Origin of the sequence: Pseudoduganella sp. (assembly GCF_041914865.1) — a bacterium.
Lineage (GTDB): Bacteria > Pseudomonadota > Gammaproteobacteria > Burkholderiales > Burkholderiaceae_D > Rugamonas.
Genome location: NZ_JAYSCO010000012.1, coordinates 56,341 through 103,997, shown reverse-complemented (window position 1 = coordinate 103,997; position 47,657 = coordinate 56,341). Strand labels below are relative to the sequence as shown.

Below are 47,657 nucleotides of genomic sequence, written 5' to 3'. Positions count from 1 at the left end.
GCGCTGTCCGGCCTGACCACCGACCAGATCAAGGCCCTGTCGTCCGACCAGTTCGCCGCCCTGAACTCCGGCCACATCAGCGCCCTGAGCACCGACCAGGTGGCCGTGCTGAGCAGCGACCAGGTCAAGGCGCTCGATACCGCCGACGCCGGCGCCCTGAAATCGTCGCAGATCGCCGTGCTGTCGACCGACGCCATCAACGCCATGGACAGCCAGGACGTGGCGGCACTGAAGACCAGCGCGATTGCCGGCTTCACCACCGACCAGATCAAGGCCCTGTCGTCCGACCAGTTCGGCGCCCTGACCTCGGCCCACGTCGGCGTGCTGAGCACCGACCAGATGTCGGTACTGAACAGCGACCAGGTGAAAGCCCTGAGCACCGCCGACGCGGCGGCCCTGAAGGCCTCGCAGATCGCCGTGCTGTCGACCGACGCCATCGCTGCGATGGACAACGCTGACATGACCGCCCTGAAGACCGCGGCCATCAGCGGCCTGACCACCGACCAGATCAAGGCGCTCTCGTCCGACCAGTTCGGCGCCCTGAACTCCGGCCACATCAACGCCCTGAGCACCGACCAGGTGTCCGTGCTGAACAGCGACCAGGTGAAGGCGCTCGATACCGCCGACGCCGGCGCCCTGAAGGCGGCCCAGCTGGCCGTGATTTCGACCGACGCCATCGCCGCGATGGATAACGCCGACATCACCGCCCTGAAGACCGCAGCGATCAGCGGCCTGACCACCGACCAGATCAAGGCCCTGTCGTCCGACCAGGTCGGCGCCCTGAACTCCGGCCACATCAGCGCCCTGAGCACCGACCAGGTGTCCGTGCTGAGCAGCGACCAGGTCAAGGCACTGGATACCTCCGATGCCGGCGCCCTGAAGGCAGCCCAGGTTGCCGTGATCTCGACCGACGCCATCAAGGCGATGGACAGCCAGGACCTGGCCGCGCTGAAGACCGCTGCCATCAGCGGCCTGACCACCGACCAGATCAAGGCGATCTCGTCCGACCAGTTCGGCGCCCTGAACTCCGGCCACATCGGCGCCCTGAGCACCGACCAGGTGTCCGTGCTGAGCAGCGACCAGGTGAAGGCGCTCGATACCGCCGACGCCGGCGCCCTGAAGGCGGCCCAGGTGGCAGTGATCTCGACCGACGCCATCAAGGCCCTGGACAATGCCGACATCGCCGCCCTGAAGACCTCGGCGATCTCCGGTATCACCACCGACCAGATCAAGGCCCTGTCGTCCGACCAGTTCGGCGCCCTGACCTCGGCCCAGGTAGCGATCCTGAGCACCGACCAGGTGTCCGTGCTGAGCAGCGACCAGGTCAAGGCCCTGGATACTGCCGACGCGGCCTCGCTGAAGTCCTCGCAGATCGCCGTCCTGTCGACCGACGCCATCAACGCGATGGACAGCCAGGATGTGGCAGCCCTGCGTACCAACGCGATTGCCGGCATCACCACCGACCAGCTGAAGGCGCTGTCGTCCGACCAGTTCGGCGCCCTGTCCTCGGCCCACGTCGGCGTGCTGAGCACCGACCAGGTGTCCGTCCTGAACAGCGACCAGATCAAGGCGCTGGATACGGCTGACGCGGGCGCCCTGAAGGGCAGCCAGGTGGCCGTGATCTCGACCGACGCGATCGCCGCGATGGACAATGCCGACCTGGCCGCGCTGCGTACCGGCGCCATCGCCGGCATCACCACCGACCAGGTGAAGGCGCTGACCACCGACCACCTGAAGGCCCTGACCAGCCAGCAAGTGGGCGTGCTGTCGAGCGACCAGTTCGCCGCCCTGTCGACCGACCAGGCCAAGGCGATCGACGCCGCCGACATCGCAGCGATCAAGACTGCCGCGATCAAGGGCCTGAGCACCGACAGCGTCCGTGCGCTGACCACCGACCAGGTGCACGCACTGACCACGCTGCAGATCCATGCCCTGACCACGGACCAGCAGAACGCGATGACGACCGACCAGATCCGCGCCCTGTCGAGCCTGACCCCAGTGGTGCTGGACCTGGACGACAACGGCATCGAGACCCTGGACATCTCGGCAGGCGTGCAGTTCGACCTGAAGGCCAACGGCAGCAAGCTGAACACCGGTTGGGTGGGCGGCGGCGACGGCCTGCTGGTCATGGACCGCAACGGCGACGGCAGCATCAACGACGGTGCAGAACTGTTCGGCTCCGGCACCACCCTGGCGAACGGCCAGAAAGCCACCACCGGCTACCAGGCCCTGGCTGAGCTCGACAGCAACGGCGACGGCGTGATCAACGCTGCCGACGCGAACTTCGGCAAGCTGCAGGTGTGGGTCGACAACGGTGACGGCATCAGCCAGGCCGGTGAGCTGAAGTCGCTGGGCGACCTCAACATCACCCAGCTGAACCTGGACGTGACCCGCGGCAAGGGCGGCAGCAACGGCAACATCAACGGTCTGCAGTCGACCTACGAGACCGCCGACGGCAAGTCGCACGACGCAGCCGACGTCTGGTTCCTGGCCGGCCAAGCCGACCTGCGCAGCTCGGTCAGCAGCCTGGTGCAAGCGATGTCGGGCTTCGACAACGCCGGCACCCCGGCCGGCGGCACCGCCAAGCTGGATGTGGCAGCAGCGCAGGACGGCCTGAACACCGCAAGCAACGCCGCCCTGATGGCAGCCGCGATTGCCCAGTTCGATGCAAGCAAGCTGAACCCTGCTCAGCAGCTGGCCAACACCGACGACGACAACCGTCGCCTGAAGGCCCTGCAGCAGAACAGCACCGGCACCGGCTTCCTGGCTGCACCGAAGTAAGCGGCGAATGAACACAGGGACGTACCCCAAGGGTACGTCCCCGTTTAATTCCCCCAAAAGCGGCAAGCTCCTATGGACTTGCCGCTTTTTTTCGGCTTTAAAAACCCTGCTGGTACGCTTGTGCCTGCGGTAAAATCGCTGGACACTCTTCTGGAAAAGGTGCAAGCCGCAGCTCCATGACGCAATCAAAATTTCCCCACACCGCGGTGCAATGCCTGACCGCCGTCGCCCAGCACCACGGCCTGCAAATCAACCCTGAGCGGTTGATCGACGACTACGCACTGGGAGCGGAGGAGCCCGGCAACGGTTTGCTGTTGCGGATGGCTAACGACATCGGCCTGAAAGCCACGGCCGGCACGCTGACGTGGGACGGCTTGCAGAACCAGGGCGGCGTATTCCCGCTGCTGGCCCGCTTGAACAACGGCAATATGGTGATCGTGATCGGCGCCCGCAGCGGCGAAGGCGAGGGCCAGGTGGCCATCCTCGATCCGGCCGCCGGCAATGCCCAGGTGGAAATGCTGGACCGCGCCGCGTTCAGCGCGCGCTGGAGCGGCGACGTGGTGTTCGTCAAACGCCAGCACAAGCTCACCGATCCCAACCAGCCGTTCGGCCTGCGCTGGTTCATCCCGGAAATCCTGCGCCAGAAGGCGGCCTTCCGCGACATCTTCATCGCCGCCATCGCCATGCAGCTGCTGGCGCTGGCTTCGCCGATCTTCTTCCAGCTTGTCATCGACAAGGTACTGAACCACCAGAGCGTGACCACCTTGTGGGTGCTGTCGGTCGGCATCATCATCGCGCTGCTGTTCGACGCGGCATTCGGCTTCCTGCGCCAGATGCTGATCCTGGCCGCCTCCAACAAGATCGACATGCGCCTGACGCGGCGCACCTTCAGCCACCTGCTGTCGCTGCCGATCGATTACTTCGAGACCACCACTGCCGGTGTCATCACGCGCCATATGCAGCAGCTGGAACGCATCCGTTCCTTCCTGACCGGGCGCCTGTTCTTCACCGGCCTCGACCTGATCACCCTGGTGGTCTTCCTGCCGATCCTGTTCTCTTACTCCTTCCAGCTGACCCTGGTGGTGCTGGTGTTCGCCATGCTGATCGGCGGCATCGTGCTGGCCATGGTGCCGACCTTCCAGCGCCGCCTGAACGCGCTGTACGCGGCGGAAGGCGCGCGCCAGGGCATGCTGGTGGAAACCATCCACGGCATGCGCACCGTCAAGGCGCTGGCGCTGGAACCGGCCCAGCGCCGCCAGTGGGACCAGCGTTCGGCCGAGTCGATCAATATGCACTTCCGCGTCGGCCAGATTTCGATCACCGGCAACGCCGCCACCGATTTCCTGGGCAAGCTGATGCCGGTCATGCTGATCATCATCGGCGCCCAGCAGGTGTTCGACCAGACCCTGTCGGTCGGCGCCCTGATCGCCTTCCAGATGCTGTCGCAGCGCGTCACCGGCCCGCTGATCGCGATTGCCGGCCTGGTCAACGAGTACCAGGAAACCGCGCTGTCGGTGAAGATGCTGGGCGAAGTGATGAACCGCGCGCCGGAAGGCCGTGCCGGTGCCGGCGGCCTGCGCCCGGTGCTGAAAGGCGAGATCAAGTTCGAGGACGTGACCTTCCGCTATCCCGGTTCGCAGAACAATGCGCTGGACCGCACCGCTTTCACCATCAAGCCCGGCTCGGTGGTCGGCATCGTCGGCCGCAGCGGCTCGGGCAAGACCACCCTGACCAAGGTCATCCAGTCGCTCTACAGCGTGCAGGAAGGCATCGTACGCTTCGACGGCATCGACTCGCGCGAGATCGAGCTGTCGCACCTGCGGCGCCAGATCGGCGTCGTGCTGCAGGAGAACTTCCTGTTCCGCGGCACCGTGCGCGAAAACCTGCTGGTCACCAAGCCCGACGCCACCTTCGAGGAAATCGCCGAAGCGGCGGCCGCCGCCGGCGCCGACGAGTTCATCGAACGCCTGCCGCATGGCTACGACACCATGCTGGAAGAGAACGCCTCCAACCTGTCGGGCGGCCAGAAGCAGCGCCTGTCGATTGCCCGTTCGCTGCTGGCCAAGCCGCGCATCCTGGTGCTCGACGAAGCGGCCTCGGCGCTGGACCCGGAAAGCGAAGCCATCTTTATCCGCAACCTGTCGCGCATTGCCGTCGGCCGTACTGTGGTGATGATTTCCCACCGCCTGTCGACCCTGGTCAATGCCGACGCCATCCTCGTGATGCAGCGCGGCCGCCTGGTCGACATGGGCCGCCACGAAGAACTGCTCACCCGTAGCGATACTTACCAGCATTTATGGAACCAGCAAACAAGCCACCTGTGAAGCGCGGCGACGAAACCCGGCTCGACTTCCTGCCCGACGCCGACGCCATCGAGCGCTCGCCGCTGCCGTCCTACCTGCGCATCACGGTGCACCTGCTGGCCGGGCTGCTGCTGGTGTTCCTGGTCTGGGCCAGCGTGTCGAAAGTGGAAAAGATCGTGACGGCCCCGGGCCGCCTGGTCAATCCGTTGCCGAACATCGTGGTGCAGCCGCTGGAAACCTCGATCGTGCAGACCGTCGAAGTGCGCGCCGGCCAGCTGGTCAAGAAAGGCCAGGTGCTGGCCACCCTCGACCCGACCTTCACCCAGGCCGACGAAGCCCAGCTGCGCTCGCGCCTGGCCAGCCTGGAGAACCAGGAAAAGGGCCTGCGCGCCGAGCTGACCGGCAAGGCCGCTGCGGGCGGCAAGCTGGAAAGCGCGGACGACATCCTGCAAGCCCAGCTGTCCGGCGAGCGCCAGGCCAACTTCGAGGCGCAGAAAGCGCGCCTGGACCAGAACATCGAACGCCTGAAGGCCAGCATCGAAACCAACCGGCGCGACCAGCAGGTGCTGGCGCAGCGCCTGAAGTCGCTGAGCGAAATCGAAGCGATGCAGGAAAAGCTGCTGGCCGAGAACTTCGGCGCCAAGATGCACCTGCTGGAAGCGCGCGACCGCCGCCTGGAAGTCGAGCGCACCCTGGTCAATGCGCGCAACCGCGACATCGAGCAGGCACGCGAACTGGCCGCCGCCGAAGCCGAGCGCGCCGCCTTCAACAAAGGCTGGCGCCAGAAATCGATGGAAGAGCTGCTGAACGCGACCCGCGAGCGCGACAGCATCAAGGAACAGCTGGCCAAGGCCGACAAGCGGCACCAGATGGTGCAGGTCACGGCCCCGGCCGACGGCATCGTGCTGGAAGTGGGCAAGCTGTCGCCCGGCACCATCGTGCGCGAGGCGGAGCAGATGTTCGTGCTGGTGCCGCTGAGCGCCCAGATGGAAGCGGAAGTCACCATCGAGGCGGCCGATATCGGCGCCATCAAGGCCGGCGACAATGTGCACCTGAAGCTGGACGCCTTCCCGTTCCAGATGCACGGCATGCTGGAAGGCAGGCTGCGCACCGTGAGCCAGGATGCGTTCAAGCGCGAGCAGTCGGACGGCGGCCGCAGCAGTTCCTATTATGTGGCGCGTGCCACCATCAACGCCGAGCCCAAGCTGCGCAACCTGAAGCCCGAGTCGCGCCTGCTGCCGGGCATGACGATCCAGGCGGAAATCGTGGTGGGCAAGCGCTCCGTCATTTCCTACCTGCTGTGGCCGCTGACCAAGGCCCTGGATGAATCGATCCGTGAACCGTGACCCCACCATGCTGATAAATATTGACCAGATTCCCGTCGTCGCGGTTTCGTACAACTCGCCCGACCTGATTGCCTCCCTGCTCGGCACGCTGCGCAAGTTCTACCCGTCCAACCCGGTGTTCATCATCGACGGTTCGGCGCCGGAGATTGCCGACCAGATTGCGCCGATCGCCGCGCAGTTCGAGCATGTGCGCTTCATCCCCTTCGGCTACAACATCCACCACGGTCCCGGCATGGCCTGGGCCATCGAGAACCTGGGCCTGACGGGTCCGGTGCTGTTCCTCGATTCCGACGTGGAAGTGCTGAAGCGCGGCTTCCTGGAGTCGCTGGCCGAGCACCTGGAGCCGCACCTGTACGGCGTGGGCAGCGTGGCGCCGGTGGACGAGAATGGCTTCACCAACGGCCCTAACCCGATGCCCTACCTGCATCCGGCCTGCATGCTGACCAATATCGAAGTGGTGCGCCAGTGGCCGCTGCCGGTCAAGCACGGCGCGCCGATGCTGCCGCCCATGATGGCGCTGGCCAAGGCCGGCCAGAGCGACCTGCTGCGCAACGTGGAATGGCTGCACAATGATTTCGCGCCCACCCCGGCGCAGCGCATCTACCTGCGCCACGACTGGCAGGGCACGGTGCGCCGCACCGGCGGCTACCACTACGACAAGCCAAGCACCGCCACGGTGGACCAGGAGCTGCTGGCCGTGGTGCCGAAGGCGGTCAAGCTGGTGCACGTCGGCTGCGGCGACGGCGCCTTCGCCAAGGCCTACAAGCAGCGCCACCCGGTCTGCAATTATTTTGGCATCGAGCGCGACCTGATCGCCGCCGAGCAGGCGCGCGCGCACTGCGACTTCGTCTACCAGCAGGACATCGAAACGCCGGACGAGTCGCGCGACCGCCAGATGGCGCAGGCCGACTGCTGGCTGCTGGACGGTGCGCTGGAACGCGCGCGCGACCCGTGGGCCCTGCTGGCCATGGCGCGCGCCAGCATGGCGCCGCAGGGCGCGCTGGTGGTCTCGGTGCGCAATTTCCAGCACTGGAGCAACCTGCTGCGCCTGGCCGTGGGCGATTACCGCTACGCGGCCGACGGCGTGCTGCAGCGCGACGAGCTGCGCCAGTTCACGCGCGGCTCCCTGCTCGAGCTGCTGGGCCAGGCCGGTTTCCGCCTGACCGGCGGCTACGCGGTGCAGGGGACTGAAACGGTCAACGAAGGCGTGCTGCCTGTGCTGCGCCAGCTGGCGCACCTGGTGGGGCGCGATCCGGAACAGGTGGTGCAGGACGCCTTGCCGCAACGCTTCATCCTGCTGGCCACGCCGGCCTGAGCATGCGCATCCTCATCATCGGCGGCTCCAACTCCCTGCTCAAGGGCGGGTACGTGCATGGCCTGGCGCAGGCACTGCAGGGGCATGCCGAGGCTGAGATCATCCAGGTTTCGGTCGGCGCCACCACCTCGCTGGCGGCGATCGGCCGCCTGCATGAGACGTTTACCGGCGCGCCGGTCGATTTCATCCTGTACGAATACGGCATCAACGACGCCGGCCACTTCGCGCCGCGCGCCGGCGGTGCCGAGTCGTGGCTGATGTGCTTCCACCTGCTGCTGAAAACGGCGGCCCAGCTGTACCCGACCGCCATGTTCGTGCCGCTGGTGCTGGCGCAGCAGGCGCATTTCCCGGCGACCGTGCCGCTGCCTTTCTACGATGCGCAGCTGGCGGCCTACCGCGCACTGGGGCTGGACTTCATCGACGTGCGCGCCTGGATGTCGGCGCTGTTCCTGGGGCGCGCGCCGGACTGGATGTATATGGACCCGGCGCACTATGCGGCGCCGCACGCCACCTCGATTATCGGCGCCCTGGTGGCGCGCCACCTGCTGAAACTGCGCCAGCATCCGGTGCCGCCGCTGTCGGCGGCGCTGGAGCGCCTGCTGGCGCACTCGCCGCACGCCAGGCTGGAAGCCATGTACGTGCGTGCCGCCAACCTGCAACAATTCACCAGCGGGCCGGTGGAGCGCATCCAGAGCGGCAACCGCCTGATGCAGCTCGAATGCCTGCGCATGCTGCCGGGCAGCCGGCTGCAGCTGAATTCCGCGGCCTTCCCGCTGGCGGTATTCCTCAAATCCGATACCGGCCACCAGTGCATGCAGCTGGAACTGAGCACGCCGGAGGGCATGTATTTCAATGCCTGCGTGGCGACCCGCCATGCCGACACGGAAACCCTGCCGTTCATTTACTCGAACATCCCGCTGCCGCTGCTGTGGGGGAATAGCCTGCTGATGCGTTACGGCGCCAGCCAGCTCACGCTGTCGGTGCCGGCGCAGCAGGCCGGCCCGCTGGCCGGTTTCGATTGCTATATGCCGGGGCAGGCCGGCGCACCCAACCACCTCGACCTGGTTGGCCTGCTGATGCTGGTGCAGCCGTAATTTACCCGTGGTGGAAGCGCGCCAGGCCTTCGGCCAGCGGCACTTTCGGCTGCCAGCCCGGCACGGTCTGGTAGCGCGTCCACGGCACCATCACTTCGCGCGGGCGGTAGGGGCGTCCGCCCCACTCGATATTCAACGGTTTGCCGCTGGCCTGGCTGTATAGCTCCGCCAGCGCGCGCAACGCGAGCGGCGCGCCGCTCGAGACGCCGTATTCCGCCATCGCCTCGGCCTGGCCGCCATCCGCCAGCAACCGCCACGCCTGCAGGAAGGCGTCCAGCACATCGTCGATGTAGACCAGGTCGATCAGCTGTTCGCCGGGCGACATGGCCAGGCTGCTGCCTTCGTTGGCGATGCGCTTCAGCAGGTTGAGCGCTTTCGGGCGCGTGTCGCCCGGGCCGTAGGTGTCGAACAGCTTGAGCGTGGCCACGCGCAGGCCGTGGCATTCCACGTAGTAGCGCAGCAGGGCGCTGAAGGCGTGCTTGGTGGCGGCGTACAGGCAGACCGGGTTGTAGTCGCCGTCCTCGTAATGTTCCCAGGCTGTGCTGGTGTTCACCAGCAGGCGCACGCCGCACTGGGCCATCGCTTCCGCCAGCTGGGTCGAGAATAGCAGGTTGGCCTGCACCAGGCGCTCCACGTCCGTCACCTGGTGCTGCGCCAGGAACAGGGAGGCGAGGTGGAACACCGCTTCCGGCGCCGCCGCGCGCATGATCTCCACCAGCTGGGTGGTGCTGCCGTCGTGGCGGTGCAGGTGCAGGCGCGGACCCGCCGCAGGCAGGGCGTTGCTGGCGGAACCGGGGCGCAGCACCAGGTGCACGTCCCAGCCGTCGTCCAGCAGGCGCTGCGCCAGGCGCGAGCCGATAAAGCCGCTGGCGCCGGTCAGCAGGGCGCGCGGCGCGCTCATGCGCCGGCCTCGTAGACGAAGGGCGAATCGAATTCCGCCAGGGTGGCAAAGCCCTGGTCGCGCGCCGACAGCAGCGGTGCGCGCCGCACTTCGTCCGGCCAGGCGATGCCGGCGGAATCCCAGCGCACGCCGCTGTCGTGCTGCGGCGCGTAGGCGCTGGTCACCTTGTACATCATTACCGCCTGTTCGCCCAGGGTGCAGAAGCCGTGCGCCAGGCCGGCCGGCAGGTAGAGCATGTGGCCGTTCTCCGCGCTCAGCTCGAACGTCAGGTGCTGGCCGTAGGTCGGCGAACCGCGCCGCAGGTCGAGCGCCGCATCGAGCACGGCGCCCTGCACGCAGTACACCAGCTTGGCGTGTTCGTGCGGCGGCAGTTGGAAGTGCAGGCCGCGCACCACATTGCGTTTGGAGAGCGAATAGTATTCCTCGGCGAAGGTGGTGGCCATGCCGTGGGCGCGGAACAGGTCTTCGCGGAAGGTTTTGACAAAGCTGCCCCGCTCGTCGGCGCGGATATCCGGCACCAGTTGGAAGCAGCCGGGGATGGCGGTCGGTTCGATGCGCATCGGCGGCCTTTCAGGTCGGAGGGTACTTGGCGTCCAGCACCACGGTGGCGGTGGAGATCACCTTGTCCTGGCCCCAGGCCGCGATGTGCTTGGCCAGCAGCAGCGCCTGCAGGCGCTCGCAGCTGAAGGCCATGCTGCGCGACAGGTAGCCTTCGCGGTCGATGTAATGGTGGCGGTAATGGCGCGACATCACCAGCTCCAGGTCGTGCGTGATGCTGACGAACCATTCGACCGGCATATAAGCCACGGTCGGGCAGGGGATGAAGACATTGCCGCTCAAGAAATCGGCCGCCTCCTGGTCGGTGATCACGCCGCAGTCGATGGCGTCGCCAAAGAACAGCAGGATGTCGCGCGTCACGGCCACCGCGTTGTACTGCTGCAGCACGCTGCCGGCAAAGGCGGTGGAGATTGGCACGATCGGGGTTTTGCCGTCGCCCAGGAAATGTTCTGGCTTGACGCGCGCGAAGTCGCTCGGGTGGGCCCAGTGGTTGAACAGGCGGCGGTGGCCGATCGGGTGGGTCAGGGCGAAGCGGCGGTAGTGGCAGACGCCGACAAAGCCTTCCGCTTTGCTCTCCAACAGCATGCGGCGGATCTGGAACAGCGCCAGGTATTCGCCCAGGTAGCGGTTGCGCAGCGCGTCTTCCGGCGACAGCAACTTGCTCATGGCCAGGCCGGTTTCGGGCACATAGTCGCCCGAGCCCAGCATGGTGATGAAGTCGGGCATCTGCCAGTCGAACGGCGCGTGGGCGATGCAGTAGTAAAGCGGTTTCGTCATGCCGGCATGGCCTTGATCAGGAAGTGGGAAGGCGTGTCCGTACCGCCAGGGCTGATGGCGATGGTGGCGGCCAGGCGGAAGCCCGCTTCGGAAAACAGGTTTTGCAGCGCCGCCAGGTCGAGCGCGTGGCGCGCATCGGCTTCGGTGGCGGCGGCGGGATTGCTGACACAGGCCAGCACGCAGGCATCGTAGTTCAGCACCGCGCGGATGCCGGCCAGCACCCGGGCTGGTTCGGCCAGGCGCTCCAGCGTGCCGTCGAACAGCCAGGCGTCGGCCCACTGCAGGTGGCGGTAGAAGGCGCTGCCGGCGCTTTCCAGCTGCACCTGCACCACGCGTTCGGCGAAGCTGGTGGCGCGCTGCGCGGCCGCCGTGTCAGCCTCCACCACCACCAGCGAGGTGGTCGGGTAGCTGCGGTGGTAATGGCGCGCCAGGGCGCCGTCGCCGGCGCCCACCTGCACCAGCAGGCGCGCGTTGGGCGGCAGCGTGTTGGAAATCGCTGCCGTGCGCGCTTCGGCGAATGGGTTGGCTTGCTGCATGGCGTTTTAGTCGAAGCTGACGCCGAAGAACTGTTCCAGCTTGGTGGCGGCGAAGTCCAGCATCTCGCGCGACAGGCCGGGGTAGACGCCGATCCAGAAGGTGTCGTTCATCACGCGGTCGGTGTTCACCAGTTCGCCCGAGACGCGGTAGTTGCGGCCGATCATATACGGCTGGCGCGTCAGGTTGCCGGCGAACAGCAGGCGGGTGCCGATCTTGTGCTGGTCCAGGTAGGTCAGCAGGTCGACGCGGCTGGCGTTCGCCTCCGGCTTCAGCGTGACCGGGAAGCCGAACCAGGACGGGTCGGAGTTCTCGGTCGCCTGCGGCAGGACCAGGAATTCGGCGCACGACTGCAGGCGCTCGGTCAGGTAGGCGAAGTTGTCCTTGCGCGCCTGGATGAAGCCCGGCGCGCGGTCGATCTGGGCCAGGCCGCAGGCCGCCTGCATATCGGTGATCTTCAGGTTGTAGCCCAGGTGGCTGTAGGTGTACTTGTGGTCGTAGCCGTCCGGCAGGGTGCCCAGCTTCTGGCAGAAGCGCTTGCCGCAGGTATTGTCCTTGCCCGGCGCGCAGTAGCAGTCGCGGCCCCAGTCGCGGAAGGACTCGGCGATCATCTTCAGCTCGTAATTGTTGGTGAACACCGCGCCGCCTTCACCCATGGTGATGTGGTGCGCCGGATAGAAGGACATGGTGCCGATGTCGCCGAAGGTGCCGACCATCTGGCCCTTGTAGGTGGAGCCCAGCGCGTCGCAGCAGTCTTCCACCAGCCACAAGTTGTACTTCTTGCAGAGGGCGGTGATCACTTCCAGGTTGAACGGGTTGCCCAGGGTGTGCGCCAGCATGATGGCCTTGGTTTTCGGGCCGATCGCCGCTTCCAGCTTGGTCACGTCGATATTGTAGGTGCCCAGCTCCACGTCGACGAAGACCGGCACCGCGCCGAACTGCAGGATCGGGTTGACGGTGGTCGGGAAGCCGGCCGCCACGCCGATCACCTCATCGCCCGGCTGGATGGCGCGCTCGCCCAGCTTGGGCGAAGTCAGGGTGTTGAAGGCCACCAGGTTGGCCGAGGAGCCGGAGTTGACGGTGATCAGGTGCTTGACGCCGATGAACTTGGCCAGCTTCTGCTCGAACTGGTCGTTGAAGCGGCCGGTGGTCAGCCAGGCGTCGAGCGAGGCATGCACCATCATCTGCATTTCCGGCGCGCCGACCACTTTGCCGGCCGGCGGGATCACGGTGCTGCCCGGTGCGAAGGCGGGCGGCTGCGCGGCGGCGGCGTATTCGGCCACCAGCTGGATGATCTCTTCGCGCAATTGTTCTTGTGTCTTCATGGTGCTATCTCGGTATGTTGGTAAGAGGCGATCTGTGCCAGCGTGACGCTGCGCATATCGTCGCCGCGCGCATGGGCCTTGTGCCATGCGACGATTTCGTCCAGGGTGCGCTGCAGTTGCCAGCGCGGCTGCCAGTCCAGGCGCGCGCGCGCCTTGGAGCAGTCCAGTTTCAGGTAAGTCGCTTCGTGCGGCTGCGGCGCGCCGTCCAGCTCCCAGGCGGCGCCGTCGCCCCACTGCCGGCACAGGCGTTCGATGATCCATTGCACCGGGCGCGCGTCGGTATCGTGCGGGCCGAAGTTGAAGCCTTCGGCAAAGGCCGGGCCGTCCTGGTACAGGCGCTCGGCCAGGGCCAGGTAGCCCGACAGCGGTTCCAGCACGTGCTGCCAGGGGCGGATCGCATGCGGGCTGCGGATGCGCACCGGCTGGCCGGCCGCGATGGCGCGCACCATGTCCGGCACCAGGCGGTCGCCGGCCCAGTCGCCGCCGCCGATCACGTTGCCGGCGCGGCCCGAACCGAGCGCCACGCCGTGCACGGCGTATTGCGCGGGATTGAAGAAGGAATTGCGGTAGGCGCTGGTCACCAGCTCGGCGCAGGCCTTGCTGTTGCTGTACGGGTCATAGCCGCCCAGCGGCTCGTTTTCGCGGTAGCCCCAGGGCCATTCCTTGTTCTCGTAGCACTTGTCGCTGGTGACGTTCAGCACGGCCTTGATGCCGGGCGTGGCGCGCACCGCCTCGAACAGGTTGACCAGGCCCATGACGTTGGTGGAATAGGTTTCCACCGGGTGCTCGTAGGAGTAGCGCACCAGGGCCTGGGCCGCCATATGGATCACGATTTCCGGCTGCGCCGCCTGCAGCGCGGCGCGCAGCGCCTGCGCGTCGCGGATGTCGCCGATAGTGGACTGCATGCCGTCGGCCACGCGCGCCGCCTCGAACAGGCTGGGCGTGCTGGCCGGGGCCAGGGCGAAGCCGCTGACCTGGGCGCCCATGCTTTGCAGCCACAGGCTGAGCCAACTGCCTTTGAAGCCGGTGTGGCCGGTGAGGAAGACGCGCTTGCCTTGCCAGAACGCCGGGTTGGCTGCTCCGCTCATGGCCATTTTTTCCACGGCGCCTGGCCGCTTTGCCACAGCTCTTCCAGGTGCTGCTTGTCGCGCAGGGTATCCATCGGCTGCCAGAAGCCGGCGTGGCGGTAGGCCGCGAACTGGCCTTCGCGCGCCAGGGTTTCCATCGGCTCGCGCTCCCAGATGGTGGCGTCTTCCTTGATATGGTCGATCACCTTGGGCGAGAGCACGAAGTAGCCGCCGTTGATCCAGCTGCCGTCGCCGACCGGCTTCTCGCGGAAGGCGGTGATGCGGTCGCCGTCCAGGTCCACGGCGCCGAAGCGGCCCGGCGGCTGCACGGCGGTCATGGTTCCCAGCAGGCCATGCTGGCGGTGGAACTGCACGGTGGCGGCGATGTCGATGTCGGCCACGCCGTCGCCGTAGGTGAAGCAGAATGCTTCGTCGCCGTCGACATACTTGCGCACGCGCTTCAGGCGGCCGCCGGTCATGGTGGCGTCGCCGGTATCGACCAGGGTCACCTTCCACGGCTCGGCATGGCGCTCGTGCACCTGCATGGTGTTGTACTGCATGTCGAAGGTGACGTCCGAGGTGTGCAGGAAATAGTTGGCGAAGAACTCCTTGATCATGTAGCCCTTGTAGCCGCAGCAGATCACGAATTCGTTGATGCCGTGCGTGGAGTAGGATTTCATGATGTGCCACAGGATCGGCTTGCCGCCGATTTCCACCATCGGTTTCGGCTTGACCGAGGTTTCTTCACTGAGCCGGGTACCCAGGCCGCCGGCTAGAATCACAGCTTTCAATTGTCTGACCTTTGCAAAAATTTAGCTGCGGTTGGCATTAAACCTGTCAAGAATCACTTCGTCGCAGTCCGCTTCCAGCAGCGCCAGGATTTCATTTTCGGCATCCTGCGCCTTTACTTCCGCTTTCGCCACCGGTTCGGCCACGCCGCCCTGCTCGAAGCGCGAGCGGAAGAACACCTGCATCACCGTCTGCACGCCTTCCGCCGTGACATCGCGGCAGTTGCGTTCCCAGAAGCGGCCGCGCGTGAGCGGGCTGGTGATGATCTCGTAGGAAGGGAAGTAATCGACATAATCGAACCTCCTCACGACTTCGTCAACTGCGGAGCGCAAAATGCTCTTGGAGGCGACGGTCGATACCACAACGCTGCGCGGCTCAGCCGTAGCCACCAGGCTGACCGGCGATACCGTGAACATGACCTTGGCGTGCGGGTTGAGCGCGCGCACGATGCCGCAGATGGCATCCAGGTCGGCCGTCACCTGCGCCACGCTGTAGTTGACGAATTTATGCACGCTGGCGTCAAACTGGCCCGCTTCGGCGCCCGGCACGATCGGGTAGCAGTAGCCGTAGGCCGCGTTTTCCCAGCTTTCGGTCAGGCCCAGCGTGAAGACGAAGACGTCGAGTGAGCGCAGCAGGTGCTGCACCGCGTGCAGGTGGTAGCGGCGGTCGGCCTCGGCCTCCGCCACGCTGGCGAAACCGGCCGGCACGGCGCGCGGGCGCAGCATGTCGATCACGCGGCCGTCGTGGCGCTGGCCGAAGTCGAAAATCGGCGCGCGCAGGCCGGCCGCCTGCTGCAGCAGTTCCAGCAGCTGGCGCGTGGTGTAGATATTGCCGTAGCGCGCGGAAAACACTTCGTAGCCGTGGCCGTAGCTTTCCGGCAGCAGCGGGTGGCGCGTTTCGGCGAACAGCACGCGGCCGCCGCGCTCGATCAGCTTGCGGCCGAAGTGCTGGGCGAAGCAGGAACCGGCGGTGCCGAAGCCGTCGCTGGCCTTGAAGCTGAACTTCTTGCCGAAATCGAAATCGACCAGGGCCAGGTCGCTGGCGCTGGCCGCGTTTTTCCAGAACTGCGCTGGCGGGAAGGTTTGGTAGGGGACGCCGGACATGGCCTTACTCCTCGTTCTGGAAGATTTTCCGCGCCAGCAGGGCGCCGTAGGCCTTGTTCCCGTGCGTCAGGCCTTCCGCAAACTCCTTGCGCAGGAAGCCCTCCGGCGTCATGGCGCCGCGCGGCGGCGTGATGACGTCGATCTTCATGGAACGGGTGCGGGCAATGATCATGTCGCAATACAGGCGGTACCACTTCAGGCGCAGGCTGTCGGCGACAAAGCCGTACTTCTGGATGGCGGCGCCGAAGCCTTCGGTGTAGGGCATGCTGGCAATGTCCTCCAGCGGCGGCGGCGGCAGCATGTGCACCACGCGCCTGGTGCTCATTACGCGCAGCGCGGTCAGGGTGGTGACCAGCGGCGCCACCCAGCGTTCCATCATGCCGTGCGCCACTTCCAGCGGCAGGATCGGCACGCCCGGCGTGACCGGGAAGCCGTCCAGCACGATGTCGTAGTCGGGCGCGGTGCGGAACAGGTGGGTCAGGTATTCATTGCCGCCCATGCCGGACACGATCAGCTCATTGTCGTGCCACTGCTGCAGCTTGGCGATCAGCACCGGGTGCATGCGCAGCACCGGGCCGCCGGGCGCGCTGTGATCGAGTTCGGCCAGCGGGGCGCCCAGCTGCACCTGCACATGGCCCGGCGCCAGCCAGGCCGAACACTGCTCGAAGCCGGTGCCGGGCAGGGTGACGGCGGCCGTGAAGTCGGACGGCATGGCGCCGTTGAACCAGCCTTGCGCGTTGGCCCCATGCTCCGGCAGGTCGACCGAGTGCGACTGCCACTGGCCGCGCCAGTCGGTGACCGCGTCCAGCAGGGCGATGCCGTGGCTGGTGCAGAGCAGGGAGAAGGCCTTGGTCATGGGCGTGCCTGCCTCAGTTGCGCTGGTTGCGGTGTACGATTTCCTTCAGCTTCTCGGCGATGAAACGCACATCCTGCTCGGTCACGCCCATATGCATCGGCAGCGACAGCACTTCGTCGCTGGCGCGTTCGGCCTGCGGGCACTGGCCGGCCGCGTGGCGGTAGACGCGGTAGGCGGTGTTGTCGCGGTAGTGCACGCCCGGGAAGATTTCGAACTCGTTGAGCGCCATCAGCACCTGGTCGCGCTGCGCCACGCGCACCTGGAACAGGTGGCGCGACGATTCGCAGCCGGCCGCCATCGGCACCAGGCCGATGGCCGGGTCGCCCTTCAGGTGCTGCTCGTACCAGCTGGCCAGCTGGCGGCGGTAGGCATTGTCGCGGTCCAGGTATTTGAGCGAGACCAGCGCAATGGCGGCCATGATCGAGTTGCCGTGGTACTTGAAGCCCAGCTCCTCCACCTCGTACATCCACTTGTAGGCGCCCTGGTTCATGCTGCGGCTGTAGGTATCCTTGTTGATGCCGAGCCAGGTCAGCTTGCGCGCGCGCGCATCGCGCTCGGCGTCCGGGAAGCAGATCATGCCGGAATCGGCGGTCGGCAGGTTCTTCACCGCCTGGAAGCTGAACACGGTGCAGTCGGCGTCCCAGCCCACGTGGCGGCCGTTGACGCGGGTGCCGGCCATGTGCGCCGCATCCAGCACCAGCACCAGGCCGCGCTCGCGGCAGATGCGCAGCACTTCGGCGTAGCGGCCGCAGTTGCCGCCCAGGCCGACGAACACCACGGCGCGCGTGCGCGGGGTGATCTTGGCCAGCAGGTCGTCCGGGTCGATGCACAGCGAGTCGTCGACGTCGGCGAACACCGGGGTCAGGCCGGACTGCACGATGGTGTGGTTGGTGGAGACGAAGGTGAGCGGGGTGGAAATCACCTCGTCGCCGTCGGCCCAGCCTTTTTCCGTCTTGAACATGTGCAGGGCCAGGTGCAGGCCGGAAGTGTTCGAGTTTAGGAAGTGCGAGTGCGGCAGGCCGCTGTAGTCGCTCCAGGCCTTCTCAATTTCCAGGGTCTTGAAACCGAGGCCGGTCCAGCCTTTCTCCAGGCATTCGCGGATGGCGTCCATGCACTCGTCGATGCGGAAGTTGGGGACGAACAGGTTAATGGCCATTGTGGGAGCTCCAGGGTTGATTTATGCGTTCAGCGACGCCAGCTCGGCGATCGCCGCGTCCATCGCCTTGCGGATATAGTCGGCATTGGCGGAACGGTGGGTGAACAGGATGGCTTTGCGCGCCGCCACCACGTGCTGGTCCGGCGTGTCGAGCACGCGCCGCACGCCCTGGCCGAAGCCTTCGGTCGGCACGTAGATGATGCCGCTATCCTGCCAGTCGCCGAGCGAGGGCAGGGTGCTGCTTTCGGAAATGATGGGGATGCCCATGGCCAGCGGCCGCAGGCAGCGGTTCACTTCCAGGTGGTCGGTTTCGTAGGCGTGCATGTTCAGCACGTAGCGGCAGTCCAGCAGCTGATTGGCCAGGGCCGCACCGTAGAAGCCGGAAATGTGCTTGATGCTGACGCCTTCCTGCTCCAGCTGCGCCACCAGCTTCTTGCGGCGCTCGTTGTAGGCGCCGTAGAAGGCCAGGTCGTATTTGATTTCCCACTGCGCGCCGTTGGACTGGCACAGCCCGGGGCTCGGCAGCAGCGGCACTTCCAGCGCGCGCAGCTGCGGCGCGCGGTGGCGGATATCGTCGATATTCGATTCCGACCAGTCGAAGGTCACGTAGCGCGACAGGAAGTCGAGGTATTCCTGGGTGATCAGGTCGGAACTGCTGCCCAGCTGCTCGCCGTTGAAAATGATGGTGTTGCGCGGCTGCGCCACCGCCGCCACTTCGGCATACGGGTGCGAGAAATGCGAACCGACGCCGAACAGCACATTGACCGTGTTGGGGTTGGGATCGACGAAGTTGGCCGTGATCTGGCAGTCGTAGCCGGCCGTGCGCAGCAGCTGCTGCAGGGCCAGCATGGTGTCTTCAAAGGTCCAGATCGACAAGCCGTGGTACTTGTTGATCATCACCAGGTTTATTGTTTTCATTTTTCCCCTCTAGCGGCTGTGATTGTATCGCCAGCCTTAGAAATGCTCCAGCGGCAAGTTGACACCGGCGCGCGCCAGCAGGGCCTGGCGCGCCAGGCGGGCTTCGTGCGTCGGGCAAGGGAATTTCTTGTACAGGTGCAGCATGGTCGGCAGGATCAGGTCGTCGCGCGAATTGCCGCGCCGCATGTTCTCGCTGGCGCCGGCCGCGCTCTTGTGGATCACCACGCTGTTGATGCCGGGCGCATACGTCAGCTGGCCGCGCTGCAGGCAGGCCAGCAGGTAGTCCCAGTCTTCATAAATGATGAGCGAAGCGTCGTAGCGGATGTCGGCCACCAGGTCGCGCCGGTACAGCAGGCAGCTGTTCGGGATGCGGTTCAGGATCCAGGCGTCGAGCGCCGACACTTCGGCGATCGAGAGCGGGGTGGCGGCATCCAGCAGGCGCGGCGGCATCACGGTGCGGTCTTCGTTCTGCACCTTGAAGTCGTGGAACAGGATCTGCGGCGGGTTGGCCTGCACGCGCGCCGCCAGGGCGGCCAGGTGGCCCGGCTCCATGGTGTCGTCGTCGTCCAGGAACATCAGCCAGGGCTGGTCGGCCAGGGCCAGGCCGGCGTTGCGGCTCTCGGCCGGGCCCGGCTTGCTGCTGCGCGTGACATAGGTGTAGCGGCCCTGCAGCGCGGCCAGCGCTTCCAGCGGCGGCGCGCTGGGCGCCACGTCGTCCACGATGATGACGTGGAAGTCCTGCCAGGTCTGGGCCGCCAGCGATTGCAGCGTGCGCGCCAGCAGGGCCGGGCGGTTATGGGTCGGGATGATGATATTGAACATGGTCTTCCTTACAGCGCAGCCAGGGCGGCGCGCACGGCGGCCGCCACTTCGTCGGCTTGCGCCAGGGTCATATGCGGGCCGATCGGCAGGCTCAGCACCTCACGGTGGATCGCTTCGGCAATCGGGAAGTCGCCTTCCTTGAAGCCCAGCTCGGCATACGCCTGCTGCATGTGCGGCGCGATCGGGTAATGCACGATGGTGCCGATGCCCTGCTCGGCCAATTTGGCGGCCAGGGCGTCGCGCTGTGGGTGGCGCACCACGTACAGGTGCCACACCGGCTCGGCCCATTCCGGCACGTGCGGCAGCAGCAGGCCGCTGCCGGCCAGCAAATCGGTATAGCGGGCGGCAATGGCGCGGCGCTGCGCGTTGCCGGCGTCCAGCGCATCGAGCTTGACGTTGAGGAAGGCCGCCTGCATCTCGTCCAGGCGCGAATTGAAGCCCTGCACCAGGTTGTGGTACTTCTTCTGCGAGCCGTAGTTGCGGTAGGTGCGGATGCGCTCGGCCAGCGCGGCATCGCTGGTGGTGATGCCGCCGGCGTCGCCCAGCGCGCCCAGGTTCTTGCCCGGGTAGAAGGAGAAGGCGGCTGCCTGGCCCAGCGCGCCGGTGCGGCGGCCGCGGTAGGTGGCGCCGTGCGCCTGCGCCGCGTCTTCCAGCACCAGCAGGCCGTGCTGCTGCGCCAGGGCCAGCAGCGGGTCCATGTCGGCCGGCTGGCCGTACAGGTGCACCGGCACGATGGCCCTGGTGCGCGGCGTGATGGCGGCCGCCACGCGCGCCGGGTCCAGGTTGTAGGTCGCTTCCACCGGCTCCACCGGCACCGGGGTGGCGCCGCATTGCGACACCGCCAGCCAGGTGGCGATAAAGGTGTTGGACGGCACGATCACTTCGTCGCCCGGGCCGATGCCGCTGGCTTTCAGCACCAGCATGATGGCGTCCAGGCCGTTGGCCACGCCGATGCCCTGCGCCGCGCCGCAATAGGCGGCAAAGCGCTGTTCGAAATTCGCCACTTCCTGGCCCAGGATGTACCAGCCGGAATTGAGCACGCGCTGGAAGGCGGCTTCCAGTTCCGCACCCTGGCTGAGGTTGATGGCTTTGAGGTCGAGGAAGGGGACGGTCATGGTTGTTCTTTATGGATGGGGGCGGGCCACCTGGGCCTTGAATTCGTCGTAGTCGTGGAAATAGTCGTCCGGGTCGTACATGGTCGAGGCCAGCACCATGCACACCGCGCCGGACGAGAAGTTTTCCACCTCGCGCCACATCAGTTTCGGGATGTAGAGGCCGTAGTAGGAACGGTTCAGCGAAATTTTCTTGCGGCCATGGCCGTCATCGACGATGACATCGAAGCTGCCCGACATGGCGACGATGAACTGCTGCAGCTCGCGGTGGCCGTGGCCGGCGCGCGAGGAGCCGCCCGGCACGTCGTACAGGTAGTAGACGCGCTTGATCTCGAACGGGATATGGCGCCCGGACTCGATCACGGACAGGTTGCCGCGCGGGTCGTTATGGCGCGGCAGCTCAATCAGCCGGCAATCGTCCAGCATGGCTCATCCTTTCAAGTGGGCCAGGTAGTCCTGGAAACGGGCATAGGATTGCACAACCTGCGGGAAAATGCCGCCCAGGCGCACGTGCGCATCATCCACCTTGCCGCGCATGGCCAGCAACTCCTCCAGGCTGATCACGCCCTGCTCGTAGCTGGCCGGCAGCAGGTCGATATAGTCGGAGAAGCAATAGCCGAAATTCGGGTTGGCGTAGTAATTCGAGTTCGACTGCAGGCGCTGGTCCTGGCGGAAGTAGCTCAGTTCCTCGTCCAGGTAGCAGGCGATGCCGTCGCCGTCCGTCAGGTTGAGGTAGGCGGCCAGGTCGGCCAGGCCGCGCGTGCAGTCGTGGCGCCCGACCTTGAACAGCGCGTGCCAGCCGATCTCCCACAGCTTGTCGCGGCGGAACATGATGGTGGAAAACTCGCCGACCATGTTCTGCATGCCGAGCACGCAGGTGCGGTGCAGGTCGCGCCCGGTGATGGTGCCGGTGACCTGGTAGGGACGGCGCGTTTCCTTGCGCATATTGTCGGCGTCGATCACCTGCGAGGCGGAGAAGGCCAGCTGGATGCGCTCGTTGCCCTGCATCGACGCCACCATGCGCTCGATGCAGAACGGGTGCAGGATGTCGTCGTCGAACAGGGGCTTGATATAGGTGCCCTTGCCGGAATAGATCGAGGACAGCACATTGGCTTCGCGCACCACGCTGTTGCGCTGGTAGATCACGCCGTTGAAGCGGGCGCAGATCTTTTCGATGGCGTCGGTCGGGCAATTGTCGCTGACCAGGATTTCCGTGTGCGGGTAAGTCTGGCCGATGGCCGAACGCAGGCACTGCTCGAAATGCTCGGCCTTGTAAGACGGGATGACGATGCTGACTTTTGGCAAGCTCATGCTGTTCAGGCGGCGACGGCGCGGATGATGTATTGGTAAGGGATGGCGTCTGCTTCCGCCTGCACCGGATCGGCGCCGGCCGCCACGGCCATGGCGCGCAGCGCGGCCGCGGTGGCGGGCGGCGGCGGCGGCATGTTCACCGTCACCATTTCCGCGATCACGTAGCCGCAGGCGGCAAACATGTCCTGCAGGGCGCTGCGGGTCAGCCAGTGCATCGGCAGCTTGCCCGGCACGCCGCCCTCCTGCGCGCGCAGGGTGCCGCCGGCCAGCGCCGCCTGCAGCAGCCAGTGCTGGGCGTTGTTGACGCAGGCCAGCACTTCTACCTGGCCGGTGGACAGGGCGCGGATGCGGCGCAGTGTGGCGGCCGGGTCGCGCAGGCGCTCCAGCGTTTCCGGGAAGATCCAGGCCTGGTTGGCGGCCAGGTTCTGCCAGTCGCCCGGGGTCAGCTGGTCCAGTTCGGTGGCCACCACGGCGCTGGCCCAGCCTTCCGGGTCATGCTGGGCCGAGATGGCGGTGTAATGCAGGCCGGGTCGGGCGTGGCGCACGGCTTGCGCCAGCTGGCCGGGGCCGACTTCGGCCACGCTGTGCAGGCCGGGGCGCAGCATGCGCAGCAGCACGCTCGGCTGCATGGCCAGTTCGCCCGGGTCGGGCACGCCGGGCTTGCCGGCCTGCTCCAGCGGGGCGTCGGTCGGCTCGCCGGGCGCGCGCACCCAGACCGTTTCCAGCAAGTCTTCCAGGTCGCGCACGAAGCGCGGCGTGTCGAACAGGGCCGACTGGTCGCGCCCGTCCACCAGGCGCTGGCGCAGGGCGGCCAGGCGCGGCCGGTCTTTGGCCAGCGCCACGGCGGTGGCGATATAGTCGTCCAGCGTGTGTGTGACCAGTTCCGGCAGGTCCATGGCGTGCAGCAGGCTGCCGGCCATGCGCGAACTGAAGGTCTTGCCGGCGCAGGTCAGCACCGGCAGGCCGGCCCACAGGGCGTCGCTGGCGGTGGTGCCGGCGTTGAACGGCGCGGTGTCGAGGAACAGGTCGGCCACCTGGTAGCGCGCCAGGTACTGGGCCGGCGGCACGCGGCCGGCGAACACCAGGCGGGTGCCGGGCACGCCGCGCGCTTCCGCTTCGCGCACCAGGTTTTCGCGCGTGGTTTCGGCGTCGGACACCAGCCACAGCACGCTGTCCGGCACCTGCTTCAGGATTTCCATCCAGGCGCTGAAGACATCCGGCGTGAACTTGTAGTTGTTGTTGAAGGAGCAGAACACCATCGTGTCTTCCGCCAGGTTGCAGTCGGCGCGCGTCGGGCGCGGGCCGATCGCGCGCTGGCGGTCGTTGATCTGGAAGGTGTTCGGCATGTGCAGCGGCTTTTCCGTGAAATACGGTTCCAGCTCGGGCGGGATCAGGAAGCGGTCGGCCAGCACGTAATCGACGCCCGGGATGGCGGTGGAGCCGGGGAAGCCGAGCCAGGTCAGCTGCACCGGGGCCGGGCGGTAGCACAGGATGCCGGCGCGCGCGCCCAAGGTCAGGCCGTGCAGGTCGACCAGGATGTCGATCTCGTTATCGCGGATGCATTGCGCCGCCTGCAGGTCGCTCATGCCGTCGATGCGGATGTAGTGGTCCATGGCGCTGACCACGCGCGCGCGCAGCGGCGAATGGTCTTCGCGGCTCCAGGAGAAGGCGTACACCTCGACGCGCGAGCGGTCGTGCAGCTCGTACAGCTCGGCGGTCAGGATTGACACCGCGTGCGAGCAGAAGTCGGACGACAGGTAGCCGATGCGCATGCGGCGGTGCGCATAGCCGGCCTCGGTGCCGAGCGGGGTGACCTTGGTGTTGACTTTCTCTTCGATGAAACGGCGCGCGGCGGCCAGCTGCTGCGCCGGCTCGGGCGAGGCGCCCAGCATGGCCAGGGCCGAGGTGCCGTCCAGCAGGTCTTCCTGCGGGATGCCGATCAGCTCGCTGTTATACACCGGCCATTCGCACAGCTTCTGGCGCAGGTGGATCCAGTGCGTGATGACGTTGCGCTGCTTGGGGTCGAGGCGCAGGCTCTGCGTCAGCATGGCTTCCGCTTCCGGCAGGCGCTTCTGGATTTCCAGCAGGCGGCCCAGGTTGTTCAGCGTTTGCAGGTGCAGGGCGCGCTGCTCGGCGATGTTGGGCACCGTGTCCAGGATTTCCTGCCAGATCTGCAGGGCGGCGTCGGGCTTGCCCAGGCGTTCCTGCAGGGTGCCCAGGTTGAGGCGCGCTTCGACGAAGAATTTGTTGAGGGCGATGGCGCGCCGGTACAGTTGTTCGGCGCCGGCGGTGTCGCCGCTGTCGGACAGCATCACGGCCAGGTTGAAGCAGACCGCGTAAGCCACCGGCGATTGTGTGTTGTCGAGCCAGCTGCGGTAGAGCGCAATGGCTTGCGGCACCTGGCCGCGGGCGGCCAGTTCCGCCGTGGCGTTAAAGAGTTCGGGCACTTGCAACTGACCCCGGGCGGCCAGCGCCTTCAGTTGCGACAGGTTGGTCAGCGGAGCGGCGGAAGCAGGTGCGGTCATTCCTTGTCTTTCTGGTCAAATCGGCGCCGCGGCGCGGCGGGCCGCAGGGCACAATCATACCCTGTTGCCCGTCGCCGCGGCGGTGTTTTTTAGCCTCCGCGCAACATTCCTCCCTATGACAGCGGCTTAGCGCGGCGCCGCCAGCAGCAGCTCGTCCGGCTTGCGCTGCTGCACCGGGCGCAGCTCGCTGCCGGCCAGGCCGGCGCTGCCCTGCGCCGAGAAGCGCGCCATCGCGTCGGCCATGGCGCCGGCGGCGTTGGCCAGCGTGCCGGCTGGCGCGGCTGGCGCGCCCGCGGCCGCCGGGACGGCCGGCAAGGCGCCTGCCGCCTGCGGTGCGGCCGCGGCCTCGAAGCCGTTCAGCGCATGGGTCAGCGCGCTGACGGCGCGGCTCATGCCGCTCGCTTCGGTGGCGAACCAGACGTCGGCCGTGCCGCCCTGGCTGCCGTCGGTGCGGGTATAGCCCGATTGCAGGCCGAGCAGGTTGCCGTTCTGCCAGCCGCTGCCCAGCTGGGCGCGGGTCGAGATGGATGCGATCTGCAAGTCCGCCAGGCCGAGCAGTTCGGAAGCATCGCTCTGGCCATCGCTGTTGCGGTCGACCCAGACGCGCAGGTCGCCATAGGCGGCATCCTGCTGGTCGATGCGGCCATCCTGGTTGCCGTCCAGCGCGGCGAGGGCCTCGTAGCCCTGGCGCGCGCGGCTGCCGTCGGCCAGCTGGCTGGCCTGGCCGAACAGCTCGCTGCCGTCGTCGATGCGGCCGTTGCGGTTGCGGTCGAGGGCCAGCAGGCCATCGTCCTTGCCGACCCAGCCGGTGCGCACTTGCTGGCCGTCGGCGCGGATGTCGAAGCGCACCCCATCGGCCATGGCCAGGGTTTCAATGCCGTCGCCATCCAGGTCCAGCACCAGCGGCGTGGCGTAGCGCGAGGAACCGACCACGAAGGCCATGGTCTGGCTCACGGTCATGACCGCCACCTGGGCATCGGTGAAGCCGCCCACCTGGGTGATGCTGAAGGCCGCCAGCGCTTCCGTGGTCAGGACCTGGGCATGGGCCGTGGTCAGGGCGCCGATTTCGGCGGTGGTCAGGGCCGCGGCCTGGGCCGTGGTCAGGGCTGCCACCTGGGCCGTGGTCAGGGCCGCAATCTGCGCCGTGCTGAGCGAGGCCACCTGGCTGCCGCTCAGGGCCGCGAACTGGGTCGTGGTCAGGGCGGCAACCTGGGTCGTGGTCAGCACCGCCAGCTGGGCCGTGGTCAGCGCCTGCACCTGGGCCGTGTCGAAGGCTTGCAGCTGGGCCGCCGTCAGGGCCAGCAGCTGGCTGTTCTTCAACGCCGCCACCTGGGTCGTGCTGAAACCGGCCAGCTGGGTATTGCTGAAGTAGCTCATCTGTGTGGCGGTGAAGGCGCCGATCTGGCTGGTGCCCAGTACCACCAGCTGGCTGGTGGCCAGGGCGCCGACCTGGTCGATGTCGAGCGCGGCGATCTGGGTGTTCTTGAGCGCCTGCATCTGCTCGGTCTTCAGGGCGCCCACGCTGGCCACGCTGAACATGGCGACCTGGCTGGCCGTCATGGTCTGGATCTGGCTGGTGCTCAGGGCCTGCACCTGGTCGGTGCTGAGCACATTGACCTGGTCGCCGGTGAGGGCGGTGATCTGCGACAGCTTGATGCCAGTCACCTGGTCGGTGCTGAGCGACTGCACCTGGGCATTGGTCAGCAGCGGCAGCTGGGTGTTGGTGAAGTAGCCGATCTGGGTCGCGCTCAGGCCCGACAGCTGCAGGGTGCTGAGGGCGAACATCTGGTCTGCGCTGAGGGCGCTGATCTGCACGCTGCCCAGACCGCCCATCTGCGCCGAATCGAGCGCGCGCAGCTGGTCGGTGCTGAGCGAGACCACCTGCGCCGCCGTCAGGGCGGTGAGCTGGGCCGTGCCGAGGCGGCTGACCTGGTCGGTCGTGAGCGCATCGAGCGCGGTCAGGCTCAGGGCCGCCACCTGCAGGCTGCCGAAGGCATTCAGCTGGTCGCTCGACAGGACGTGCAGCTGGGCGCTGGTGATGGCGCCGGCCTGGCCGACCGCGAGGCCGGCCAGCTGGCTGGTGGAGAGCGAGCTGAACTGGGTGGTGCTGAGCGCGGCCAGCTGGCTGGTGCCGAGTGCCGCCAGGGTGCGGGTCGCCAGCACGGCCAGGTCGGCTGTTTCCAGCGCCAGGGCTTGCGCGTCCAGCAGGGCCGCCACCTGGGCCGTGGTAAGGGCGGCCGCCTGGTCAGTGGTCAGGGCCACGATCTGCGCCGTGCTCAGGCCGCCGGACACCTGGTCGCCGCGCAAGCCTTGCAGGGCGGCGGTCGACAGGGAGGCGAACTGGTCGGTATCGAGGCTGCCCAGCTGGTCATAGCTGAGGGCGCCGACCTGGCGGCTGGCCAGCAGCGCTACCTGGCCGGTGGACAGGGCTGCCAGCTGCGCGGTGGTCAGGCCGAGTGCGACCTGGCGCGTGGTCAGGGCGGCCAGGCCGCTGGCCGACAGGTTGTTGAGCTGGTCGCTGCCGAGCGCCGCCACCTGGTCGGTGGTGAGGGCCGCCACCTGGCGCGAGGCCAGCGCCGCCACCTGGCTGGTGGACAGGCCGGCCAGGGTATCGGTGGCCAGTGCCGTCAGCGGCGCGGTGGCGAGGGCGGCCAGGTCGGCCGTTTCCAGCACGTTCAGCTGGTCGCTGGACAGGGCCAGCAGCTGGTTGCTGCCGAGCGCGGCCGCCTGCTGCGTGGTGAGGGCGATCAGCTGGTCGCTGCCGAGGGCGGCGAGCTGGTCGGAACCCAGGCTGTTGAGCTGGCTGGTCTTCAGCGCCGCCACCTGGTCCGACGCCAGGGCAGCGAGCTGGTCGCTGTTCAGGGCGCCCAGCTGCAGGGTGGCCAGGCCCTGGATCTGGCTGGTGGTCAGGGCCGTGACCTGCTGGCTGCCCAGCGCGCCGACCTGGTCGGTCGTAAGCGCGGCCAGCTGGCGCGTGGCCATGGCTTGCAGCTGGTCGGTGGCCAGGTGGGCCATGGTGTCGGTGGCCAGCGCGCGCACCTGGGCCGTGCCGAGGGCGGCAAAGTCCACGGTTTCCATCGCGTTCAGCTGGTCGCTGCCGAGCGCCGCGGCCTGCGCGGTGCCGAAGGCGGCTACCTGGCGCGTGGTCAGGGCCACGATCTGGTCGCTGGACAGGCTGCCCAGCTGGTCGCTGTGCAGGCTGTTGAGCTGGTTGGTCTTCAGCGCCGCCACCTGGTCGGTGCCAAAAGCCAGCAGCTGGTTGCTGCTGAGGACACCGAGCTGGGCTGTGCCCAGGCTCGACACTTGCGCCGTGCTCAGCAGGATGAGCTGGTCGGTCGACAGGGCCGACACCTGGCTGGTGGACAGGGCCGAGGTTTGTTGCGTGGTCAGCGCCATGAACTGGTCGGTGCCCAGGTAGTTGACCTGGTCGGCGCTGAGGGCGGCCAGGCTGGCTGAGTTCAGGGCCGCCACCACGGCGGTGTTCAGGGTCTGCAGCTGGGCGCTGGTGAGCGCCTGCACCTGGGCGGTGGACAGGCCGCTGGCCTGGCGCGTGCTGAGCGCGGCCATCTGTTCGATGGTCAGGGCCGCTACTACGGCGGTGGACAGGGCCTGCATCTGCGCGCTCGACAGCTGGGCAAACTGGTCCAGGCTGAGCGAGGACGCCTGGCCCGACGTCAGCGCCGCCACCTGGCCGGTGGTCAGGGTGGCGATCTGGTCGGTGGTGAAGGCCGACAGCTGGTCGGTGCTGAGGGCCGACAGCAGGCCCGTGCCGAGGCTGCTGGTCTGGGCCGTGCCCAGTTCGGCCAGCTGGGCCTGGTTCAGTGCCGCCAGCTGGGTCGTGCTCAGGCTGTTCAGCTGGCTGCTGGTCAGCGCCACCACGTCTTCCAGCTCGATCACATTGACCTGGTCGGTGGTCAGGGCGCGTACCTGGGCCGTGCCCAGGCTGGCGACCTGGCTGCTGGTCAGGGCCATCACCTGGTAGGTGGACAGGGCCTGCACCTGGCGGCTGGTGAGCGAACGCAGCTGGCCGCTGGTCAGCGCCTGCACCTGCCAGGCGCCCAGGCGCTGCACCTGCTCGGTGGCCAGGGCGGCGAACTGGCTGGTGCGCAGGGCGGCCAGGTCCTGGGTTTCCAGGGCCAGCAGCTGGTCGGAGCTGAAGGCGTTGAACTGGGTCGCGGTCAGGCTTTGCATCTGCAGCGTGGTCAGCGCCGCGATCTGGTTCGTGGTCCAGGTGGCGATGACAGCGGTGCTGAGGCCGGTCAGCTGGGTGTTGCGCAGGGCGGCAATGGCGTCCGGGCTCAGGGCCTGGAACTGGTCGCTGCTCATGCCGGCCAGCTGGGTGGCGGTCAGGCTGACCGCCTGCGCCGTGGTCAGGGCCGCCACCTGGCTGGTGGACAGGCCGCCGATCTGGGTGCTGCTCAGGGCCGCAATCCAGGCGCCCGGCAAGCTTTGCAACTGGGCGATGGTGAGGGCGGCCAGTTGTTCGGTACGGAAGCCCCACAGCTGGCTGGTGCGCAGGGCGGCCAGGTCGTCATTTTCCAGCGCCTGCACCTGCGTGGTGGACAGCGCGCCCAGCTGGCCCCCGACGATCAGGCCGGCCTGGGCCGTGGTGAGGGCAGCCAGGTGGGCGGTGTCGAGCGAGGCCACCTGGTCGGTGGACAGGCCGGCAATGGCGGCCGCTTTCAGGGCGGCGAAGTCGGCCAGTTCCAGCGCGGCGAGCTGGGCGGTGCTGAAGGCCAGCAGCTGCGCAGCGTTCAGGGCCGCCGCCTGGTGGGTCTGCAGCGCCACCACCTGGCTGGTGCTGAGGCCGGCTACCTGGATGCTGTTGAGGGCGGAAAGCAGGGCGCCGTTCAGCGCCTGCACCTGGGCCGTGGTGAGCTGGCTGAACTGGTCGGAACCCAGGCCGGCCACCTGCACCTGGCGCAGCACGGCCACGTCCTCGGTCGACAGGGCGCGCAGCTGGGTGCTGTCGAGCGCCATCAGCTGGCGGCTGCCCAGGGCAAACACCTGGGTCGTGGTCAGGGCGGCGATCTGGTCGCTGCTGAGCGCGGCGAACAGGGTGGTGCCGAGGGCCGCCACCTGGGTCTGCTTGAGCGCGCCAATGGCGCTGCTGCTGATGGCGGCGATCTGGCTGGTGTCCAGGCTGTTCAGCTGCGCGCTGCTGAGGCCGCCCAGCTGGATGCCGCTCAGCACCGCGAACTGGCTCGACGTCAGGGTGTCGAGCTGGCCGGTGGTGAGGCCGGCCACCTGGTGGCTGCCCAGGGCCTGCAATTGCTGGCTGCCCAGGGCGCGCAGCTGGTTGCTGCTGAGGACGGCCATCTGCGCCGCGCGCAGCACGGCCAGGTCGGCCGTTTCCAGGGCCAGCAGCTGGTCGGTGGTGAGCGCCTGCAGCTGGCGCGTGCCGAGGTTGGCCGCTTGCGCCGTGGTCAGCGCCACCAGCTGGGCGTCGCTCAGGGCCTGCACCTGCTGCGAGCTGAGGGCATTGACCTGGTTGCTGCGCAGGGCGGCGAAGTCGCGCGTGCCGAGGGCCAGCAGCTGGTCGGTCTTGAGCGACACCATCTGCGCCGTCGTCATGGCGGCGGCCTGGGCCGTGGTGAAGGCGGCGATCTGTTCCGTTTTCAGCGCGGTCAGCTGCAGGGTCGACAACTGGGCGATCTGCAGGGTGCTCATGCTGGCGATCTGCTCGGTATCCAGGGCCAGCACGGCGCTGGTGCCGAGCGCGGCGACCTGGTGGCTCTTCAGCGCCGCAAAGGTGGCGGTGCTGAAGGCGGCCAGCTGTTCGGTGCTGATCACGCTCAGCTGCAGGGTGGTCAAGCCTTGCGCCTGGGCCGTGGTGAGGGCGGCGACCAGGCCGGTCTCCAGCGCCACGATCTGGTTGGTGCGCAATGCCGACACCTGGTTGCTGCGCAGGGCGGCAAAGTCGGCGGCGGTCAGGGCGTTCAGCAGGTCGGTCGACAGCGCGGCCAGGTGGCGCGTGCCGAGCGCCTGCAGCTGGCTGGTGTTGAGCGCGTCGAACTGGTCGCTGTTGAAGGCATTCAGCTGCTGGGTGGCCAGGATCGAGACCTGGGCCGTGGTCAGGGCCTTGACCTGGTCGCTGCCCAGGCTGCCGATGGTCTCGGTGGCCAGGCTCGGCAGGGCGTGCGTGGCCAGGCGTGCCAGGTCGGCCGTTTCCAGCGCCGCCACCTGGTTGTTGTCGAGGGCGGCCACCTGGTGGCTGCGCAGCACCGAGGCTTGCAGCGTGCTCAGGGCGGCGATCTTGTCGGTGCCGAGCCAGCTGATCTGGGCGGTGCTGAGCGACTGGATCTGGGCTGTGTTCAGGGTGGCGAACTGGGCAGTGGTGAGCGCGGCCAGCTGGTCGCTGGTCAGCGCGGCCACCTGCTGCGTCTTCAGCACGTTCAGGTTGCGGCTGACCAGGGCTGCCATCTGGTCCGAGCTCATGGCGTCCAGCTGGCGCGTGCCCAGGCCGCCGGCCTGGACCGAGGTCAGGGCCAGGATCTGCTGCGTGCTGAAGGCCTGGATTTGCGCACTGTTGAGGACGTTCAGCTGCTGCGTCTTGAGCGCGGCGACATCGGCCGTCTGCATGGCTGCCAGCTGGTCGGTGCCCATGCCCGCCACCTGGCGCGTATTCAGGGCGCCCACCTGCAAGGTGGTCAGGGCCACGATGTGGGCGCTGTCCAGGGCCGCGAACTGGGTCGAGGACAGGCTGGAAATCTGCAAGGTGGTCAGCGACGCGAACTGGTCGGTGGTCAGCAGGTCCAGCCCTTCGCCGGCCAGCACGGCCAGGTGCTGGCTGCGCAGGGCGACCAGGTCGGCCGTTTCCATGGCCGCCAGCTGGGTGCCGTCCAGGCCGGCCACGTGCTGGGTGCCCAGGCTGGCCACCTGGGCCGTGGTCAGCGCCACCACCTGTCTGGTGCTGAGGGCGCCGATCTGGGCGCTGTCGAAGCCGACCAGCTGCTGCGTCTTCAGGGCGGCGATCTGGTGCGTGCCGAAGGCGCCGATCTGGTCGCTGCTCAGGGCGCGCAGGGTGCGCGTGCTGAGCGCGGCCACCTGGGCCGTGGTCAGCTGGGCGATCTGGTCGGTGACCAGCTTGGTGACCTGGGTGGTCGACAGCATATTGATGGCGCTGCTGTTCAGCACCGCGAAGTCCTCCGACTCCATGGCATCGAACTGCGCCTCGGTCAGCACCCCGACCTGGGTCGAGGTCAGCGCCGCCGCCTGTTTGGTGCTCAGGGCCACGATCGAGTCGGTGCTCAGGGCGCGCACCTGGGCCGTGGTCAGGGCCTGCAGCTGGTGGGTGTTAAAGGCCGGCAGCTGCTTGCTGGTGAGCACGGCGATATCGGCGGTGGGCAGGTATTTGACCTGGAAAGCACTGAGGGCGCCCAATTGGGTGCTGTTCAGCACGAGGAACTGATTCGTGGTTATCGACGCAAGCTCTGCGGTAGTCAGCGCCGCCATCTGGCTGGTGGTAATCGACGCGACTTGGTCGGAGTTCAGGGAGGATATGATCAGGCTCATGATGTCAGAATAAAAGGGCTCCACACGACACTCTATATTAATGGAGAAAGTGTTGATTCGCAGAAAAAGTAGGGAAATACCGCGTAAATCTAGCCATTAAAACAATGACTTAGAGATGAAAAGCGACTCAGCAATAAGTAATCTTGGAATCAAGGTAATATCACTTTTTTAATTGTTTGAAGACGGCTGACCATGTTGCAAACCCCCGCCTCATTCGTGCCAATGCTGAGGGCGCCTGAAAATGCCGAGCGCCTGACCTTCCTGTTCCACCGCGACCGCCTTTTGTTGCGCGAAGGCAACTTGACTTTGCCCGAGCACGTGCAGGTCGACGCCGCCCGCGTGCACCCGCTGGGCGACTGGAACGGGCGCCACTGCCAGGTGGCCTGGACCGAGGACGAGCAGGCGCCGCCCGGCCACGCCTTTGTCGGCCTGCGCGCCCTGTTCGGCGCGGTGGGCGACGACTTCCTCGGCATCGCCGGGCGCGCCTTCCAGGTCGCCGAATGGGCGCGCACGCACCGCTTCTGCGGCGCCTGCGCCGGGCCGATGGCGCGCGCCGAGGGCGAACGCGCCATGCGCTGCAGCGCCTGCGGCCACCTGGCCTACCCGCGCATCTCGCCGGCCATGATGGTGCTGATCAGGAAGGGCGGGCAGCGCCTGCTGGCCTGCCACGCCAATTCCCCCTACAAGCGCTTCACCGCCCTGGCCGGCTTCCTGGAAGCGGGCGAATCGATCGAAGAAGCGGTGCACCGCGAAGTATTCGAGGAAGTCGGCCTGCGCGTGCACAAGCTGCAGTACTTCGGCAGCCAGTCCTGGCCCTTCCCGCACTCCCTGATGATTGCCTACACCGCCGAATACCTCGATGGCGAGATCGTCACCGACCCCAACGAGATCAGCGAAGCGCGCTGGTTCGGCCCCGGCGACGAATGGCCCACGCTGTCGCACACCGTGTCCATCGCCAGCGAGCTCCTGGCCGCCAACCGGCCGTGAAAATTCGGGGTCAGGTCTGACAATCGGACATTTTTCTGCGAAAAATGTCCGATTGTCAGACCTGACCCCGAATTTTTTTTCGCTGTATACTGGTGGATTAGATTCAACTTTTCACGGTCCTGACATCATGACGAAAGAAGTATTCACCGAAGCCGACTGGCGCCGCCTGCTGGAGCACCTGGGCGAGGACCCGGACCGCCCGGGCCTGGTCGAAACCCCGCACCGCGTGCACAAGGCGTGGAAGCACTGGGTTTCGGGCTATGGCCAGGACCCGGCTGAAGTGCTGAAGGCTTTCGAGGACGGCGCGGAGCAGTACAACGAGCTGATCGTCGTGAAGAACATCCCCGTGTACAGCCATTGCGAGCACCACCTGGCGCCGTTCTTCGGCAAGGCCACCGTGGGCTATGTCCCGAACGGCAAGATCGTCGGCCTGTCCAAGCTGACCCGCCTGGTGGACGTGTTCTCCAAGCGCCTGCAGGTGCAGGAGCGCATGACCATGCAGATCGCCGAGGCGCTGATGGACGTGCTGGAGCCGAAGGCGGTGGGCGTGGTGGTGAAGTGCCGCCACCTGTGCATGGAGTCGCGCGGCATCCGCACCGCCGGCGAAGAGACGGTGACGTCCGCCATGCTGGGCGAGCTGCAGCCTAACCTGGCCATGCGCACCGAGTTCCTGGCCCTGGCGCGCGAGTCCTGATCCATGGCGGACGCGATCGAGTGGTTCGAAGGCGGCTTTGACGCTGCCCTGGCTGCGGCACGCGAGGCTGGCCGTTCCCTGTTCCTGTATTGGGGCGCTGCGTGGTGCCCGCCGTGCAACCGGGTCAAGTACGAGATCTTCGGCCGCGAGGAGTTCCCCGCCCAGCTGCAAAGCATGCTGGCGATCCAGGTCGATGGCGACAGCCCGAACGCGCAGGCCCTGGCCGCGCGCCTGAAGCTGCGCAGCTATCCGACCATGGTGATGTACCGTCCGGATGGCAGCGAAATCACGCGCCTGCCGTGCGAACTCGATGGCGAACTGTTTGGCGAAGCCCTGATGGCGGCGCGCTTTGCCGGCAAGTCGGCCGGCGAGTCGATGGCCGCCGCGCTGGAAGGCACGCGCACCCTGGCGCCGTCCGAATGGACGCTGCTGTCGAATTATTCCTGGGATACCGACGAAGGCGTGCTGCTGCAAGGGCGCGACCTGGGCGTGACCCTGGCCACGCTGGCGCAGCTGGCCAGCGCCGCGGTGACGGGCGAGGCGCCGGCTGCCGCGCGCCAGGTGGAGGATGCGGCAACGCGCCTGCGCCTGCACGCGCTGGTGGCGCAGGCCGGCCGCGTGGCCGATGCGGCGTCGCCTGAATTCCTGCTGTCCGTGCTGGCCGATGCGCGTGTTGCGCGCGCCAATATGGACATCTTCGGCAACAGCGGCCACCAGCTGGTGCGCGCCGCGCCGGCCCGCCACGCCGAACTGGCGGCCGCCATGGCCAAGGCCGCGCATGTGTGGGCGGAAGACATGTGGCTGTCGGCGCCGGACCGCCTGACCGCCGTGCGCCTGCAAATGCGCATGGCGCGCCTGGGCCATGCCGATGCCAGCCTGCCGCAACTGGTGCGGACCCGTATCGAGCAGGCGCTGGCGCTGGTGGACGACAAGTACGGCCGTCACACGCTGGTGAATACCGCCGTCAGCGCGCTGAACGATGCCGGCCTGCCGGCCGAAGCGGAGGCGCTGCTGCAAGCTTCGCTGGCTGGTTCGCATTCGCCGTACTACTTCATGCTGAGCCTTGCTTCGTCGGCCAAGCGGCGCGGCGACCTGCCGGGCATGCTGAACTGGTATGAGCAGGCCTGGCGCGCTGCCGTGGGTCCGGCCACCCGCATCCAGTGGGGCACGACCTATCTGCTGGCGCTGGTGGACACCACGCCGGGCGATACGGCGCGCATCGAAGCCGCTGCCGCCGGCCTGGCGCAGGACTTCGCCGCCGCGCCGGACGCGTTCGAGCAACGTAACCTGTCGCAAGCGCAGAAGCTGCTGGCCAAGCTGCCGCAGGACCTACCGCTGGCAGCAACCCTGAGGGAGAAGCTATGACAGCGAGCTTTGTCAAACCAGCCAAGGTAATCGGCAAGACCGTGGTGCTGCGCGATGCCACGGTGGACGATGCGGAGTTCATCCTGGGCCTGCGCACCGACCCGGTGAAGGGCCGCTTCCTGTCCGCCACCGCAAACGATGTGGCGGCGCAGAAGGCCTGGCTGGCCAAGTATGCCGGCGACAACAGCCAGGTCTACTTCATCATCGAAGACAAGAACGGCGAGCGTTACGGCACCGTCAGGCTGTATGACCAGCAGGGCGATTCGTTCTGCTGGGGTTCCTGGATCCTGCGCGAAGGCCGCCCGAGCGGCTTCGCCTACGAGTCGGCGCTGATGGTGTACCGCTTTGCGCTGACGCTCGGCTTCACCCAATGCCACTTCGATGTCCGCAAGGGCAATGAGTCGGTGTGGCAGTTCCACGAGCGCTTTGGCGCCGTGCGCTCGGGCGAGACCGAACTCGATTACCTCTACACCATCTCGCTCGACGCCATCAACGCTGCGCTGGAAAAATACAGCAAGCAGCTGCCTGGCATCGAGGTCATTCCTCGCAGCTGATTCGTTTCACGGTCTCGAAATTTCGCGCATGGTCCAGCGTGACGCTGCATGCGCGCGTCCCTGGCGCCAGCCTGCGCGCCAATATCGCGTTGGTACCGGTGTAGGAGCAGACCAGCCAGGGTTCCTGCGCTGCCGTGAACCGGTAGTGCAGAAGCTTGTGCTTGCCCGAACGCGACTCCCTGTCGTACATCAATGTCGCCTGGCGGGACGGCGGACCGTCGCTGAACTGCGCGAAGTAGAACCTGTGCGGAGTTTGCGCCTCGTGCGCGCTCCAGCCCTCGACTGCGACGACTTTCTGCTCGATTTCGACAAGCGGCGGGCAATTCACGACGCCGCCCGCGCCATCCGCCAGGCCGGCTGCGATCAATATCAGGATCTTCATTGGGCTGGCCCCTGCCACGCTAAAGAGGGTAGCTTAGCCGGACGGCGGTATCCGCCGTTTGCGGCGGATCAAATCAGCTGAGTTGCAGGATTTCCGCCAGCCAGTCGACGAAGACGCGCACGCGCGGCGACAGGTGGCGGTTGTGGGAGTAGATGATGGAGACCGGCAGCGGCGCGGGGCGCCATTGCGGCAGCACTTCCACCAGCTCGCCCGCCGCCAGCAGCGGCTCGATGCCGGGGCGCGGGATCTGCGCCAACCCGATGCCGGCCAGGCAGGCGCCGAGATAGGCTTCCGAACTCCCCACCGAGACGCGGCTGCGCACCGGCAGCGTGCGCACTTCTCCGTCCACCACGTATTCCCACGGCAGGTCGCGCCCGGTCTGGCTGGAGAAGTAGTTGACCGCCCAGTGCTCGCGCAGGTCGTCCAGCGTGTGCGGCGTGCCGTGCGCGGCCAGGTAGGCGGGCGCGGCGACGTTGACCTGTTCCATGGCGCCGAGGGGGCGTGCGATCAGGGTGGAGTCGCGCAGCACGCCGGCGCGCACGGCGCAGTCGATGCCTTCGCCCACCAGGTCGGCCATGCGGTCGTTGGCGCCGACGCGGACCTTGATTTCGGGGTAGCGCTGGAAGAAGCCGGGCAGGGCGGGGATGACGCTCAGGCGCGCGATGCGTTCCGGCAGGTCGACGCGGATGGTGCCGGACGGTTTGCGGCCGCTTGAGAGGAAGAGGGCGTTGATGTCTTCCAGGTCGTTCAGCAGGGCGCGGCAGCGTTCAACGTACAGCTGGCCTTCCACGGTCAGGCTGACTTTGCGCGTGGTGCGCTGGAGCAGGCGCACGCCGAGCCGCTGCTCGATGGCCTGCACGGCATTGGTGACGGTGGGGCGCGGCAGGTCGAGCTGCTCGGCGGCCTGGGTGAAGCTTTTGCTGTCGGCCACCGCCAGGAAGACCTGCATCGATTTCAGCTGGTCCATTGTTATGCTTTATCGAATAAAGATGTAGCGAAAGCCGCATTTATTGTTGGATTCGATAATAGCACAATGGTTCCTGTCGAAACCCTCACTGGAGTCTTCTCATGGAACACCGCAAACTTGGCAGCACCGGCCTGCACACCTCCCAGCTTGGACTGGGCCTGATGGGCATGTCCGACCTGTACGGCCCGGCCGACCGCGCCGAGAGCCTGGCCACCATCGCCGCCGCGCTGGACGCCGGCGTCACCCTGCTCGATACCGGCGATTTCTACGGCATGGGCCACAATGAAATGCTGCTGGGCGAGGCGCTGCGCAGCGTGCCGCGCGGGCAGGTGCAGGTGAGCGTGAAGTTCGGCGCCGTGCGCGATCCGGACGGCGGCTTTATCGGCTATGACGCGCGGCCGCAGTCGGTGGCCAATTTCGCCGCCTACTCGCTGCGCCGCCTGGGCACCGACTACATCGATATCTACCGCCCGTCGCGAGTCGATCCATCGACCCCGATCGAGGACACCGTGGGCGCCATTGCGGAACTGGTGCGCAAGGGGCATGTGCGGCATATCGGCCTGTCCGAAGTGAATGCGGAGACGCTGCGCCGGGCGCACGCCGTGCACCCGATTGTGGACGTGCAGATCGAGTACTCCATGATCTCGCGCGGCATCGAGAACGGCCTGCTGCAGACGGCGCGCGAGCTGGGCGTGGGTATCACCGCCTACGGCGTGCTGTCGCGCGGCTTGATCAGCGGGCACTGGAGCGCGCAGCGCGAAGGCGAGCGGGATTTCCGCGGCCAGTATTCGCCGCGCTTCCAGGGCGAGAACCTGCAGCACAACCTCGCGCTGGTGGAGCGCATGCGGGCGGTGGCGCAAGCCAAGGGCATCAGCATGGCGCAGCTGGCGATTGCCTGGGTCATGGCGCAGGGCACCGATATCGTGCCGCTGGTCGGCGCCCGCACCCGCCAGCGCTTGCAGGAGGCGCTGGGCGCGCTGGATGCGGACTTGCTGCAGGCCGACCTGGCCGCGCTGGACCTGATCATCCCGCACGGCGCCGCTGCCGGTGGCCGCTACAACGACTACCAGCTGTCGCACCTGGACAGCGAGAAGGCGGCCTAAGGCTGGCCGAACAGGTCGGCCAGGAAGTCGACGAAAGCCTTTACCTTGGCCGCCCGCTGCTGCCGCTGCTGGAACAGGGCGGTCAGCGTCGGCCCCGGCGCCTGGTGCGCGGCGAGCAGCGGCAGCAGTGCGCCGCTGCGCAGCTCCGCCTGTACCGACAGCGACAGGAATTGCCCAATGCCGGCGCCGGCCTTGCAGGCTTCGAGCAGGGAATCCACGTGGTCGAAGGCGGCGCGCGCCGGCGGCGTGAAGGCCAGCCCGCCGGCGAACTGCCATTCGCGCAGGCGGCGCGCGCGCGGCAGGATGAAGTGCAGGCAGTCGAAACCCGCCAGCTCCTGCGGCGTGGCGGGCGTGCCGTGGCGCTCAATAAAGGCCGGCGCCGCGCAGCAGATAAAAGTGGTCGGCAGCAGCGGGCGCGCCACCAGGCGCGCGTCGCCGATATCGCCCAGGCGCAGCAGCACGTCGTAGCCTTCTTCCACCATATCGAGCATGCGGTCGCTGGCGCTGGCTTGCAGCGTGATGCCTGGGTGCTGCGCCAGGAAACGCGGCAGCGCCGGGGCGACGTACAGCCGCGACACCAGGCCGGGCATGTTCACCCGCAGCACGCCGCGCGGCTGCTGCGCCGCCCCTTGCAGGCTGGCTTCCAGTTCTTCCATGCCGGCGAGCATGCGCTGCGCCTGTTCGTAGCATTCGCGCCCCTCGCCGGTCAGCGACATGCTGCGCGTAGTGCGGTTCAGCAGCTTGACGTGGAAAAGCGCTTCCAGCGCGCTGACCTGGGCTGTGACCGAGGACGTGGAAAGGCCCAGCTTCTCCGCTGCGCGCGAAAAGCCGCCTGCTTCGACCACCGCGCAGAACACGCGCAAGGCATCCAGTCTGTCCATACCGCCATTATCCACAATCCATGGATTCTGTTTGCATGCCAGCCCTGTTTTTCCGCCCGGCGGCAGTGCCTACACTGGACTCCATCCAACACACAGGAGTCATCATGAAAGCAATGGTCCTTCATGCAGCGGGAGAGCCGCTGTCCCTCGGCGAGTTGCCGCAGCCGGTAGCCGGACCCGGACAGGTACTGGTGCGCATCCATGCCAGCGGCGTCAATCCGCTTGACCTGAAGATCGCGGCCGGCCGCGCCGAACATGCGCGCATGCCGCTGCCGGCGGTACTGGGCATCGATATGGCGGGGATAGTGGAAGCGGTGGGCGCCGGCGTAACGGGCTTCGCGCCGGGCGACCGGGTGTTCGGCATGACCGGCGGCGTGGGCGGCGTACAGGGCTCGCTGGCCGAGTATGCGGCAGTGGATGCCGACCTGCTGGCGCACGCCCCGCGTTCGCTGAGCCTGCGCGAGGCGGCGGTCCTGCCGCTGGCCTTCATCACGGCCTGGGAGGGCCTGGTGGACCGCGCGCAGGTCCGGCCGGGGCAATCGGTGCTGGTGCAGGGCGGTGCGGGCGGTGTAGGGAGCGCCGCCGTGCAGCTGGCGCTGGCGCGCGGCGCGCAGGTATCGGCGACCGGCCGCGCGGCGCAGCGCGAGCTGATCGAGCAGCTCGGCGCGCGCTTCGTTGAACAAGCCGGCGGCGGCGATTTCGATATCGTGTACGACACGCTCGGCGGGGCCATGCTGGATGCGTCGTTCAAGGCGGTGCGGCAGTATGGCGGCCATGTGGTGAGCTGCCTTGGCTGGGGCAACCATGCGCTGGCGCCGCTGTCGTTCCGCGCCGCGACCTATTCCGGCGTCTTTACCCTGATCCCGCTGCTGACGGGCCAGGGGCGGGCGGCGCACGGTGCGATCCTGCGCGAGGCGGCGCGCCTGGCGGATGCGGGGCACCTGTCGGTGCGGCTCGATCCGCAGCATTTCACGCTGGCGGACGCGAACGCGGCGCATGCCCACCTGGCGGCGGGCCAGGCGGCAGGAAAAGTGGTGATCGACCTGGCCTGAGGCGGGGCGGTTTTACTGGCCGGGCGGCGGGGCTGCCGCCGGGTCGGCCACCGGCGCGGGTGCAGCGGGTGTAGCGGGTGCAGCGGGTGCAGCGGGTGCGGCAGGTGCGGCCGGCGCCGCCTCGGCGTCGAAGCGCAGCTTTTCCTTCTTGCTGCCGATGGCGAAGGTGCCCAGCTTATCGCCGGTGGCGACCGTATTGCCGCCCTCCGCGACCAGCGAGCAGCCCTGGGTCTCGATCTGCCAGACATACTTCCCGGCGCGCAGGCTCCAGACATTGTCGCCGCTGGCGAACAGCTCGAAATCAAGGTCTTCCAGCGGCATTTCGCCCAGCGGGATCGCGCGCTGGCAGTCGGGCAGGCGCGCCGCCATCAGCGTGTACTGGGCGTCCTCTTTCCAGAAGTACTCCTGCTGCCGGCGTACCGTCAGCGTATGCTCGCGCGTCGGGTCGGCATAGAAGGTTGCAGAATCATTAACGCAGCCAGCCAGCAGGAGGACCGGCGCCACAGTCAGGATCTTGCGCATGGGCGATAGACAGTAATTGGTTTGCAATCGATTATAGCCCTCGCGCACGATTGCCGCGAAACATACGCAGCTCGGCGGCTGGGATACACTGGGGCCTCTTGATGACGAATCGACAAGGTGCCATGCCGTTCAGCTCGACCATCGATGACCCGGGATTCCGCCGCCTCCTGACCCGCAACGTGAAAACGCCGCTGCTGGGCGGTATCGCCGCATCCGTGATTTTCGTCGCCCTGTTTGGCTACCTGGTAAACACCTGGACGGCCGCCGAGGCGACCGAGCGCGCCATCGGCACCGCGCAGGAATTGCGCCGGCTGACGGTGGATATGGAAAGCGGCATGCGCGGCTTCCTGCTGACGGGCGATGACGCCTTCCTGGCGCCCTATGTCGCAGCCCGGCCGCGCTTCGACAGCACCACGGACGCGCTGTCCGAACTGGTGCAGGGGGACGCGCAGCAGGCCGAGCGCCTGCGCCAGATCCGCGCCCAGCACAGGGAGTGGCTGCGCGCCGCCGACCAGATGATCGCCGCGCGCCGCCAGCAGGGCGATTACCTGGCCATGGTAAAGCGCGGCGACGGCAAGCTGCCGTTCGACGAGCTGCGCGAGCAGTTCCGCGCCTTCATTGCGCAGCAGGAGAAGCTGCGTGCCGAACGCAGCGAGGCCGCGCGCGCCATGGCCTTCTGGACCATCGGCATTTTCCTGACGGCGGGCCTGAGCGTCAGTGCCCTGCTGGCATGGTCGGGGCGGCGCGACTTGCTGCGCCTGGCCGGCACCTACCGCGAGGTGCTGGACGAGCAGCACGCCCATGCCGCCCAGTTGCAGCACCAGGCCTGGCTGCGCGCCGGCCAGGGCCAGCTGGCGGAGCAGGGCATCGGGCAGATGGCGCTGCCCTTGCTGTCCTCCACGCTGCTGCAATTCCTGGCCGAGTACCTGCAGGTAGCGGTGGCCACCTTTTATGTGGTGCAGCCGGATGGCGCGCTCGAACGCAGCGCCAGTTATGGCCTGTCGGCGCAGGCGGAGGAGGCCGGACGCCATTTGCGGGCGGGCGAGGGCCTGGTGGGCCAGGCGGCGCAAGCGCGGCGCACGCTGCACCTGGCGCAGCTGCCGCAGGGCTACATCAAGGTTTCATCATCGCTGGGCGAGGGCATGCCGCAGCAGCTGGTGCTGTTGCCGGTGCATAGCGACGGGCACGTGAACGGCGTGGTGGAACTGGGCTTCCTGCGCGAGGTGGGGCAGCGCGAGCTGGATTTCCTGGAACTGGTGGCGGGCAACATCGGCACGGCGATCGAGACCACGCTGGCGCGCCAGCGCCTGACGGAGGCGCTGGCCGAAACGCAGTCGCTGAACGAGGAGCTGCAGGTGCAGCAGGAGGAGCTGCGCACCGCCAATGAAGAACTGGAAGAGCAGTCGCGCGTGCTGGAACGTTCGCAAGCCAGCCTGGAAGCGCAGAAGGTGGAGCTGGAGCAGAGCAACGCAAAACTGGCGGCGCAAACCGCGCTGCTGGACCAGCGCAATGCCGCGCTGGCCGCCGCGCGCGCCGAGGTGGAGGCGCGCGCCCACGACCTGGAGCGGGCCAGCGAATACAAGTCGCAGTTCCTGGCCAATATGTCGCATGAGCTGCGCACGCCGCTGAACAGCTCCCTGATCCTGGCACGGCTGCTGGCGCAGAACGCGCAGGGCAACCTGAACGAGGAGCAGGTGCGCTTTGCCCAGACCATTTACACCGCCGGCAATGACTTGCTGACGCTGATTAACGATATCCTCGATATCTCCAAGGTGGAGGCGGGCAAGCTGGAACTGGCGCCGGAGGATGTGCCGCTGGCCGGCCTGGTCGAAGGCCTGGCCGATATCTTCCTGCCGCAGGCGCGGGACAAGCAGCTCGACCTGGTGCTCGACCTGGCGCCCGGCCTGCCGCAGACCGTGTACACCGACCGCCAGCGCCTGGAGCAGATCCTCAAGAACCTGCTGTCGAACGCGATCAAATTCACCGACCGCGGCAAAGTGATCCTGCGCGTGTCGCCGGGCGCCTCGGGCCTGCTGCAGTTTGCCGTGATCGACACCGGCGTCGGCGTGCGCGAGGAGCAGCATGAGGCCATCTTTGAAGCCTTCCAGCAGGCCGACGGCACGGCCAGCCGGCGCTATGGCGGCACCGGCCTGGGGCTGTCGATTTCGCGCGACCTGGCACGGCTGCTGGGCGGCGAGATCACGCTGGCCAGCATACCGGGGCAGGGCAGTACCTTCACCCTCTCGCTGCCGACGCAGTGGGCGATTGCTCCCCGTCAGAGCGCCAGCGCGGCTGCGGCGCCGGCTGCTCGGGCCGCCCCGGCCGCCGTGAAGCCAGCCAGCGGCGCGCCCGCCGCAGTCCAGGCCGGGGGCGCGCCCGTCGCCCAGCCCTTCGCCGATGACCGCGACGTGCCGCCGCCGCCCGAACGCGTCGTGCTGATCGTGGAAGACGATCCCGCCTTCGCCCACATCCTGTACGACCTGGCGCACGAAGCTGGCTATCGCGCCCTGGTGGCATTGACTGCGGAAGAGGGCCTGCAGCTGGCCGCCGAGCGCCAGCCGCAAGCCGTGCTGCTCGACATCCGCCTGCCCGACCGCTCCGGCCTGTCGGTGCTGCAGGTCATGAAGGACAACCCGCAGACGCGCCACATCCCGGTACATGTGATCAGCGCCGCCGACAGCGGCGAAGCGGCGCTGCACCTGGGCGCCATCGGCTATGCCCGCAAGCCGGCCCGGCGCGAAGACCTGCTCGCCGTCTTCGACCGCCTGGAGCGCCGCTTCACGCAGAAGATCAAGCACATACTGCTGGTGGAAGACGACGCGCTGCAGCGCGAAAGCATGGTCAAGCTGATTGAGGATGAAGACATCGCCATCAGCGCCGTCGCCAGCGGCGCTGAAGCGCTGCAGCAGCTGCGCGCCACCGTCTTCGACTGCATGATCATGGACCTGAAGCTGCCCGACATGCAGGGCAGCGAACTGCTGAAGGAAATGTCGCAGCAGGAGATCGCCAGCTTCCCGCCGGTGATCGTCTACACGGGGCGCAGCATGACGCGCGCCGAAGAGGCCGAGCTGTCCAAGTATTCGCGCTCCATCATCATCAAAGGCGCGCGCTCGCCGGAGCGCCTGCTGGACGAAGTCACGCTGTTCCTGCACAAAGTCGAATCCCAGCTCTCCAGCGAGCGGCAGACCATGCTGAAGGCCGTGCGCAGCCGCGACAGGGTGTTCGAAGGCCGCCGCATCCTGCTGGTGGACGACGACGTGCGCAACATCTTCGCCCTGACCAGCGCCATCGAGCAGAAGGGCGCCGCCGTGGAAATCGCGCGCAACGGCCAGGAAGCGCTGGACAAGCTTGACGCCGTGCCCGACATCGACCTGGTGCTGATGGACATCATGATGCCCGGGATGGACGGCCTGGAAGCCACGCGCCGCCTGCGCGCCGACCCGCGCTTCACGCGCCTGCCCGTCATTGCCATCACCGCCAAGGCCATGAAGGACGACCAGGAGCAATGCCTGGCCGCCGGCGCCAATGATTACCTGGCCAAACCGATCGACCTGTCCCGCCTGTATTCGCTGCTGCGGGTGTGGATGCCGGCGCTGGACACCGTGTGATGAGCGACGGCGCCCCGATCAGCAGCATCGACATCGAGCTGCGCGTGCTGATGGAAGCCATCTTCCTCAAGTACAGCTACGATTTCCGCGACTATACCGGCGCCTCGCAAAAGCGCCGCGTGCTGCATGCCATGCGCGAAATGGGCTGCGGCACGGTATCGCAGCTGCAGTCGCGTGTGCTGCACGAACCGCGCGCCTTCAGCCAGCTGCTGCAGTACATCACCATCCCCGTCACCGAGATGTTCCGCGACCCCGGCTACTACATCGCCCTGCGCGAGCATGTGATGCCGGTGCTCGGCACCTACCCCTCGCTGAAGATCTGGGTGGCCGGCTGCAGCACCGGCGAAGAAGTCTATTCGCTGGCCATCCTGCTGAAGGAGGAAGGGCTGCTGGAGCGCAGCATCGTCTACGCCACCGACATCAATCCCGAATCGCTGGAGAAAGCGCGCAAGGGCGTGTTCCCGCTGGAGAGCATGCGCACCTACACCGCCAACTACCAGGCGGCGGGCGGCAAGCGCGCCTTCTCCGACTATTACACCGCCGCCTACAACGCCGCCCTGTTCGACCGCTCGCTGTGCGAAAACGTGACGTTCGCCGACCATAGCCTGGCCACCGACGCCGTGTTCGCCGAAACGCAGTTCATCAGCTGCCGCAATGTGCTGATCTACTTCAACAAGAAGCTGCAGGAACGGGCGCTTGGCCTGTTCCATGAATCGCTGTGCCACCGCGGCTTCCTGGGCCTGGGCAGCAAGGAGAGCATCGACTATTCCAGCTACGGCACGCGGTTCGAAGCCCTCGCCAAGCGCGAACGCGTATTCCGGAAAAGATAATGGACAGCCAGCCCTCGCTCGAACTGGCCATACGCGGCCGCAGCATCGAGGCGGTGGTGATCGGCGCCTCGGCCGGCGGCGTGAACGCGCTGCTGCAGTTGCTGCCCGCCCTGCCGCAGGGCTACCGCTTACCGATAGTCGTCGTCCTGCATGTGAGAAGTGGTAGGCCGAACCAGCTGGTGGACGTGTTCCAGCAGCGCGTCGCGCTACCTGTACGCGAAGCGGGCGACAAGGAAGACCTCGTTGCGGGTACTCTCTACTTTGCACCAGCCGGCTACCACCTGCTGCTTGAGAAGGAGCGCAGCTTCGCGCTCAGCTGCGACGCGCCGCTGCACTTTGCCCGCCCCGCCATCGATGTCACGATGGAGAGCGCGGCGGATGTCTATGGCGCCGGCCTGGTGGGAGTCCTGCTTACGGGCGCCAATGAAGACGGCGCCGCGGGCATGGCCACAATCGGCAGGGCAGGCGGCATGACCGTGGTGCAGGACCCGGAGGAGGCCAATGCCGGCACCATGCCGGCGGAGGCGATACGCGCGCGCCAGCCCGACCTGGTGCTGCCGCTGGAACAAATCAAGCAGCTATTGCTCATGCTGGAGAAGCACTGATGGAAAGCACCAATGTCCTGCTGGTAGACGACTTACCGGAAAACCTGCGCGCGCTGAGCGCCCTGGTGCGCGCCGACGACCGCGTGATCCACCAGGCGCGCAACGGCGACGAAGCCCTGGCGCTGCTGCTGGAGCACGAGTTCGCGCTGGCGATCATCGATGTGCAGATGCCCGGCCTGGACGGCTTCCAGCTGGCGGAGCTGATGCGCGGCACCGGCAAGACCCGCCATATCCCGATCGTCTTCGTGAGCGCGGCCGGCAAGGAGCTGAATTACGCCTTCAAAGGCTACGAGGCGGGCGCAGTCGATTTCCTGTATAAGCCGCTCGACCCCGATGCGGTGAAAAGCAAGGTGAATGTTTTCGTCGACCTGTTCCGGCAGAAGCAGGAGGTGCGGCAGATGGTGGAGCAGCGCGACGCCACCGTGCGCGAGCTGGACGCCGTGCGGCAGGAGCTGGAGCACGCGCTGAAGGTGCGCGACCAGTTCATGTCCATGGTGGCGCACGAGCTGCGCACGCCGCTCAACACGCTGTACCTGGAAGCGCAGATGCGCAAGCTGCAGCTGGAGCGCGGCAATATGGACCACTTCGCCCCGGCGCAGCTGGAACGCATGGTGGCGCGCGACATGCGGCAGATCCACGCCATGGTGCGGCTGATCGACGACATGCTCGATGTATCGCGCATCCGCAGCGGCAAGCTCTCGATCCGGCCCGGGCGGGTGGACCTGGAAGCGCTGCTGCAGCGCGTGGTGGGCGACCTGTCGCACCAGGCCAGCGACATGCACAGCGAGCTGCGGCTGGCGATCGTACAGCCGGTGGCGGGCTGCTGGGACGAATTCCGCATAGAACAGGTGATCGTCAACCTGATCACCAACGCCCTGCGTTACGGCGGCGGCAAGCCGGTCGATGTGCGCCTGCATGCCGACAGCGAAAGCGCGCGCATTGAAGTGATCGACCAGGGCGACGGCATCCCCGACGAGGTGCTGCCCAAGATTTTCGACCCCTTCGAGCGCGGCAAAGGCAACAACGTCCCCGCCGGTCTGGGCCTGGGCCTGTACATCTCGCGCCAGCTGGCCGAAGCCCACGGCGGCACGCTGACAGTGCGCAGCAAACCCCGCGAAGGCTCGACCTTCATCTTCACCCTGCCCCGCGAGCAACAAATGTCCACTTTGGGGTCAGGAAGAAACCGGGACATTCTCCCAGAGCATGTCCCGGTTTCTTCCTGACCCCAAAGTGGACATTTTGCCTTTGGCGGGGAGTTGTGACTAAAATGTTTGCATGAACCGGGACTTGCTCAGTGAACGCAGGGAATGGCTTCTGCGGCGCAATTGCTCTTTGTCGCCCCAGCAGATGGGGGCGGCTTATGGCGTGCTGTGCCTGCTCTCGTTTGCAGTGGCAACCGGCTTCGTGCTGGTGGGAATGTGGCAGGTGCTGCTGTTTACCGCGCTGGAAATGACGGCGGTGGCGGCGGCTTTCCTGTATTACGCGCGCCATGCGACGGACTATGAACACATCGTCCTGGGCAACGGTAAGTTGTTGGTGGAGCAAGTCTCAGCCGGCAAGACCAGCGTGACGCAGCTGGAACTCTACTTCCTGCGGCTGCAGATGCCGGAGCATCCCAGCGATCTGATCCATCTGGAATCGAAAGGCGTGGCGGTGGATATCGGCTACTTCGCCACCGACCCGCGCCGCCGCGCGCTGGCCCAGGAGCTGCGCGCGGAAGTGCAGGGCGGTCTGTTCAACAATTAGAAGCGGTAGCCGACGCCTACGCCCAGCAGTACCGGATCAACCTTGGCCTTGGAGACCTTGGCGCCGGAAATCATCACGTCGCTGCGGATCTGCACTTTCTTGATGTCCAGGTTGAGCGACCAGTTCTTGTCCAGCTTGTAATCCACGCCCGCTTGCAGGGCCAGGCCGAAGCTGTCGTGCTCCAGGCTGCCGGTACCGTTCAGGATCTTGTTCTTGGAGAAGGTGGTCCAGTTCACACCGACGCCAACGTACG

Annotated in this window: 38 protein-coding genes (1 of these 38 running past the window's edge); 16 read left to right on the top strand and 22 right to left on the bottom strand. The window is 67.0% G+C overall.

Annotated elements, in window-relative coordinates; translation table 11 throughout:
- From ACE3TQ_RS08605 to ACE3TQ_RS08585, 5 genes are all read left to right on the top strand, one after another.
- Window positions 1-2,781 (top strand): heme utilization protein (locus ACE3TQ_RS08605; protein ID WP_374581661.1); only part of this gene is annotated, 2,781 nt, incomplete at its 5' end.
- A 176-nt stretch (window positions 2,782-2,957) separates the two neighbouring features.
- Window positions 2,958-5,105, top strand: coding sequence for a peptidase domain-containing ABC transporter (locus ACE3TQ_RS08600; protein WP_374581660.1), 2,148 nt, complete (start codon window positions 2,958-2,960; stop codon window positions 5,103-5,105).
- Window positions 5,078-6,430 carry an HlyD family type I secretion periplasmic adaptor subunit gene (locus tag ACE3TQ_RS08595; RefSeq protein WP_374581659.1) on the top strand — a complete coding sequence of 451 codons (1,353 nt, stop codon included), beginning with the start codon at window positions 5,078-5,080 and terminating at the stop codon, window positions 6,428-6,430. The genes ACE3TQ_RS08600 and ACE3TQ_RS08595 overlap by 28 nt, the downstream gene beginning before the upstream one ends.
- Window positions 6,431-6,437: 7 nt before the next feature.
- On the top strand, window positions 6,438-7,745 hold the full coding sequence (locus ACE3TQ_RS08590) for a methyltransferase domain-containing protein (protein ID WP_374581657.1): 1,308 nt from the start codon (window positions 6,438-6,440) through the stop codon (window positions 7,743-7,745).
- Between the two features lie 2 nt (window positions 7,746-7,747).
- Window positions 7,748-8,839, top strand: a complete 1,092-nt coding sequence (locus ACE3TQ_RS08585) for an SGNH/GDSL hydrolase family protein (RefSeq protein WP_374581656.1) — start codon at window positions 7,748-7,750, stop codon at window positions 8,837-8,839.
- Window position 8,840: 1 nt separating this feature from the next.
- Here the strand turns inward: ACE3TQ_RS08585 and ACE3TQ_RS08580 are convergent, their stop codons facing one another.
- From ACE3TQ_RS08580 to ACE3TQ_RS08500, 17 genes are all read right to left on the bottom strand, one after another.
- On the bottom strand, window positions 8,841-9,740 hold the full coding sequence (locus tag ACE3TQ_RS08580) for an NAD-dependent epimerase/dehydratase family protein (protein ID WP_374581655.1): 900 nt from the start codon (window positions 9,738-9,740) through the stop codon (window positions 8,841-8,843).
- Window positions 9,737-10,300 carry a dTDP-4-dehydrorhamnose 3,5-epimerase gene (gene rfbC / locus ACE3TQ_RS08575; RefSeq protein ID WP_374581653.1) on the bottom strand — a complete coding sequence of 188 codons (564 nt, stop codon included), beginning with the start codon at window positions 10,298-10,300 and terminating at the stop codon, window positions 9,737-9,739. Before rfbC ends, ACE3TQ_RS08580 begins: the two co-directional genes overlap by 4 nt.
- Window positions 10,301-10,310: 10 nt before the next feature.
- Entirely contained in the window at window positions 10,311-11,075 is a 765-nt protein-coding gene (locus ACE3TQ_RS08570; protein ID WP_374581652.1) for a hypothetical protein, read from the bottom strand.
- Window positions 11,072-11,611 carry a hypothetical protein gene (locus ACE3TQ_RS08565; protein WP_374581651.1) on the bottom strand — a complete coding sequence of 180 codons (540 nt, stop codon included), beginning with the start codon at window positions 11,609-11,611 and terminating at the stop codon, window positions 11,072-11,074. Before ACE3TQ_RS08565 ends, ACE3TQ_RS08570 begins: the two co-directional genes overlap by 4 nt.
- Window positions 11,612-11,617: 6 nt before the next feature.
- The gene (gene rfbH / locus ACE3TQ_RS08560) at window positions 11,618-12,934 is read right to left on the bottom strand and encodes a lipopolysaccharide biosynthesis protein RfbH (RefSeq protein ID WP_374581649.1); all 1,317 of its coding nucleotides are present in this window, start codon (window positions 12,932-12,934) and stop codon (window positions 11,618-11,620) included.
- Complete coding sequence (gene rfbG / locus ACE3TQ_RS08555) at window positions 12,931-14,022, bottom strand: CDP-glucose 4,6-dehydratase (protein WP_374581648.1); 1,092 nt, start codon at window positions 14,020-14,022, stop codon at window positions 12,931-12,933. The genes rfbH and rfbG overlap by 4 nt, the downstream gene beginning before the upstream one ends.
- On the bottom strand, window positions 14,019-14,792 hold the full coding sequence (gene rfbF, locus ACE3TQ_RS08550) for a glucose-1-phosphate cytidylyltransferase (RefSeq protein ID WP_374581647.1): 774 nt from the start codon (window positions 14,790-14,792) through the stop codon (window positions 14,019-14,021). Before rfbF ends, rfbG begins: the two co-directional genes overlap by 4 nt.
- A 21-nt stretch (window positions 14,793-14,813) precedes the next feature.
- Window positions 14,814-15,893 (bottom strand): GSCFA domain-containing protein, encoded by a 1,080-nt coding sequence (locus ACE3TQ_RS08545; protein ID WP_374581645.1) that lies wholly within the window; start codon window positions 15,891-15,893, stop codon window positions 14,814-14,816.
- Between the two features lie 4 nt (window positions 15,894-15,897).
- Window positions 15,898-16,749 carry a hypothetical protein gene (locus ACE3TQ_RS08540; protein ID WP_374581644.1) on the bottom strand — a complete coding sequence of 284 codons (852 nt, stop codon included), beginning with the start codon at window positions 16,747-16,749 and terminating at the stop codon, window positions 15,898-15,900.
- Between the two features lie 13 nt (window positions 16,750-16,762).
- Window positions 16,763-17,905, bottom strand: a complete 1,143-nt coding sequence (locus ACE3TQ_RS08535) for a DegT/DnrJ/EryC1/StrS family aminotransferase (protein ID WP_374581643.1) — start codon at window positions 17,903-17,905, stop codon at window positions 16,763-16,765.
- Between the two features lie 21 nt (window positions 17,906-17,926).
- A complete protein-coding gene (locus ACE3TQ_RS08530) occupies window positions 17,927-18,823 on the bottom strand; it encodes a hypothetical protein (RefSeq protein ID WP_374581642.1) in 897 nt (298 codons plus the stop codon).
- A 36-nt stretch (window positions 18,824-18,859) separates the two neighbouring features.
- A complete protein-coding gene (locus ACE3TQ_RS08525; RefSeq protein WP_374581641.1) occupies window positions 18,860-19,645 on the bottom strand; it encodes a glycosyltransferase family 2 protein in 786 nt (261 codons plus the stop codon).
- Window positions 19,646-19,653: 8 nt separating this feature from the next.
- Window positions 19,654-20,760: a DegT/DnrJ/EryC1/StrS family aminotransferase gene (locus tag ACE3TQ_RS08520; RefSeq protein WP_374581640.1), complete on the bottom strand. Its 1,107-nt coding sequence runs from the start codon at window positions 20,758-20,760 to the stop codon at window positions 19,654-19,656.
- Window positions 20,761-20,769: 9 nt separating this feature from the next.
- Window positions 20,770-21,183: an FdtA/QdtA family cupin domain-containing protein gene (locus ACE3TQ_RS08515; protein WP_374581638.1), complete on the bottom strand. Its 414-nt coding sequence runs from the start codon at window positions 21,181-21,183 to the stop codon at window positions 20,770-20,772.
- A gap of 3 nt (window positions 21,184-21,186) precedes the next feature.
- A complete protein-coding gene (locus ACE3TQ_RS08510) occupies window positions 21,187-22,068 on the bottom strand; it encodes a glycosyltransferase family 2 protein (RefSeq protein ID WP_374581637.1) in 882 nt (293 codons plus the stop codon).
- A gap of 5 nt (window positions 22,069-22,073) precedes the next feature.
- Window positions 22,074-24,593: a tetratricopeptide repeat protein gene (locus ACE3TQ_RS08505; protein WP_374581636.1), complete on the bottom strand. Its 2,520-nt coding sequence runs from the start codon at window positions 24,591-24,593 to the stop codon at window positions 22,074-22,076.
- Window positions 24,594-24,719: 126 nt separating this feature from the next.
- Entirely contained in the window at window positions 24,720-32,108 is a 7,389-nt protein-coding gene (locus ACE3TQ_RS08500) for a beta strand repeat-containing protein (RefSeq protein ID WP_374581635.1), read from the bottom strand.
- Window positions 32,109-32,300: 192 nt separating this feature from the next.
- Between ACE3TQ_RS08500 and nudC the strand changes: the two genes are divergently transcribed.
- The 4 genes from nudC (at window position 32,301) to ACE3TQ_RS08480 (ending at window position 35,708) form a co-directional block, all read left to right on the top strand.
- Entirely contained in the window at window positions 32,301-33,095 is a 795-nt protein-coding gene (gene nudC / locus ACE3TQ_RS08495) for an NAD(+) diphosphatase (RefSeq protein WP_374581634.1), read from the top strand.
- A 127-nt stretch (window positions 33,096-33,222) separates the two neighbouring features.
- Window positions 33,223-33,789: a GTP cyclohydrolase I FolE gene (gene folE / locus ACE3TQ_RS08490; protein WP_374581632.1), complete on the top strand. Its 567-nt coding sequence runs from the start codon at window positions 33,223-33,225 to the stop codon at window positions 33,787-33,789.
- 3 nt (window positions 33,790-33,792) lie between these two features.
- A complete protein-coding gene (locus tag ACE3TQ_RS08485) occupies window positions 33,793-35,154 on the top strand; it encodes a thioredoxin family protein (protein WP_374581631.1) in 1,362 nt (453 codons plus the stop codon).
- Window positions 35,151-35,708 (top strand): GNAT family N-acetyltransferase, encoded by a 558-nt coding sequence (locus ACE3TQ_RS08480; protein ID WP_374581630.1) that lies wholly within the window; start codon window positions 35,151-35,153, stop codon window positions 35,706-35,708. The genes ACE3TQ_RS08485 and ACE3TQ_RS08480 overlap by 4 nt, the downstream gene beginning before the upstream one ends.
- On the opposite strand, the gene ACE3TQ_RS08475 is transcribed toward ACE3TQ_RS08480, so the two are convergent.
- Both ACE3TQ_RS08475 and ACE3TQ_RS08470 read right to left on the bottom strand, forming a co-directional pair.
- Window positions 35,692-36,090, bottom strand: coding sequence for an STY0301 family protein (locus ACE3TQ_RS08475; RefSeq protein ID WP_374581629.1), 399 nt, complete (start codon window positions 36,088-36,090; stop codon window positions 35,692-35,694). The two genes, ACE3TQ_RS08480 and ACE3TQ_RS08475, sit on opposite strands and share 17 nt — an antisense overlap.
- A 73-nt stretch (window positions 36,091-36,163) precedes the next feature.
- Complete coding sequence (locus ACE3TQ_RS08470; protein ID WP_374581628.1) at window positions 36,164-37,057, bottom strand: LysR family transcriptional regulator; 894 nt, start codon at window positions 37,055-37,057, stop codon at window positions 36,164-36,166.
- Between the two features lie 101 nt (window positions 37,058-37,158).
- Here ACE3TQ_RS08470 and ACE3TQ_RS08465 point away from each other — a divergent pair, with 101 nt between their 5' ends.
- Window positions 37,159-38,160, top strand: a complete 1,002-nt coding sequence (locus ACE3TQ_RS08465; protein WP_374581627.1) for an aldo/keto reductase — start codon at window positions 37,159-37,161, stop codon at window positions 38,158-38,160.
- On the opposite strand, the gene ACE3TQ_RS08460 is transcribed toward ACE3TQ_RS08465, so the two are convergent.
- Window positions 38,157-39,041 (bottom strand): LysR family transcriptional regulator, encoded by an 885-nt coding sequence (locus tag ACE3TQ_RS08460; protein ID WP_374581626.1) that lies wholly within the window; start codon window positions 39,039-39,041, stop codon window positions 38,157-38,159. The two genes, ACE3TQ_RS08465 and ACE3TQ_RS08460, sit on opposite strands and share 4 nt — an antisense overlap.
- A gap of 104 nt (window positions 39,042-39,145) precedes the next feature.
- On the opposite strand from ACE3TQ_RS08460, the gene ACE3TQ_RS08455 reads away from it, so the two are divergent.
- Window positions 39,146-40,093: a zinc-dependent alcohol dehydrogenase family protein gene (locus tag ACE3TQ_RS08455; RefSeq protein ID WP_374581625.1), complete on the top strand. Its 948-nt coding sequence runs from the start codon at window positions 39,146-39,148 to the stop codon at window positions 40,091-40,093.
- A 12-nt stretch (window positions 40,094-40,105) separates the two neighbouring features.
- Here ACE3TQ_RS08455 and ACE3TQ_RS08450 read toward each other — a convergent pair whose 3' ends face one another.
- Window positions 40,106-40,615 (bottom strand): hypothetical protein, encoded by a 510-nt coding sequence (locus ACE3TQ_RS08450; RefSeq protein ID WP_374581624.1) that lies wholly within the window; start codon window positions 40,613-40,615, stop codon window positions 40,106-40,108.
- A gap of 101 nt (window positions 40,616-40,716) precedes the next feature.
- On the opposite strand from ACE3TQ_RS08450, the gene ACE3TQ_RS08445 reads away from it, so the two are divergent.
- From ACE3TQ_RS08445 to ACE3TQ_RS08425, 5 genes are read left to right on the top strand one after another with little or no spacing between them, the layout of a single operon-like run.
- Window positions 40,717-44,223 carry a response regulator gene (locus ACE3TQ_RS08445; protein ID WP_374581623.1) on the top strand — a complete coding sequence of 1,169 codons (3,507 nt, stop codon included), beginning with the start codon at window positions 40,717-40,719 and terminating at the stop codon, window positions 44,221-44,223.
- The gene (locus tag ACE3TQ_RS08440; protein ID WP_374581622.1) at window positions 44,223-45,053 is read left to right on the top strand and encodes a protein-glutamate O-methyltransferase CheR; all 831 of its coding nucleotides are present in this window, start codon (window positions 44,223-44,225) and stop codon (window positions 45,051-45,053) included. Before ACE3TQ_RS08445 ends, ACE3TQ_RS08440 begins: the two co-directional genes overlap by 1 nt.
- Window positions 45,053-45,658, top strand: coding sequence for a chemotaxis protein CheB (locus ACE3TQ_RS08435; RefSeq protein WP_374581621.1), 606 nt, complete (start codon window positions 45,053-45,055; stop codon window positions 45,656-45,658). Before ACE3TQ_RS08440 ends, ACE3TQ_RS08435 begins: the two co-directional genes overlap by 1 nt.
- Complete coding sequence (locus ACE3TQ_RS08430) at window positions 45,658-46,881, top strand: ATP-binding protein (RefSeq protein ID WP_374581619.1); 1,224 nt, start codon at window positions 45,658-45,660, stop codon at window positions 46,879-46,881. The genes ACE3TQ_RS08435 and ACE3TQ_RS08430 overlap by 1 nt, the downstream gene beginning before the upstream one ends.
- Window positions 46,882-46,933: 52 nt before the next feature.
- A complete protein-coding gene (locus ACE3TQ_RS08425) occupies window positions 46,934-47,404 on the top strand; it encodes a DUF2244 domain-containing protein (protein WP_374581618.1) in 471 nt (156 codons plus the stop codon).
- On the opposite strand, the gene ACE3TQ_RS08420 is transcribed toward ACE3TQ_RS08425, so the two are convergent.
- Window positions 47,401-47,657: the 3' portion of an OmpW family protein gene (locus ACE3TQ_RS08420; RefSeq protein ID WP_374581617.1), read on the bottom strand. 346 nt of this gene lie beyond the right edge of the window; 257 of the gene's 603 nt are visible here — the last part of the coding sequence; its start codon lies beyond the right edge, outside the window — the gene reads right to left on this strand; the stop codon is at window positions 47,401-47,403. The genes ACE3TQ_RS08425 and ACE3TQ_RS08420 overlap by 4 nt on opposite strands.

Excerpts from the sequence above, each read along its gene's own strand:
- ACE3TQ_RS08600 (WP_374581660.1), top strand. The coding sequence starts at position 2,958 with ATGACGCAATCAAAATTTCCCCACACCGCGGTGCAATGCCTGACCGCC.
- ACE3TQ_RS08595 (WP_374581659.1), top strand. The coding sequence starts at position 5,078 with ATGGAACCAGCAAACAAGCCACCTGTGAAGCGCGGCGACGAAACCCGG.
- ACE3TQ_RS08590 (WP_374581657.1), top strand. The coding sequence starts at position 6,438 with ATGCTGATAAATATTGACCAGATTCCCGTCGTCGCGGTTTCGTACAAC.
- ACE3TQ_RS08585 (WP_374581656.1), top strand. The coding sequence starts at position 7,748 with ATGCGCATCCTCATCATCGGCGGCTCCAACTCCCTGCTCAAGGGCGGG.
- ACE3TQ_RS08580 (WP_374581655.1), bottom strand. The coding sequence starts at position 9,740 with ATGAGCGCGCCGCGCGCCCTGCTGACCGGCGCCAGCGGCTTTATCGGC.
- rfbC (WP_374581653.1), bottom strand. The coding sequence starts at position 10,300 with ATGCGCATCGAACCGACCGCCATCCCCGGCTGCTTCCAACTGGTGCCG.
- ACE3TQ_RS08570 (WP_374581652.1), bottom strand. The coding sequence starts at position 11,075 with ATGACGAAACCGCTTTACTACTGCATCGCCCACGCGCCGTTCGACTGG.
- ACE3TQ_RS08565 (WP_374581651.1), bottom strand. The coding sequence starts at position 11,611 with ATGCAGCAAGCCAACCCATTCGCCGAAGCGCGCACGGCAGCGATTTCC.
- rfbH (WP_374581649.1), bottom strand. The coding sequence starts at position 12,934 with ATGAAGACACAAGAACAATTGCGCGAAGAGATCATCCAGCTGGTGGCC.
- rfbG (WP_374581648.1), bottom strand. The coding sequence starts at position 14,022 with ATGAGCGGAGCAGCCAACCCGGCGTTCTGGCAAGGCAAGCGCGTCTTC.
- ACE3TQ_RS08545 (WP_374581645.1), bottom strand. The coding sequence starts at position 15,893 with ATGTCCGGCGTCCCCTACCAAACCTTCCCGCCAGCGCAGTTCTGGAAA.
- ACE3TQ_RS08540 (WP_374581644.1), bottom strand. The coding sequence starts at position 16,749 with ATGACCAAGGCCTTCTCCCTGCTCTGCACCAGCCACGGCATCGCCCTG.
- ACE3TQ_RS08535 (WP_374581643.1), bottom strand. The coding sequence starts at position 17,905 with ATGGCCATTAACCTGTTCGTCCCCAACTTCCGCATCGACGAGTGCATG.
- ACE3TQ_RS08530 (WP_374581642.1), bottom strand. The coding sequence starts at position 18,823 with ATGAAAACAATAAACCTGGTGATGATCAACAAGTACCACGGCTTGTCG.
- ACE3TQ_RS08525 (WP_374581641.1), bottom strand. The coding sequence starts at position 19,645 with ATGTTCAATATCATCATCCCGACCCATAACCGCCCGGCCCTGCTGGCG.
- ACE3TQ_RS08520 (WP_374581640.1), bottom strand. The coding sequence starts at position 20,760 with ATGACCGTCCCCTTCCTCGACCTCAAAGCCATCAACCTCAGCCAGGGT.
- ACE3TQ_RS08515 (WP_374581638.1), bottom strand. The coding sequence starts at position 21,183 with ATGCTGGACGATTGCCGGCTGATTGAGCTGCCGCGCCATAACGACCCG.
- ACE3TQ_RS08510 (WP_374581637.1), bottom strand. The coding sequence starts at position 22,068 with ATGAGCTTGCCAAAAGTCAGCATCGTCATCCCGTCTTACAAGGCCGAG.
- ACE3TQ_RS08505 (WP_374581636.1), bottom strand. The coding sequence starts at position 24,593 with ATGACCGCACCTGCTTCCGCCGCTCCGCTGACCAACCTGTCGCAACTG.
- ACE3TQ_RS08500 (WP_374581635.1), bottom strand. The coding sequence starts at position 32,108 with ATGAGCCTGATCATATCCTCCCTGAACTCCGACCAAGTCGCGTCGATT.
- nudC (WP_374581634.1), top strand. The coding sequence starts at position 32,301 with ATGTTGCAAACCCCCGCCTCATTCGTGCCAATGCTGAGGGCGCCTGAA.
- folE (WP_374581632.1), top strand. The coding sequence starts at position 33,223 with ATGACGAAAGAAGTATTCACCGAAGCCGACTGGCGCCGCCTGCTGGAG.
- ACE3TQ_RS08485 (WP_374581631.1), top strand. The coding sequence starts at position 33,793 with ATGGCGGACGCGATCGAGTGGTTCGAAGGCGGCTTTGACGCTGCCCTG.
- ACE3TQ_RS08480 (WP_374581630.1), top strand. The coding sequence starts at position 35,151 with ATGACAGCGAGCTTTGTCAAACCAGCCAAGGTAATCGGCAAGACCGTG.
- ACE3TQ_RS08475 (WP_374581629.1), bottom strand. The coding sequence starts at position 36,090 with ATGAAGATCCTGATATTGATCGCAGCCGGCCTGGCGGATGGCGCGGGC.
- ACE3TQ_RS08470 (WP_374581628.1), bottom strand. The coding sequence starts at position 37,057 with ATGGACCAGCTGAAATCGATGCAGGTCTTCCTGGCGGTGGCCGACAGC.
- ACE3TQ_RS08465 (WP_374581627.1), top strand. The coding sequence starts at position 37,159 with ATGGAACACCGCAAACTTGGCAGCACCGGCCTGCACACCTCCCAGCTT.
- ACE3TQ_RS08460 (WP_374581626.1), bottom strand. The coding sequence starts at position 39,041 with ATGGACAGACTGGATGCCTTGCGCGTGTTCTGCGCGGTGGTCGAAGCA.
- ACE3TQ_RS08455 (WP_374581625.1), top strand. The coding sequence starts at position 39,146 with ATGAAAGCAATGGTCCTTCATGCAGCGGGAGAGCCGCTGTCCCTCGGC.
- ACE3TQ_RS08450 (WP_374581624.1), bottom strand. The coding sequence starts at position 40,615 with ATGCGCAAGATCCTGACTGTGGCGCCGGTCCTCCTGCTGGCTGGCTGC.
- ACE3TQ_RS08445 (WP_374581623.1), top strand. The coding sequence starts at position 40,717 with ATGACGAATCGACAAGGTGCCATGCCGTTCAGCTCGACCATCGATGAC.
- ACE3TQ_RS08440 (WP_374581622.1), top strand. The coding sequence starts at position 44,223 with ATGAGCGACGGCGCCCCGATCAGCAGCATCGACATCGAGCTGCGCGTG.
- ACE3TQ_RS08435 (WP_374581621.1), top strand. The coding sequence starts at position 45,053 with ATGGACAGCCAGCCCTCGCTCGAACTGGCCATACGCGGCCGCAGCATC.
- ACE3TQ_RS08430 (WP_374581619.1), top strand. The coding sequence starts at position 45,658 with ATGGAAAGCACCAATGTCCTGCTGGTAGACGACTTACCGGAAAACCTG.
- ACE3TQ_RS08425 (WP_374581618.1), top strand. The coding sequence starts at position 46,934 with ATGAACCGGGACTTGCTCAGTGAACGCAGGGAATGGCTTCTGCGGCGC.